The organism is Pseudomonas sp. EggHat1, from assembly GCF_014892995.1.
Classification (GTDB): Bacteria; Pseudomonadota; Gammaproteobacteria; order Pseudomonadales; family Pseudomonadaceae; genus Aquipseudomonas; species Aquipseudomonas chaetocerotis.
On record NZ_JACKQK010000014.1, the window covers coordinates 53645 to 110452 of the forward strand.

Sequence of the window (56808 nt, forward strand, 5' to 3'; positions counted from 1 at the left end):
GTCCGGCTATCGCCGCCGTGGTTATACCCCGGCGTCGATTCGTGCGTTCTGCGACATGATCGGTGTCAACCGCGCCGGTGGCCTGGTGGATATCGGCATGCTGGAATTCGCCATCCGCGATGATCTGGACGCCAACGCCGCGCGCGCCATGTGCGTGCTCAAGCCGCTGAAGGTGGTAATCACCAACTATCCGCAAGGCAAGGTCGAGAATCTGGAGCTGGCGCGCCATCCCAAGCAGGACATCGGCACCCGCGTGTTGCCGTTTTCCCGCGAGATCTACATCGACGCCAGCGACTTCGAGGAAACCCCGCCGGACGGCTTCAAGCGCCTGATCCCCGGTGGTGAAGTGCGCCTGCGTGGCAGTTACGTGATCCGCGCCGACGAGGCCATCAAGGACGCCGCGGGCAACATCGTCGAGCTGCGCTGCTCCTATGACGAGAACACCCTGGGCAAGAACCCCGAAGGCCGCAAGGTCAAGGGCGTGATCCACTGGGTGCCTGCGGCCGAGAGTGTCGAGTGCGAAGTGCGCCTGTATGATCGTCTGTTCCGCTCGGCCAATCCGGAGAAGAGCGAAGAGGGCGGCAGCTTCCTCGACAACATCAACCCGGAGTCCCTGGTGGTGCTGACCGGTTGCCGCGCCGAGCCGTCGCTGGCTCAGGCCACTGCCGATGATCGCTTCCAGTTCGAACGCGAAGGTTATTTCTGCCTGGACAAGGATTCGACCGCCGGTGCCCTGGTTTTCAATCGCACCGTGACCCTGCGCGATTCCTGGGGGCAGTAATGGCACTGTCGATCTACAACACGCTCAGCAAGGTCAAGGAAGCGTTCAAGCCGCTGGAAGGCAATCACGTGCGCATGTACGTGTGCGGCATGACCGTCTATGACTTCTGCCATATCGGCCACGCCCGCGTGATGGTTGCCTTCGACGTGGTCACCCGCTGGCTGCGCGAGCGCGGCTACGATGTGACCTACGTGCGCAATATCACCGACATCGACGACAAGATCATCCGTCGCGCCAACGAAAACGGCGAGCCGTTCGAGGCGTTAGTCGAGCGCATGATCGCGGCGATGCACGAGGACGAGGCGCGCCTGTCCGTGCTGCGCCCGGACATCGAACCGCGCGCCACCGGCCATATCGCCGGCATGCACCAGATGATCCAGACCCTGATCGACAAGGGCTACGCCTACGCGCCGGGCAATGGAGACGTGTATTACCGCGTCACCAGGTTCGAGACCTACGGCAAGCTGTCGCGCCGCAAGATCGACGAGCTGAAGATCGGCGCGCGTATCGAGGTCGACGAAATCAAGGAAGACCCACTGGACTTCGTCCTGTGGAAGGCGGCCAAACCGGGCGAGCCGAGCTGGGACTCGCCCTGGGGCAAGGGCCGTCCGGGCTGGCATATCGAGTGCTCGGTGATGTCCACCTGCTGCCTCGGTGAGACCTTCGACATCCATGGAGGCGGCCCGGATCTGGTATTCCCGCACCACGAGAACGAGATCGCGCAGAGCGAGGCGGCCACTGGCAAGCAGTATGCCAACGCCTGGATGCACGCTGGCGCCGTGCGCGTGGATGGCGAGAAAATGTCCAAGAGCCTGGGCAACTTCTTCACCATCCGCGAGGTGCTGGAAAAGTACCACCCGGAGGTGGTGCGCTACCTGCTGGTGTCCAGCCACTACCGCAGCCCGATCAATTACTCGGAAGAGAGCCTCAAGGAAGCCAAGGGCGCCCTGGAGCGCTTCTACAACGGCTTGAAAGGTTTGCCTGATGCAGCGCCCACCGGTGGCGAGGCCTTCGTCGAGCGCTTCGGTGCGGCGATGGACGACGATTTCAACTCGCCGGAAGCCTGCGCGGTGTTGTTCGAGATGATTCGTGAGGTCAACCGCCTGCGCGAATCCGATGTGCAGGCCGCTGCCGGGCTGGCCGCTCAGCTCAAGCAATTGGCCAGTGTGCTTGGCGTGCTGCAACTCGAACCCGAGGCTTTCCTGCAGGCGGGTGCCGCCGGCAAGGTCGATGCTGCTGAGGTCGATGCACTGATCGAAGCGCGTCTGCAGGCCCGCGCCGACAAAAACTGGGCGGAATCCGACCGTATCCGCGACCAGCTCACTGCGATGGGCGTGGTGCTGGAAGACGGCAAGGGCGGCACCACCTGGCGCCTGGCCGAGTAAGCATCGCGCTCAACGAAAAAGGCCGCTCTCGAGCGGCCTTTTTCATTTTTCGGTTTCTCCTGCACTGCGAGCGGGCTGCCTAGTCCTGTAAGGGGCGGTCCAGGTAGGAAGCGAAAGTGTGGCGGTCAGATTTCCCATAACTTTTGCCGATGCGACAGTCAGTTACGCCAGTTCGACAGCTCGTCCGCCAACTGTGCTGCTGACGGGCGCTTTTCGTTAGTATGCGCGCCTTATCGTGTCCGTGGCGCCACAAGCGCCTGGCGATGCCTGCAGTGGTTCGAGCCAAACGCTCGGGCGACGTTTCCCCGATCCCTCAAGGAAACCCCCGCAACTCTTCGATTTCCTGCTTGTGGTATTTCCCTTTATGACTCGTTTGAAAAGCTCGGACCTCCTGGCCCTTGGCTTCATGACATTTGCGTTGTTTCTCGGCGCAGGCAATATCATCTTCCCGCCCAGTGCTGGCCTTGCCGCCGGGGAGAATCTGCTTCCCGCAGCACTCGGCTTCCTGCTGACCGGCGTTGGCTTGCCGCTTTTGACTGTGGTGGCCCTGGCCCGAGTGGGCGGCGGTATGGACCTGCTCACTGCTCCCCTGGGTAAGGTCGCGGGTGCAATCCTCGCGGTAGCGGTTTACCTGGCTATCGGCCCTCTGTTCGCCACGCCGCGTACCGCCGTGGTGTCCTTCGAGATGGGTATTGCGCCATTCACCGGTAACGAAGGTGCGCCGCTGCTGATCTATACCCTGGTGTATTTCGCGGCCGTGCTGTTCCTCTCGCTCAATCCCGGTCAACTGGTCGACCGTATCGGTAAGTTCATCACGCCGGTACTGCTGGCTGCGCTGCTGGTGCTTGGCGGCGCTGCGCTGTTCGCGCCAGCTGGCGAGATTGGCGTGGTAGCCGACAGCTACCGTGAGGCGCCGCTGGTGCAGGGTTTCCTGCAGGGCTACCTGACCATGGATACCCTGGGCGCACTGGTGTTCGGCATCGTGATCGCCAGTGCGATTCGCGACCGTGGTGTCAGCGACGCCGGCCTTATCACGCGTTATTCGGTAATCGCCGGCGTTATCGCGGCCATCGGTCTGTCGCTGGTGTATCTGGCGCTGTTCTATCTCGGCGCTACCAGCCAGGGCATTGCGGGTGATGCGCAAAATGGCGTGCAGGTGCTGACCACCTACGTGCAGCACACCTTCGGCACTGCCGGCAGCCTGCTGCTGGCTGTTGTCATCACCCTGGCCTGTCTGACCACCGCGGTTGGCCTGTTGACGGCCTGTGGCGAGTTCTTCAGCAAATTGCTGCCGGTTTCCTACCGCACTGTGGTGATTCTGTTCGGCGTGTTCAGCCTGGTGGTGGCCAATCAGGGCCTGACTCAACTGATCAGCTTCTCGATTCCGGTTCTGGTGGGCCTGTATCCGCTGGCTATCGTGCTGGTTGCCCTGAGTCTGGCCAACCGGCTGTGGGTTTCCCAGGCGCTGGTGTTCGTGCCGGTGATGGCCGTTACGCTGATTTTCGGCGTTGCCGACGGTGTTGCCGCGACCCCCTGGGCCGACAAGGTTCCAGCCTGGTTCGGGCAACTGCCTCTGGCCGGTCAGAGCCTGGGCTGGCTGCTGCCGGTGGCGGTGACGCTGGTTCTGGTGGTGGTGCTCGACCGCATTCTGGGTCTGCGTCAGAACGCAACCACTGCATAAGACGCGCCCGAAACAAAACAAGGCTGCCCACGAGGCGGCCTTTTTTGTCGAACAAGGAAAGAGGCAGCCTGGCTATAATCCGCAGCAGTCTTGCAAGGAGTTGGCATGCTCAACAGCTATCCGTATCTGCCTCATTTTCTGGCCGCTCTGTGGTTCGTTCTGTGCTGGGGCGGCTATACCCGCTATGCCTCCTTGAAGGCGCGAACCACACCCTGTCTGGCCAGCGTCCTGCACTTGTATCGTGAGGACTGGATGCGCCGCATGTTGCTGCGTGACAATCGTATTGCCGATGCCAACGTGATCGGTAACCTCGAGCGCAACGCCTCGTTCTTCGCCTCCAGCACGCTGATTATCCTGGCCGGTATTCTCACCGTGCTGGGCGCCTCCGACCGTGCCCTGTCGCTGCTGGCCGACATTCCTTTCGTACAACAGGCCAGTCGTGGTCTATCCGAGATCAAGCTGCTGTGCCTGGGCATCATCTTCGTCTATGCCTTCTTCACCTTCAGTTGGTGCATGCGCCAGTACAACTTCGCAGCGGTGCTGGTGGGCTCGGCGCCGATGGTGGGGGAGCGGCATGTCACCGAGCAGGAGCGCAAGGCTTTCGCAGAGCGCACAGCGCGGGTGATCTCGATGGCCGCCAACCAGTTCAACTTCGGTTTGCGCGCCTACTATTTCGGTATGGCAACCCTGGCCTGGTTCATCAACCCCTGGTTCTTCATGCTGGTGACTGCGGGTGTGGTGGTGGTGCTGTATCGCCGAGAGTTCCATTCGGATGTGCTGGAAGTGATGGTGTATACCCCAACGCCGGCCGCCGAGGTGGCCAAGGAGAAGAGTGAATGAGCCTGCCGTTCTGGTGCGTCTTTATCAGCGCCTTGTTGATCTTCATCGCCAAGGCCCCGGTGGCCAAGGCCATGGCCAAGGAGGGAGGTGGTCGTTACGACAACCATCACCCACGCGCCCAGCAGGCGCGTCTGACGGGGTTCGGTGCGCGTGCCCTGGCGGCGCATTTGAACAGCATCGAGGCCTTCCCACTGTTCGCGGCAGGTGTGCTGATGGCACACACCACGCAGACTTACGGCTTTCTGGTCGACATTCTGGCCGTCACCTTCGTCGTCAGCCGCGTGCTGTACCTGCTGTTCTACTGGTGGGATCTGCACTGGCAGCGCAGTCTGGTATGGGTGGTGGGCCTGGCCTGTAGCCTGCTGCTGATGATCAGCCCAGCGCTGAAATGAAAGAAGGCCCGCATTGCGGGCCTTCCTGATTTTGAGTGGAGGTTACTGGCCGTCGACTGCGTCTTTGGCTTCGTCGCCGGCATCCTCGATGGCGTCGGCCGCATCGCTGGCCGCATCCTCAATTTTCTCGCCAGTGGTAGGTTCATTACCCAAGGCTTCGTTGGTCTTCTGTTCGATGGCGTCGCCGGTGTCTTTGGCTGCATCGCCCAGGTTCTCCATCGCTTCGGAGACTGACTCCTTGGCCGACTCCATCTTGTCTTCCGGGGTTTTCTCGCAGGCGGCGAGACCCAGGGCAGTGGCAAGCAGCAGGGCATAAGTCAGAGGTTTGTTCACGGTCATCACTCCATGTGTGAGAGTTATAAGTGGCTGGGCTGACCCCAGAGCACACAGTCACTTCGAATGCCGGCGATGCCAATAAGTTCCCCTGGACTTGAGAGCAAGCCCCGGACGGGTGTGAGTCCGGGCGCAAGGCGCTATCATGCGCAGCCTTTTTTCGCGGCAGAGCAGCAGTGTGATGAGTGAGCAGTCGATCGAGGAGCGGGCGCAGCGGTTTCTGGCCGCGTTGCGTCATTGTCAGGTGCTGGGCATGAGTGTCGAGTCGGCCGATGGCAAAGGACTGACGCTGCGCTTGCCGTACGCGCCGCATATTGTCGGCAACCCGGACACTGGTGTGATCCACGGTGGCGCCATTACCACGCTGATGGACACCACCTGCGGTATCTCCACAGTCTGCGTACTGCCGGAATTCGAGATCTGCCCGACACTCGATCTGCGCATCGATTACATGCACCCGGCCGAGCCGGGCAAGGATGTATTCGGTTTCGCCGAGTGTTATCGGGTCACGCCCAACATCATCTTCACTCGTGGCTATGCCTATCAGGACGACCCCGAGCAGCCGATTGCCCACGTGGTTGGTGCCTTCATGCGCATGGGCAAGGCAGTGCAGGGCGGCGGTGAGCTGAAGCAGAATATCCAGCAAGGCGGTGGCGCATGAGCGAGCTGAGCCTGGAGCAACTGGTGGCGCGTGCGCATCAGCAGAACGATTATGACCCCCTGATCAATCTGATCCCCTACGCCAAGCTGCTTGGTATCGAATGCCTGCGTCTGGGTGACGACATGGTCTTTCGCCTGCCTGCCAACCGCGACTGCATCGGTAACCCGGTACTGCCGGCGTTACATGGCGGCGTAATCGCCGGTTTCATGGAACACGCAGCCATGCTCCATCTATTGATGTTCATGGGCATTCCACATTTGCCCAAAATCATCGACTTCTCGATAGATTACCTGCGCGCCGGCCATTATCGTGACACCTATGCGCAGTGCCAGGTCTGGCGGCAGGGGCGTCGGGTGGCCAACGTGGCGATCACCGCCTGGCAGACCAAGCAGACCGAACCGATTGCCACCGCCCGCGCCCACTTCAAGGTCGATGAGCCCTGAGTTCTTGAGACTTGCCTGGCGATTGGGGCGGATCGGCAGCGCAGCGAAATCATGACAAGGACCCTGTAGATGGATGCGTTGCTGATAATTGGTGGCCTGGTGCTGATGCTGGCCGGTCTGGTATGGCTGGTCATGCGCGCGTTCGCTACCAGTCTGTTGTGGGGCTGGGGCAGTCTGATCCCCCCGCTCACCTTGATCTACATCGTGCGCCACTGGCGGCGAGCGCGTAGCGCGGTCACTCTCATCGGGCTTGGCATCATCCCGCTGGTGGTGGGCTTGACCTTGCTGGCGAGCAAGGATGCCGAGCGTCTGGCGGCGATCGTCCGTCTGGACTGGCTCAAGCCCGAGGTGCAGGTGCCGGCAGAGCTGGCCATCAATCTGGACGGTGAGCTGAACGGCCAGCCATTTCGCCCGCAGCAGGGTGAACTGATCGATGGTGTGTTGGTGCTGCGTGAAGGCCTGGATTTCTTCGCCCTGCGCGAACTGAGTATCCGCCTGCCGCAGCCAGTCGATGGTCGGGTGCGTATCGACGTATTGCCCCAGGATAGCGGTAACCTGCCAGAGGTAGAGCTGAACTGGCTGTTGCCGGAACAGGATCTGCCCGAGGCTCGTCGCCTGAGTCGTGGTTACACCCTGCATCTGGACCTGCTGCCGCAGGAACCGAATCGTCTGGTTGGCGATTTCCACCTGGTCATGCCGCCACGCTTCAAGACCAGCCTGAGTGGCCGGGTGGAGCTGTATCGTGATCGCCTGCGCTATGTCGATGGCAAGGTCGATACCCGATACGACTCGCGTGACACCATCGCCCATGTCCTGCAGGACTATCTGCAACGACGTTTCGCTACGCGCGAGGTGCGCGAGTTGAAACTGCCGGTGTTCACCTTCGAGGGCGATACCCTGGAATTGCAGGTTGACGCACAGATCGACGGGCGTAACGAGCGCTTGCCAATTCGTTTGCACAAGCGCTCTGAGCAAGGCTGGGTGGTGGAGGGTGATCGCTTCCCGGCATTGCCCTCCGTTGCGGCCAAGCAACCGGCACAACAAGCTGAAGCGACTGCTGTCGAGGAGCGCCTGAGTCGTCCGGTCGACCGTCGTCAGCGTTTCAGCCTGGCGCGTTTGCAGCGCAATCCGGAACAGTACCGCAACCTCAGCATGCGCCTGAGCCGCGCCAGTGGCGGCACGGTGGAGGGGCGTTTCGTCGGTGTCGATGACGATGGCAGCATTCGCCTCACTCAACAGATGGGCAGTGGCGGCGGCCAGGCCAGCTTCAGTTTCAAACCGGAAGAAATCGGTCGCCTGGAACTGCTGGAGCCGTAGGGCGGGTGCAACCCGCCATATTCGGCTTGCGGGCAGTTTTTACCTGCCCGAGACGATGATGCGCCTGCTCCAAGCCCTTGAAATTCATCCAGCAGGCCCCATCTGTAGGTCATCGCCGCGATAGCGGTTCCTGTCCTACAGATGGAGTTAGCAGACCATGAGTGTGGAAACTCAAAAAGAAACCCTGGGCTTCCAGACCGAGGTGAAGCAACTGCTTCACCTGATGATCCATTCCCTGTACTCGAACAAGGAAATCTTCCTGCGCGAGTTGATCTCCAACGCGTCCGACGCCGCTGACAAGCTGCGTTTCGAGGCGCTGGCCAAGCCCGAGCTGCTCGAAGGTGGCGCCGAGCTGAAGATCCGCCTGTCCTTCGACAAGGATGCCAAGACCGTCACCCTCGAAGACAACGGCATCGGCATGAGCCGCGAGGAAGTCATCGCGCACCTGGGCACCATCGCCAAGTCCGGCACTTCCGACTTCCTGAAGAATCTCTCCGGCGATCAGAAGAAGGATTCGCACCTGATCGGCCAGTTCGGTGTGGGCTTCTATTCGGCCTTCATCGTCGCCGATGAGGTCGAGGTGTTCAGCCGCCGTGCCGGTAGCCCGGCCAGCGAAGGCGTGCATTGGTCATCCAAAGGCGAAGGTGAGTTCGAAGTTGCCACCGTCGAGAAAGCCGAACGTGGTACCCGTATCGTTCTGCATCTGAAGAGCGGTGAAGAAGAGTTCGCCGATGGCTGGCGCCTGCGCAACATCGTCAAGAAGTACTCGGATCACATCGCACTGCCCATCGAACTGCCGAAGGAACAGCACGGTGAAGACAAGCCAGCGGAGGTCGAGTGGGAAACCGTCAACCGCGCCAGCGCCCTGTGGACCCGTCCGCGTACCGAGATCAAGGACGAGGAATACCAGGAGTTCTACAAGCACGTCGGTCATGACTTCGAGAACCCGCTGAGCTGGAGCCACAACAAGGTCGAAGGCAAGCTGGAGTACACATCGCTGCTCTACGTGCCGGGGCGTGCGCCGTTCGACCTGTACCACCGCGAAGCGCCCAAGGGCCTCAAGCTCTACGTGCAGCGCGTATTCATCATGGATCAGGCCGATCAGTTCCTGCCGTTGTACCTGCGCTTTATCAAAGGTGTGGTCGACTCCAACGACCTGTCACTGAACGTCTCCCGCGAGATCCTGCAGTCCGGCCCGGTCATCGACTCGATGAAATCGGCACTGACCAAGCGTGTGCTGGACATGCTGGAGAAGCTGGCCAAGGACAAGCCGGACGACTACAAGACCTTCTGGAAGGCCTTTGGCCAGGTGCTCAAGGAAGGCCCGGCGGAAGACTTCGCCAACAAGGAGAAGATCGCCGGTCTGTTGCGTTTCGCCTCCACCGCAGGCGAAGGCGACGAGCAATCGGTTTCGCTGGCCGAATACCTGGGCCGCATCAAGGAAGGTCAGGACAAGATCTACTTCCTCACGGGCGAAAGCTACGCGCAGATCAAGAATAGCCCGCACCTTGAAGTCTTCCGTAAGAAGGGCATCGAAGTGCTGCTGCTTACCGACCGCATCGACGAGTGGCTGATGAGCTACCTGACCGAGTTCGACGGCAAGCAGTTCGTCGACGTGGCCCGTGGTGACCTGAACCTGGGTGAGCTGGACTCGGAAGAGGACAAGAAGGCTCAGGAAGAAGTCGCCAAGGCCAAGGAGGGGCTGATCGAGCGCCTCAAGGGTGCGCTGGGCGAGCAGGTCGCCGAGGTTCGCGTCTCCCATCGCCTGACCGACTCGCCGGCGATTCTCGCCATCGGTGAGCAGGATCTCGGTCTGCAGATGCGCCAGATTCTCGAGGCCAGCGGGCAGAAGGTTCCGGACGCCAAGCCGATCTTCGAGTTCAACCCCGCGCATCCGCTGATCGAACGTCTGGATGCCGAGCCGGACGAGGACCGCTTCACCGATCTGTCGCACATTCTCTTCGATCAGGCCGCGTTGGCTGCGGGTGACAGCCTGAAAGATCCTGCCGCTTACGTGCAGCGTCTGAACAAGTTGTTGGTGGAACTTTCTGCCTGATAGGCCAGGTATTGGAACAAGCCCGCTTCGGCGGGCTTTTCTATGAGCGCGATTGATCGGCTTTAATTGACAAGCGCGACCCTGTCGTTTCAGATGCTGGCAATTGGCTGGCTTTCTGCAGTGCCTTGGGGTGGTATGTCGATTTTCGAGTTGTTCTTCTTGATGGGCGCGGACCCGAGTGTCCTTGTGCTCAGTAGTTACGACACTTCCCTGGTGCTGCTGTCGCTGGCTATTGCCGTATTCGCCGCCGGCATGGCGCTGCAGCTGGCCGGTGAAGCGCGCGACAGTTCGCATCCGGTCGCCAGGCAAATCACCATTCTCACCGGTTCGCTCGCGCTTGGCGGCGGCATCTGGTCCATGCATTTTCTCGGCATGCTCGCCTTCGAACTGTGTGCGGCGGTGCGATTCGATCTGGGCATCACGCTACTGTCGATGCTGCCGAGCCTGGCTGCTTCATGGGTCGCGCTGAGCCTGCTGGCGCGGCGTGACTTGAGCCTGTTGCAGCTGTGTGTAGGTGGTGTACTGGTCGGGGCCGGTATCGGCGCCATGCACTACAGCGGTATGGCGGCGATGCAGATGGCGCCGCTGCTGCGCTATGACCCCTGGATGTTCGCCCTGTCCATCGTCGTTGCCGTTGCCCTGGCCATTCTGGCGTTGTGGGTACGCTTCGGTCTGGAGGGGCGTTTGCCGACATTATGGGCGCTTCTGCTCAGCGCCCTGGTGATGGGCCTGGCAATCAGTGGCATGCACTATACCGGCATGGCGGCGGCGCGTTTCGTCGGTACGCCGGAGTCCGAGGCTCCGATGGCAGTGGTCGACAGTGGTTATATCGCCATTGCCATCACGCTGCTGACCGTCGCTCTGACGGTCTTCGTGGTGGCGGTCAATACGCTACTGCGTTACCGCCGCATGAGTCTTCAACTCAAGGCCAGCGAGCAGCATTTGCGCTCGATCTTCGACACGGCTCTGGATGCCATCATCACCGTCGATCACACCGGCACGTTGCGCTCGGCCAATCGCGCGGTCTCGCGTCTGTTTGGCTGGGCACCGCAAGAACTGGTGGGCATGCACATGCGCTCACTGATGCCGGCTCGCTACATTGAGCAGGTCGAAGTCCTACTGGCCGATTACCTCAGGACAGGTCGCCTGACGATGCCGGCTGGTGAGCAGGAACTGATGTGTCTGACTCGTGACGGCAACGAGAAATCGGTACGCATCAGCGTTGGTATCACCCATTCAGGTAGTCGTCCGCTGTTCGTGGTATTCGTCGCCGATATCAGCGAAAGACATGCCATGGAGAAGGCCCTGCGTGACAGCGAGCAGCAGTACCGTTCGTTGATCAGCAACATTCCTGGTGTGTCGTTCCGCTGCACGCTGGATCAGGACTGGACCATGATATTCATCAGCGATGCGGTGCAGCCCCTCACCGGTTGGAGTGCGGAGGATTTCATCAGTCGCCGCTGTTCGATTGCCGAGATGTATCACCCGGACGACTATCAGCGAGTCGCAGACGAGGTGATGCAGGCCATCGAGCAAGGCCGCAACTACGTTGTCGAATACCGCTTGTTCGACCGCGATGGCGCGGAACACTGGATCTGGGAGAGTGGTAGCGCAGTTTGCGACGAAAACGGTTTGCCGCGCTGGATCGATGGCGTATTGCTCGACCAGACCGAAACCAAGCGGCGCAATGCCGAATATGAAGGCAAGGTCACTGCGATCAGCAAGGCGATGGCTTTGATCGAGTTCGACCTCGAGGGCAATATCCTCGACATCAATGACAATGCACTGGCGTTGTTTGGTTATGCCAAGGAGGAGGTGGTAGGGCGCCACCACGGCATGCTCTGCGATCCTGAACTGGTGGCGAGCGATGCTTATCGCCAGGGCTGGATGGATCTGCGTGCAGGTCATTTTCGTGCAGGTGAATACCACCGCTTTGGTAAGGGAGGACGGGAAGTCTGGATTCAGGCCAGCTACAACCCGATCCTCGATACCGACGGCAAGCCGTTCAAGGTCGTCAAGTTGGCGACCGACCTGACCCCGCGCCGGGTCATGGAACAGGATCTGCGGGCTGCCCGTGATCGCGCCGAGGCCGCCGCTGCCGCGCGAAGCAGCTTCCTTGCCAACATGAGCCATGAAATTCGTACGCCGATGAATGCCATCATCGGTTTTACCGACCTGCTGCTGGAAACGCCGCTTTCCAGCGAGCAACGTCGCCATCTGAGCACCGTACAGCATTCGTCGCGTTCGTTGCTGGGCTTGCTCAATGACATCCTCGACACGGCCAAGCTCGACCGTGGCGCCATCGAACTGGAACAACTGGATTTCTCCCTGCGCGAGCTGTGCGAGCAGGTGCTCGCGACGCAGCGGCTGACGGCCGAGAGCAAAGGCCTGCAGCTGCATCTGGATTACCCGGCAACGACCCACGAGTTCTTCTGTGGTGACCCACTGCGTTTGCAACAGGTCCTGACCAACCTGCTCGGTAATGCGGTCAAGTTCACCCTGCACGGCGAGATTCGTCTGAAAGTGACGGGTGAGCCGGGCGTAATGCGCCTGGCGGTAAAGGACACCGGCATCGGAATCGCAGCCGATCGCCTGGAGAAGATCTTCGAGCCTTTCGCTCAGGCTGATGCCTCGATGAGCCGGCGCTTTGGCGGTACCGGCCTCGGCACCACCATTTCCCGGCAGCTGGTCGAGTTGATGGGTGGGCGCTTGCGGGTCGAAAGCACCGAAGGGCAGGGCAGTTGCTTCAGCGTCGAGTTGCCGCTGCGTGCCGGCAAGCGTCTGGCCTCGCAGCAACGTGCCGTGCTGCCTGAGCTGGGGCAGTTGAACATCCTCGCGGCTGATGACGTGCCGCAGAACCTCGAGCTGCTGCAACTGACCCTGGAGCATTTCGGCCATCGCGTACACTGCGTCGCCGATGGTGAAGGCGCACTGCAGGCATTCACCCAGCAGCGCTTCGATCTGATCCTGATGGATGTGCAGATGCCGGGTGTCGATGGACTTGAAGCCTCGCGGCGGATTCGTCAGCTGGAAGCGGCCGAGGCACGAGAGCCGATTCCGATCATTGCCCTGACCGCCAGCGTGCTCGACCAGGATCGTCAGGCAGCGCTGGACTCGGGTATGAATGGCTTTGCTTCGAAGCCACTGGATGTCAACGCGCTGCTCTGGGAAATCGCCCGACTGCTCGGGCTGACCGATGTACCCAGCGCAGTGGTCAGTGCCACCCGGGTTGCCGACGATGGCCTGTTCGACTGGGTCCGTGGCAGCAGCCTGTGGGGTGGGCCGCTGCGCATGGCGCAGGCGATCAATACCTTCATTGCCGAACAGCATGATCTGGCGGCGCGCCTCAGCCAACTGCTGGCGGCGCGCCACTGGTACGAAGGTGAGGCGCTCGCGCATCGACTGCACGGTGCCGCCGGCAATCTGGCGATGGGCAGCCTGGCCGGTTTGGGGCAGTTGGTCGAGCGGGCGTTTCAGGCTCAGGACGAGCAGGCTTTACCTGCACTGATCGCGGAACTTGAGCAGGCTCTTCTGACCGTCAAGGAGGTGGTGCCGCAGGTGCCTGAGGCCGTATCTTCGGCTGAAAGCTCGGCTGTCGACTTGCGCTCGCTGCGTGAACAGGCAAGTCAGCTGCGACAGGCGCTGCAGCGGGGCGGCCTGGATGATGAAAGCCTTGCCATCATGGAGCAGGCCGCCAGGGGTACAGCCTATGGCGCCGCTCTGAACGATATGCGTCAGGCGCTGGATGACTTCGATTTCGATCAGGCCCTGCGTGTGCTCGATCAATTGTTGCTACAACTGCAAGACGAGGAAACGACCCCATCATGACCCTGGTTGCCGATACGCGTCCGCTGTTGCTGCTGGTCGATGACGAACCCACCAACCTGCAGGTGCTGCGCCATATCCTGCAGGAGGACTATCGCCTGCTGTTCGCCAAAGAGGGGGCGCGCGCGCTGGAAATGGCCGAACGTGAACGGCCCGACCTGATCCTGCTCGATGTCATGATGCCGGGCATGACCGGCTATGAGGTATGCGAGCAGCTCAAGGGCAGTCCTCAGCTGAAGACGATTCCGGTGATCTTCGTGACCGCCCTGGGCGATGTCGAAGATGAGGCGCGCGGTTTCGAGGTTGGCGCGGTGGACTACATCACCAAGCCAATCAGCCCGCCCATCGTGCGTGCTCGGGTGCGCACTCATCTGTCGCTGGTACGTGTCGATGAACTCAGGCAGACCCGCCTGCAGATCGTCCAGCGGCTGGGCATGGCTGCCGAGTACAAGGACAACGAGACCGGCCTGCACGTCATTCGCATGAGCCATTTCTCCAAGGTGCTGGCGCTGGCCGCCGGCTTCAGCGAAAGCGCGGCCGAGGAACTGCTCAACGCGGCGCCGATGCACGATGTCGGCAAGATCGGTATTCCCGACGCCGTGCTGCGCAAGCCGGGAAAGCTGGACGAGGAGGAATGGCAGGTGATGCGCCAGCACGTGGAAATTGGTGCGCGTATCATCGGCGAGCACAGCTCAGGGCTACTGCGCACGGCGCAGCGCATTGCCCTGTCGCACCATGAGAAGTGGGATGGCAGTGGTTACCCCAATGGCTTGAGTGGCGAGGAGATTCCCCTGGAGGGCCGCATCGTCGCCATCGCTGACGTGTTCGATGCGCTGACCAGCGTGCGCCCCTACAAGCAGGCCTGGTCCGTGGAGGATGCGGTCGTTTTCCTCCGTGAACAGAGTGGGCGCCACTTCGATCCACGCCTGGTCGAGCTGTTCATCGCCTGCCTGCCCGAGATTCTGCAGATCAAGGAGCGCTGGGCCGAACAACCAGCCGCTTGAAACCTCCTGTCTGAAACCCGCCCCATCTCGACTTGGTGATTGTCGACGGTGAGGCTATTGTCAGGGGCCTACCAATACAAGGGCAGGCCTCACCATGCAGAAGAAGACACTGGTTCCCCTGTTGTGCGCCGCATTCGCGGGTTTTGCCGATGCGGCGGTCGTGACCAAGACGGTTGCGTACGAAATCGATGGCGAAGCCTTCGAAGGTGTACTGGTCTACGACGATTCGGTCACCACGCCGCGCCCCGGGCTGCTCGCCGTTCCCAACTGGATGGGCGTGAACGACGATACCGTAGCCAAGGCCGCGCGGGCGGCGGGCGACAAGTACGTGGTGTTTCTCGCCGACATGTACGGCAAATCCATCCGTCCCGGCAATGCCGAAGAGGCGGGTGCTGCGGCCACTGCCGTGCGCGCAGATCGCCCGCTGATGCGCAAGCGTGCTCAGGCTGCAGTCGAGGTGCTCAAGGCGCAGAACGGCGAAGTGGCACTGGACCTCAGCAAGCTGGGCGCCATCGGCTTCTGCTTCGGTGGCGGTACGGTGCTGGAACTCGCCCGTTCTGGGGCGCCGCTGCAAGGCTTCGTATCCTTCCACGGTAATCTGGATACGCCCAACCCGGCGGATGCCAAGAACATCAAGGCGCCGGTACTGGTGCTGCATGGGGCCGATGACCCCGCCGTACCGCAGGCGCAGGTCGATGGCTTTGTTGCCGAGATGAAGGCGGCCAAGACTGACTGGCAATTGGTGAGCTACGGCGGCGCCGTGCACTCGTTTACCAATCCCAAGGCCAACGTGCCGGGTCGCAACGAATACCATCCGGTGGTCGCCGCGCGGGCATTCAAGGCGATGAACGATCTGTTCGATGAGGTATTCGCCGAGCAGTGACGCCTGCTTTGCGCAAGCGTTGAACGAAAGGCTGCGCCCAGTGGGCACAGCCTTTTTTCATCTTACTTCGCGGGCAGTACGGCGATATCGATGATGCCGTCCGGCAGGTCGGCTATGTCGCCCAGGGTGGTGGGCTTACCACTGGCCAGATCCAGCTGGTGCAGGGTCTTGCCGGTCAGCACATAGGCCATGTTGCCACCCATGCCATCGCTGGCGATGTCCATGGCGGCCGCCTTGAGGCCATCGGCGACCTTGCCGACCAGTTGCTGCACGCCATCGTTTGGCGGGTTCTGCAGCATCAGGCTGCTGCTGGCCAGGTCGATGTTGTACAGCGCGGTGCTCTTCGTGCCGGCATAGGAGTTGGTGTAGGCGCCTGCAACGACTTTTGCCTGCTTGCCGGCGTAGGGACCGTCGGTGGCATAGGCAAGCTTGCCGTCCACGGCCGCTTCACCGCTATCGACATTTACCCGCAGGTTGGTGCCGTCCGGGCTCATCAGGCGCAGGCGATCGGCCACCGGATTGAAGTCGACCACGGCCTGGCCGCTGCCTGGCAACGCGGTTTGCAGCTTGCTGCCTGCGGTGGCCTTACCGCTGACTTCGTCCAGGGTGTAAAGCTGATCGGTGCCGCTGAGGAGGTAGACCTGGCCGCTGGCCGGGCGCACATCCAGGCCGCGCAGGTCGCTGGCGCCGCTGACGGCCATGCTGGCGGTGACCTTGAGGCTGGCGACATCGACTTTGAACAGCTTGCCATCGGCGCCCAGTGCGAGCAGTTCGGTGGCGCTGGCGGCACCTGCGCTCAGGGTCAGGAGGCTGGCAGTGCAAAGGGTAGTGATGCGTTTCATGGTTGTTCCTCATAAAGGTTTCAGCATCGAGACGAAGCCGGTTGGCCGGTTTCGCAGGTGCCTCGACGAAACACCTGTGAGCTATACCCACGAGGAATGGCGTTGGATGTCGGCGGATGAAAATATTTTTCACAGGGTAATCGGCTGCTGCAAAGGTTGCCGGCCTTGCGGCCGGCAACCCACTCAGTTGGCGCTGGCCAGCACGGCGCGACCGATGTAAAGCACCGGACCACTAGGTCGGTTGTATGGCGAGCCGCCTTCAGGTTCGAGGGTCAGCTCGAACAACTGCCCGGCCTGTACGGCGCCGATCTGCTCGGCAGGCAGACGCAGTGGCTGGCCGGCTTCGACCAGACCCAGCGAACGTGGACCGTCGGCTGGGTCGATCAGCGTCCAGAATTGCAAGGCGCGGCCTTCTGGGACCTGATCGGCGACCAGCGGATCGAGCGAGAGCGTGCCATCGCTGCCGACCTGGATCACCCAACCCGGCTTGGCCGCTTCGCCCGGTTGCTGCAGCACCACGGTAAAGCGTTCGCCAGCGATATCCGGGGCGCGCAACAGCGGCATCAGCACGGCAAGCAAAAGGGCAACGGCTAGCGCGGCGGCAGTCAGACGCCAGGTCAGCAGGCTGTTCCACCAGTTGGCCAGCGGGGTCGAGCGAGGCTCGTCGAGTAGACCCAGGCTCTGCCGAATGCGTGCCCAGAGTGCCGGGGAGGGTGCATGTGCCGGTAGCCGGTCGCTCAGTTCGAGAAAGTGCCGTTCCCATTCCAGGGCCATACGGGCGGCACTCTCATCCTCTTCGAGCAATTGGCGCACCTCGGCTGCTTCATGTTCGTCGAGCAAGCCGAGCAGGTACTCGCCAATCAGGGCACGGCGTTCTTCGGGATCGTGCGTAATCATGCTTGCAGACACTCCTGCAGCGCGCGCAGGCCGGCGCGGATACGGCCTTTGATGGTGCCCAGCGGTGTGCTCAGGCGGCTGGCGATCTGCTCGTGTGTCAGACCCCGGTAGAACGCCAGCAGAATTGGATGGCGGCGCGGTTTTTCCAGGCGCTGCAGGCAACTACGCAACAGGCGCTGCTCGGATTGCTCCAGCGTTTGCGCTTCGGCCTGCGGGCTGTCGTCGAGCACACGCTCGATGAAGTCATCGTCCACTTCGACATGCCGGTTGCCACTGCGCAAGGCATTGAGCACGCGGTAGCGCAAGATGCTGTGCACCCAGGCGCGGCCGCTGCCCAGTTCGCGCCGATAGCGCGCGGCGTGCTGCCAGATGCGCACGAAGGCGTCGTGCAGGCAGTCCTCGGCAATGTCCCGCCGGCCCAGCATGCTGATGGCCAGGCCGAGCAATTGCCCGGCCTCTTGCCGGTAGAGCGTCTGGAAGGCACGTTCGTCGCCGCGTGCGCAGGCTTCCAGGGTACTTTCGTAATCGAACTCGCGATCTGCCATGGGTCATCCGTTGGCCTGAAAAATCCGCATGCAGCTTATACCCGGCTACTGAGCTTCTGGATCACGCACAGGTAACAAAAAACTGCGAAGGCGTTGTCGTGTATTCACACGGGTGAGGCTTCAGGGTTGGGCCTGGGCATAGGCATCATCGAGTGAAACCCAGCGCTCCAATGGACCCTTGCGCGAGACGTAGCGAATCTGTAGCCAGCGCCCCTGTTGATCCAGGACTTCGCAGACGTCCCCTGCGATCAGGTAAGCCTTGCTCCGGCTGTTTTCTTCCGGTCGTTCGTGGAGGTAAAGGCGCGGAGCGGGCACCGTCCAGGTGAGTGACTGATCATCATCGTCGAGCGCGCGGCTGGCGATGATCCGACCTTGAGGGTCGAGTGTCTTCTCGAACACCGGGAAAAATACAGGTGCATCCGGATCGTAGTCGTGGCGCACCTGCAGCGTCTTGTACAGCCAGGGGGCACCGGACTCATCGAAGCGGTAGGCGTCGTAGTACCAGCGTGGCCCGCTGCGGCAGTGGCTGTAGAGCGCCCGCTCCTCATTGTTGGGCTGCAGCTCCGACAGCCATGAGCAATTGACACGTTCCATCAGCGTCGGCGCCATCTCTAACCACTCGAAGCGTTGTAGGAGCGGGCGGTAGAGGTAAACGTGGTAGGCGGAGTTGACCATCCCGGCCGGCACGCTGATCGCCAGATCCGGGTGGCCGTCGAAGTCGTAGTCCTCGACGGCGAAGCTCGGCGCTTCAGCGTCGTTGCCTTCGGGGATGCTCAGCTCCAGGCGGCTGCCGTCGGGTTGCTGAAGAAAATAGCGTTCGCCGTGCTGTTGTACCTGGGCATGCTGCCCGGGCTCAGGCTCGAAACTGGGTAGGTCGGCCAGGGCTAGCGTGGGCAACAGCAGCAGGCCAGCGAGGGGGCGATACAGGGGCAAGATGGCAATCCTTTGCGAACGGCAGGCGCCTTTCAGCGCCTGTGTTTGAACAGCAGTCTCAGCGCGGCAGTTCGATGCGCGTGGTTTCACCTGGGACCTGCGGCCAGTCGCCCGCTGCCCAGCGCTGGCGCGCCTGGTCGATCAGTTCCGGCGTAGTGGCGACGAAGTTCCAGTTGATTCGCCGTGGACCAATGGGTTCGCCGCCGATCAGGGCCAGGTGGCATTCGCCGCAGGCGCTGAGCACGGGCGTTTCGCCTGCCGGGATCACTGCCATGGTGTGCCGGGGCAGGGGCTCGCCATCCAGCTCCGCTTCGCCATCGATGAGGTACAGGGCTCGTTCGCTGTGTTCGGCGGGTATCAGCAGGTTGGCACCGGCGGCCAGGCGCAGCTCGGCATACAGGGTCGGTGAGCGAACCGGCACCGGCGATTCGAGGCAGAAGCCACTGCCGGCGATCAGGGTGATCTGCACGCCCATGGCCTCGCTGCGGGGTAGCGAAGCGGCTGGGTGATGGCTGTAAGCCGGTTCGCACTGTTCCTCGGCTTCCGGCAAGGCCAGCCAGACCTGCAGGCCGTGCGCTCGCTTGTTCTGCCCGAGCTGCTCGGGCGGCGTGCGCTCGACATGGGCGACGGCGCGCCCTGCGGTCATCCAGCTGACATCGCGGGGGCCCACCAACTGGTCAGATCCCAGGCTGTCCTTGTGCTGCAGCTGGCCTTCGAACAGGTAGGTGAGGGTGGATAGGCCGATATGCGGATGCTGGGCAATGTTCATGCCTTTGCCGGCCGGGTAGTCATGCTCCAGCATGTGATCGAAGAACACGAAGGGGCCGATGCTGCGAAAGCGTGCCGAGGGCAGGGGACGCAGAATCGGTTGGCCGGAAATGTCCTCGGCGCGCGGGCGGATCAGCTGCAACTCGCTCATGCCTGAGCTCCCGCCAAGCGGGTTTCGACCTGGATGTCGGTGGTGGTCATCAGCTTGTGGATCGGGCATTTGTCCGCCACGCGCAGCAGTTGCTGGCGCTGAGTCTCGTCCAGTGGCCCCTTGAGCGTCAGATCGACGATCAGGCGGTAGTTGCCCTGGCGCTCCTCGCTGTCGTCACGCTCGACGTGCACGTCGATGCCTTCCAGCGGAAGGCCGCGTTGGCGCGCATAGAGCAGCAGGGTCATGGCCTTGCAGGTGCCGAGGGCTGCGTCGAACAGATCGTGCGGTTCCGGTCCGGCGCCATCCCCGCCCTGCTCGGGCGAGACGTCACCGGTGAGCAGGTGCGAGCCGATTTCGATCTGCTGCTGCAGGCCCTTGTTGTTGTGAATGCGGATCATGGCGCTTCCCTTGAGGTGTGACGAATCGACAGAGGCCAGCCTAGCCCAGTCGGCACCGATCACACCAGCGCCGAGAGCCTCACGTCCGCTCCCAGCACACGCAGCAGTTGGCCGCGTTCATCGACAATGGGGACTGAAACGGTAAAGCAGAAATCGTCCGTCGCCGAGGAACGGTAGACCTGGGTGATATGGCTCTCCATTCGCTCGGCCACGGCGCGGAACCAGGGGCGCTGGCTCCAGTCGTGGCCGCGACAGCTGGCACCCTCACCGTGGGCCACATCGGCGGCGAAGATGTTCTCGGAAATCTGTACGCCGCGGCTATCTACCAGGTAGAACAGCTCGAAACGGCTGTCGCGCGCCAGGGTATCGGCAAGCAGTCGTTCGGCCGCCGTCATGTCGCTGACCAGCTCGGCACGTTTGGCCAGTTGTTCGACGCTGGCGCGCACGGCTGCGTGAATTTCCAGGCGAAAGTCGCCGAGCCCTGCGAGCAGGCGATCACCGTCTTCGCGCACAGCCTTGCTGTGATGCAGTACCTGGCCGGCCTTGCCGAGCAGTTCACTGGCGACCTGGGCGATGTTCTGTACATCGCCATTGATCGAGCGCACGGCCTGGCCGATCTGCTCCGTGCCTGCGGCGATCTGGCCGACCTGAGCGTCCAGGCGATCCATGGCCTGGCGCGTACTGTCCAGCCCGCTGCTGACGGCGAGAATACCGGTGCGGCCGTCGGCCACGGCCTGGTTCATGTGCTGGCCGGCATCGCCGAGCTGCTGCATGCCTTCGCGAAAGCGCTCGATGATGCCACTGACCTGGCCGGTGGCATCGGTGGTATGGCCAGCCAGACGCCGCACTTCCTCGGCGACCACGGCGAAGCCGCGACCATGTTCACCCGCGCGAGCGGCCTCGATTGCGGCGTTCAGGGCGAGCAGGTTGGTCTGCTGGGAGATGCTGGCAATCACGCCGATGACCTTGCTCACTTCATCGAGCTGTCCGGCCAAATGCTGGATCACCTGAGCCAGTTGCGCTTCGCTGGCGTCGATCACTTCGACCTGGCGCAACACCGCCTGGCCGCTTTGCTGGCATTGGTTGAGGGTGGCGGAAACCTCGGCGGACAAGCGCGCGACTTCGCCAGCACCGGGCACCAGTTCGGCGTCCAGTGTGGTGGTGACCTGCTCGCTGGCGCTGGCGATCAACTCCGAGGACTGTGCCAGCGTCTGCCCGCTTTGTTGGTTGGCAGCGGCAATGCGCGCCAGTTGTGGCGCATGCGCGGCGATGCCGACGGCGGCGCCGAGGCTGGCACGAATGCGTTGCTGGAGACCTGCGCTGAAGTCGTTCAGGCGAGTCATCCATTGATAGTGTTCCGGGAGGCGAATGGTGAGGTCGTGCTGTTGGAACAGAGCGTCCAATGCGGCCTCGTCCTGGGCCTTGCGGGCTGGCTTGCGCAGCAACTGCAACATGATGATTCCCCTGTCTGGTCTGCCTGAGTCACTGCAAGCCAGGTGCCATCATCGGCTGACGTACCCATGGCCGTTTCAGGCCGTTAGCCAGCTATTAATGTTCCCGCTTGGTGCAGCCCCTGATTGCCTGCTTCTTTTGGGGGCGCTGATGCGAATGGCGTGGGGTGACCTCCGAACTTGCCGGGCCGCTAGGCGGTCTATGCTGCTCGTACCGTCAGGAGGACTCGCCTTGCTCACATCTCGAACGATGCCATGGATACTCGCGCTCAGCGCCGCTATCGCCTGCAGCGCTCAGGCCCGCGAATACCGTTACAGCGACTCCCACCTGCATTACGTGGACTTCTTCCAGGAAAGCGCCGGCATGGACGAACTGCTGGAGAAAATGGCGGAAAACAACGTCGATCATGTGATGTTCTCCGGCATTCCGGTGGCCAAGAAATGGGATGAGGACGAGCCCAGGCGTCCGCGTTATTACGCCGGTGATGACGCCAATGCCTATTGGTACAGCGCTACCGACGTGTTTATCGCCGCCGCCTACAAGCGTCTGCCCGCCGAGCAGCGTAAACGCTTCCATCCGTTTCTTTCCGGCTTCAACCCCAACGACAAGAACGCCGATGCGCATATCCGCCGCATGCTGGAGCTCGATCCCGGCCTTTGGCAGGGCATCGGTGAGGTCTTCACTCGTCACGACGATCTCACCGCGTTGATTCATGGCAGCGCACCGCGCGCCAACAACGAGGCGCTGGCGCGGGTTTTCCATCTGGCTGCCGAATATGACCTGCCGGTGATGCTGCATTCGAACATCACCTCCAAGCGCGAGCGCAATCCGCTTTATCTGGAAGAGATCGAGGCGCCGCTGCGCAATCATCCGCATGTGCGTTTCATCTGGGCGCATGCTGGCACCAGTGCCGAGATTCATCGTCATCAGGAGAAACTCGACTTCCTCCTGGAGACGGTCGAACGCATGCTCGGCCAATACCCGAACCTCTATATTGATCTGTCCTGGACCATGCTGCGTCCCTACCTGCTGGACGAAAACGGCACGCCTGATCCGCAGTGGGTGCATCTGGTCAGCAGTTACCCGGAGCGCTTCATGCTGGGCTCGGATGTGGTCGGCCGTTTCGGCAGCCTGGGCGAGTACATGAAGGGCTTCGACCCGTTTCTCGATGCGCTGCCAGAGGACGTCGCGCACAAGGTGGCGCGTGACAACTTCCTTTCCGTGCTGCCACGCAAGGTGCAGGCCGAGCTGGATCCGTAGAGTGGACGTCACGCAGTGACGATCTCCCATGCCCTTCTCCTTCTGGGAGAAGGTGGCGCGTAGCGCCGGATGAGGGAGGCCTGCCCCTTAGTGCGACTGTCATCAGGTTGTCATCCGGGCGTCATAGGCTCGCGCTCATCTCAACGAGGAGCGCACCATGCATTACACCCGAGTGGCCATGATGGCCGGTCTATTCGCCTGGGCAGGTCTGAGCCAGGCTGACGTCCGTGTCGAGGGGCCAGTGGAATACGGCATCTTCAGCAGCCAGTATCAGGACTACCAGCCAGGCGAGCGGGTATTGACTCGCAGCAACCAGGAAATCGAGCGCACCGAGCAGATTCCCGCCAAGCTCGGCACCAAGTTCGGCATGCGCTACAGCCTGGCCGGCAAGCGCGAGGGTGATACGCCGCTGACGCTGCTGTACCTCACCCCGGGTGTGGTCACCCCGGATGGTCAGCGTCATGACAAGTTCGAAGTACAGCAGAAGCTGGTAGTCGGTGCCCCGCAGGACGTGATGGCTTTCGAATTCACCGAACATCACGAAGTGGTGCCCGGCGAGTGGCATTTCATCGTCTATCAGGGCGACCGCAAACTGGCCGAACAGCGCTTCATGGTGCGCTGATCACCAGCTGGATAAGCATTTTCGCTGCGCATGCTCCGGTTTACTGGGGCCGCACATCCGTCCATTCCATGGATCGTTCAGCGCATGTAGCAATGCCTGACGCAGGTGAGCGTCGGGCATGACGCCAGCATGCCGATCCAATTGCCCATGATGGGCCAAGGGGCGCTGGCGTCACATCTATGTTGCCGGCGTTTCTCCCGATCAAGCAGGGCGATGGTCAGGTCACTGTCTCTCCTGGCTTTAGCGAGCCAATTCGTGCCCTCATCCAGCCGGGTGCAAGCGCGGTCATCATCCAGCGTTGCAGCATGCCTTGCTTGAGGCGCGATGCAAGCGACTCACCATACTCGGCTGTATGGCTGCTCTGCGTGGCCGGCAACGCCTGCCCATGGTCAGCCTGTCTCCGGGCCGACTCGTGGATGATGTGCGATGCGCCAACTCATAGGCTTTCGTCCGTGCCTGCGCGCTCAGTGTGTCTATGACTGGAAGTAACAACGGGATGAAGCGTCGCGCGTTCAGCACTGGCGCTGGTTCGTCGATCAGCCAATGACCAAGGCGCTGCGCCGATAGAATATTTTCCTTTTTCCTTATAAAGCGCGCGGACATAAGGCCGATAAGCCGTCAGGGATCAGCGCAATCCTCCCGATCCTTGGCCAGGTATGGCTGAGGATGTCTCGATTTTTGCGCGCAATGGGAGCTTCAAAAATGTCGCTGCGTAATCTTTCAATCGCCCCCCGTGCGGCTCTGGGGTTCGGACTGGTCGCTCTGCTGGTTGTGCTGCTTGGAATATTTTCATTGATGCAGATGGGGGAAATGCGCGAGCGGTCCGACGAGGTCAATGAGAATTGGCTGCCAAGCGTCTTGGCCATTGGCGATGTGTCCAAGAATATCTTGCGGTTGCGTGCCATTACCTTGCGTTCGATGCTTAATCGCGATTCGGCACAGGTGCAGGCTAATCTTCGGCTGGTTGAGGACGTGCGCGCATCCCTTGCCAAGAGCCAGGAGGCCTATGAACAACTGATTTCCAGCACTGAGGAGCGCGGCATCTACGACGAGTTCAAGCGCTCCGAGGCGGCATACTTGCAGGAGCAGACTCGAATCGTGGAGTCGCTACGCCAGGGTGATTTCGATGCTGCCATCGAGGTGGCTGGCGGCGTGCTCAACGAGCATGCCGATGCCATGATGCAGGGCCTCGCCAAGCTGATCGAGATGAATCGTGTGAGCGCTGTGGCAGCAGGCGAATCGGCCAGGCAGGTGGCGGAGTCAGCACGTATCTGGGTCATCGCCATGATGATTCTGGCGACTCTGGCTACCATCGTGCTGGCGATGCTGTTGACACGCAGCATTGTCGCGCCGTTGAGTGAAGCGGTGCGGGTGGCCGAGGTGGTGGCATCTGGCGATCTGACGCGGGTGATTCATGCTGAAGGTAGCGACGAGCCCGCGCGTTTGCTCAGCGCCCTGAAAAGCATGCAGCAGAGTCTGCGCAGCACTATCCAGAGCATCGCTGATTCGTCCAATCAACTGGCGTCGGCATCCGAAGAGCTACATGCGGTGACCGAAGATTCGACTCGCGGCCTGCATCAGCAGAACACCGAGATCGAGCAGGCTGCTACGGCAGTCAACGAGATGACTGCTGCAGTCGAAGAGGTAGCGCGCAATGCCGTAAGCACCTCCGAGGCGTCACGTGAATCCAATGCTACTGCGCTGCAGGGACGCGAGCAGGTACGCCAGACCGTGAGCTCGATCAGTCAGCTGGCCGATGATGTAAATGGCACCGCGGGTGAGGTCGAGAAGTTGGCCGAGCGGGTTCGTGAGATCAGCAAGGTGCTCGACGTGATCCGCTCCATCGCCGAGCAGACCAACCTGCTGGCACTCAACGCTGCCATCGAGGCGGCGCGGGCCGGTGATGCAGGGCGCGGCTTCGCTGTGGTGGCTGACGAGGTGCGCGCGCTGGCGCATCGCACTCAGCAATCCACCCAGGAGATCGAACAGATGATCGGCGCCATTCAGAGTGGCACCGATCAGGCGGTCGGTTCGATGCAGAGCAGCAACAGTCGCGCCCGTTCCACCCTTGAGGTAGCCCAGGCTGCGGGTACGGCACTGGAGCTGATCACCCAGGCGATTTCCTCGATCAACGAACGCAACCTGGTGATTGCCAGTGCGTCGGAAGAGCAGGCCCAGGTAGCCAGGGAAGTGGACCGCAATCTGGTCAACATTCGCGATCTTTCGCTGCAGAGTTCGGCGGGTGCCAACCAGACCAGCGCGGCCAGTCAGGAGCTGTCGCGCCTGGCGATCGATCTGAACAACTTGGTCGCGCGCTTCAAGGTCTGAAGCGGGGCCCATTCCCCCTCCCGCCAGCGGGAGAGGGGAGAAAGCAGTACGAACGAAAACGGCGCCCGAAGGCGCCGTTTTCTTTACCGCGGCAGCTGTTACTTGCCGGCCCAGCGCTTGAGCACCAGGGTGGCATTGGTGCCACCAAAACCGAAGCTGTTGCTCATCACGGTATCGAGCTTGGCGTTCTCGACGGTGCTGAGCTGGATCGGCATGTCGGCCACTTCCGGGTCGAGTTCGTCGATGTTGGCCGACGCGGCGATGAAGTTGCCTTCCATCATCAGCATGCAGTAGATCGCTTCCTGCACGCCGGCAGCGCCGAGGCTGTGGCCGGAAAGGCTCTTGGTAGAGCTGATGGCCGGGGCCTTGTCGCCGAACACGGCGCGCACGCCTTTGATTTCCGCAACGTCGCCAACCGGCGTCGAGGTGCCGTGGGTGTTGAGGTAGTCGATCGGGGTGTCAACGGTGGCCAGCGCTTGCTGCATGCAGCGGATCGCACCTTCACCGCTCGGGGCGACCATGTCGTAGCCATCGGAGGTCGCGCCGTAGCCGACGATTTCCGCGTAGATCTTGGCGCCACGGGCCAGAGCGTGTTCCAGCTCCTCGACCACGACCATGCCACCACCGCCGGCGATGACGAAACCGTCACGCTTGGCGTCGTAGGCGCGCGAAGCCTTTTCCGGGGTTTCGTTGTACTGAGTGGAGAGGGCGCCCATGGCGTCGAACAGGCAGCTCTGGCTCCAGTGCTCTTCTTCGCCGCCACCGGCGAAGACCACGTCCTGTTTGCCCAGCTGGATCTGCTCCATGGCCTGGCCGATGCAATGCGCGCTGGTGGCGCAGGCCGAGGAGATGGAGAAGTTGACGCCCTTGATCTTGAACGGAGTCGCCAGGCACGCCGATACGGTGCTGCCCATGGTGCGGGTCACGCGGTATGGGCCGATGCGCTTGACGCCTTTTTCGCGCAGGGTATCGATGGCTTCCATCTGGTTGACGGTGGAAGCGCCACCGGAACCGGCGATCAGGCCGGTGCGCGGATTGGAAATCTGCTCTTCGCTGAGGCCGGAATCCTTGATCGCCTGTTCCATCGACAGATAGGCGTAGGCCGCAGCGTCGCCCATGAAGCGGAACAGTTTGCGGTCGATCAGCTCTTCCAGGTTCAGGTTGACCGAACCGGAGACATGACTACGCAGGCCCATTTCGGCGTAGGAGGGGTTGAAACGGATGCCTGATTTGCCCGCGCGAAGGCTGCCGGCAACGGCTTCTTTGTCATTGCCCAGGCAGGAAACGATGCCCAGACCGGTGATCACTACACGACGCATGTGCAAGTCCTTCAGAAACTGTCGGTGGAGGTGAACAGGCCGACGCGCAGGCCTTCGGCGCTGTAAATTTCGCGACCGTCGACGGCTACGGTGCCATCGGCGATGCCGAGGATCAGCGAGCGGCTGATGGTGCGCTTGATGTGAATGTTGTAGGTGACCTTCTTGGCGGTCGGCAGTACCTGACCGAAGAATTTCACCTCGCCACTACCCAGGGCACGACCGCGGCCCGGGTTGCCTTGCCAGCCGAGGTAGAAGCCGACCAACTGCCACATGGCGTCGAGACCGAGGCAGCCCGGCATTACCGGGTCGCCCTCGAAGTGGCAGCCGAAGAACCACAGGTCCGGATTGATATCGAGCTCAGCGACGATTTCGCCCTTGCCGTACTTGCCGCCGGTTTCGCTGATGTGAGCGATGCGATCGATCATCAGCATGTTTGGGGCGGGCAGTTGCGCGTTCCCCGGGCCGAACAGTTCGCCGCGGCTGCAGGCGAGCAGGTCTTCCCGGGTGTAGGCGTTTTGTCTTGTCATGCGAGCTCCTCAATTGTCCCCACGCTTCTAAGGCTGGGCGAATCGTCCTGGCCGACGACGTCTGGATAGGCGTCTGCCGGCAGCCTAGTCATAGACTGTTGCGTTGTGGTGAAAGTCACAGCGCACTGAGTACAGTTGTACTCTGCTGGCATTGGAATGTCACAGGCACAGCAGTTTCCCCTTGTAACGCCAGCTTGTCACGGGCGCCACTCGCCTATGGTCGGGCTGGCAGCCAGCGCAGCAGAATGCGTTGCAAATCCGCTCGTTTGAACGGTTTTGCCAGGTAATCGTTCATTCCCGCCTCCAGACAGGCTTCGCGGTCACCCTGCAGGGCGTTGGCGGTCAGGGCGATGATCGGCACCTGTTGGTATTGCTGGAACTGACGGATCTGCCGCGTTGCCTCGTAGCCGTCCATCAAGGGCAGCCTGCAGTCCATCAGGATAGCGGCGTAATCGTGTCGGTAGCAGTTCTGTACGGCCTGCTGACCATCGCCGACCAGACTGACCTGATAGCCAAGGCTGCGCAACATGGCCTCGATGACCGTCTGGTTGACCGGATTGTCCTCCACCAGCAATACCGCCTGACCGTCGCCGCTGCCCAGGTTCTGGTTGTCACTGCGTTGTGCGGTTTCGTTGCGGGCCAGAAAGGGCAGCGGTATTTCCAGGGTGAACACCGAACCCGCGCCCAGCTGGCTTTCTGCGCGCAGGGTGCCGCCCATGCGTTCGGCCAGGGTGCGGGCGATCGGCAGACCGAGGCCGGTGCCACCGTAGCGGCGGGAAATCGAGGTGTCCGCCTGCTGGAAGGCATCGAACATATGCTCCAGGCGCTCGTCGTCGATGCCGATGCCGCTGTCGCGTACGGCGCAGGTAAACCACAGCACCTGGTCATCCAGCTTCTGCCAGCGGGTTTCCACGCGAATCTGGCCTTCTTCGGTGAACTTCAGTGCGTTGCCGATCAGATTGACCAGAATCTGCCGGATGCGCGTGGGGTCGCCGCGCATCTCCATCTGATCCAGGCCTGGCTGGGTTTCCAGTAGCAGTTGCAGACCACGTTGCTGAGCGCTGTGCTGGAATACCTGCACCGAGCCTTGCAACAGCTCTAGCAGGCTGAAGGGGATGGCTTCGAGCTCCAGGGCGCCACGTTCTATCCGCGAGAAATCGAGGATGTCGTTGATCACCTTGAGCAGGTGCTCGGTAGACTCGGTGGCCAACGCGGCGTATTCATTCTGCTCGTCGTTCAGGCTGGTGGTTTCAAGCAGTTGCAGCATGCCCAGCACGCCATTCATGGGCGTGCGCAGTTCGTGGCTCATCATGGCCAGGAAGTCAGACTTGGCCCGGTTGGCCTGCTCGGATTCCTCGCGCGCCTGGATCAAYTCGGCAATCGCCTGCTGCTGCTCGCGACCGCTCTGCTCGAGGGCGCAGGCGAGGTTATTGATATGCCGGGCGAGGTCGGTCAGCTCGTCATTGCCGCGCTCGATCAGCGAGGGGCGATAGTCGCCGCTCTGAATGCGTTCCAGGGCTTGGCCCATGGCGCTCATCGGCTGCGCCAGACGCCTGGCCAGGCGTCTGGCGAGGAGGAAGGTCAGCAGTAGCGCCACCAGTGACAGAATACCGGCCTTGAACAATATCTCTTGCTGGCGCGCATTGAAGGTGTCGTTGGACATGCCCACCACCACCCGGCCCAGGTAGCCGTCGCCGAGTGCCTTGCCCAGCGGTGGCAGCACTTGCGTGCGTGCAGGTTGGCCCTGCAGGCGAATTGGTGCCTGGAACACCTCGACCTGTGGCGTGCTGTGGCCTTGTTCCTTGGGTCGTTCGACATACACCAGAATGTTGTCGTCGCGGTCGCGTACTTCGGCGAAACGCACGTCCGGGGTGCTGAGGGTGGCACGCAGCAGGCTTTCCAGGGTACTGAGGTTGTCGTTGAGCACGCCGTATTCGGTGGCTGGCGCCAGTTGATTGGCAATCAACTGGCCGATATGACCCTGCTCCAGGCGCAGATCCTGCAGGCGGGTAAAGGTGAGAAAGCCGGTCAGCAGCAGGGTCAGCAGCAGGGCAGGACCGACGCTGATCAACTGGGTGCGGGTGTGAATGTTCCAGCCGCGACGCTTGTTCATGGCTCTACCGTCCCTGGAAAGCGGCGCTGCTGCCTGACGAGAGGCGCAGGGCGGGGGCAAGGGGCTGCCTGTGGGCACGAATCGTCCTTGGCAATTATGGTCAATCCGGCATGTTAACTGACCCGACGCGCTTTGCCAGCGTCAGGCGTCTGCACTCTGCGGTAATTCTCGTTTGCCCCTCTCTGTGGATGGCCCGCACTGAACTTTTGCCCTGGCCGGGTACTCTCGGCTCCGTATAATGCCTACAGACCGCCATCACGCATGGCCTCATTCGGAAGACCTATGACACAGCTCCAACCCATTGCCGTACTCGGCGGCGGCAGCTTCGGTACCGCCCTGGCCAATCTACTGGCGGAGAACGGCCAGCGCGTCCTGCAGTGGATGCGTGACCCCGAGCAGGCCGAGCAGATGCGTCAGAGCGGCGAGAATCCGCGCTATCTGAAAGGCGTGAAGCTGCACAGCGGTATCGAGCCAACCAGCGACCTGAGCAGCGTGCTGCAGCAGGCCGAGCTGGTGCTGGTCGCATTGCCTTCCAGCGCCCTGCGCGATGCTTTGCAACCGGTTGCGGCGCAATTGGCCGCTAAGATGCTGATCAGCACGACCAAGGGCATCGAGGCCAAGACCTTCAAGCTGATGAGCCAGATTCTCGAGGAGATCGCCCCCGACGCGCGTATCGGCGTGCTGTCCGGGCCGAATCTGGCCAAGGAAGTGGCGGATCACGCGCTGACCGCCACGGTGATCGCCAGTGAAGACGAGGAGCTGTGCCTGCGCGTACAGCAGGCTCTGCATGGCAGAACCTTCCGCGTCTACGCCAGTGCCGACCGTTTCGGCGTCGAGCTCGGCGGCGCGTTGAAGAACGTCTACGCCATCATGTCCGGTATGGCGGCGGCGCTGGGCATGGGCGAGAACACCAAAAGCATGCTGATTACCCGCGCTCTGGCGGAAATGACCCGTTTTGCGGTCAAGCTCGGCGCCAACCCGATGACCTTCCTCGGTCTCGCGGGTGTCGGCGACCTGATCGTCACCTGTTCGTCACCAAAGAGCCGCAACTATCAGGTCGGCTTCGCCCTGGGCGAAGGCCTCAGCCTGGAAGACGCGGTGCAGCGCCTTGGCGAAGTCGCCGAAGGGGTCAATACGCTCAAGGTACTGAAGGCCCGTGCCGAAGAACTGGACGTGTACATGCCGCTGGTCGCTGGCCTGCATGCCATCCTCTTCGAGGGGCGTACGCTGGCCCAGGTCATCGAGTTGCTGATGCTGGGTGAACCCAAGACCGACGTCGATTTCATCCCCACTGCGGGTTTCTGAGCCCGGCAGCCAATCAAGGAGAGTGAGTCATGAGCGATGAAAAGCAGGAGTTGGAGCGCGAGTCGATTCTGCTGCGCATTCTGTGGATGGTGATTTTCGTCATCGTCTGGCAACTGGCCGAGCTGCTGCTCGGCGCCGTGGTGCTGCTGCAACTGGGTTACCGCCTGTTCTACGGCGCGCCGAACGCCAGCCTGCTGGGCTTTGGCGATAGCCTCAGCCAATATCTGGCGCAGATTGGTCGATTCGGCACCTTCAATACCGATGAAAAACCCTGGCCGTTTGCCGATTGGCCGACGCCGCGGGCGCCTGAAGGCGAAACCGCGCACAGCATCCCGCCGGCGCCGCACCCTGTGCGCGACGAGGAGCCCAAGCTGTGAGGCTATGGCTGCTGCGCCATGGTGAGGCCGAGCCGCAGGCAGCCAGTGATGCTGCCCGCGAGCTGACCGCCCATGGTCGCAAGGAAGTGCAGCAGGCCGCCGCTCAGCTCGCCGGTCGGCCTTTGACCGCCATCGTCGCCAGCCCCTACGTGCGTGCCCAGCAGACGGCCGAGCTGGTCCGCAGCGAGCTGGGGTTCACCGGCAAGATAAACACCGTGGCCTGGCTGACGCCGGACAGCGATCCGCGTGATGCCCTGAAGTATCTCGATGAGCGTGAGCGTGCCGAGGTGCTGCTGGTCAGCCATCAACCGTTGATTGGCGCGCTGGGTGGTCTGCTGGTGCACGGTCATCGGCAGGAACCGCTGCCCATGCGTACCGCCAGCCTGGCTGAACTGGAAGGTGATATCCCGGCTGCCGGGCTGATGGAGCTGCTGGCGCTGATCCACCCTCGCTGATTGATCACGCCGTGGCGCCCTGGCGGCGTCACAGGCGTCCCGGCCGATGTAGCGCTGGCACGTGCATGTGTGTCCAGGCGAGAAACATTTCTTAACTTGCGCCTCTTTTGTCTGCATGGAATATTCAACCAAGCAAGTGCTTGGTTGATTCCTACAAAAACAACAAAGGAGGAAGCCCTGTGGCTGATGCAATCCGTTTGCCGCTCGAGCTGTTTTACGAACGTGAAGCAAGGCACCCGAACAAACGCTACATGGTGCAACCTTTGGGGGGCGGCCAGCTGCTGGAGCTGAGCTGGGCCGATGTGGGCGAACAGGCTCGTCGTGCAGCCAGTTGGTTGCGTAGTCGCGAGCTGCCACAGGGCAGTCGCATCGCCATCATCTCCAAGAACTGCGCGCACTGGATCGTTGCCGATCTGGCGATCTGGATGGCGGGCCACGTATCGGTACCGCTGTATCCCAACCTCACCGCCGACTCCATGCACCAGGTGCTGGAGCATTCCGAAGCAGCCCTGGCCTTCGTCGGCAAGCTCGATGACTGGGCTTCGATGGCACCGGGCCTGCCGCAGGGCTTACCGACCGTGAGCCTGCCGCTGCATCCGCAAGGCAGCTTCGACTACAGCTGGGATGACTTGCAGCGCAGCGCGCCGATTCAGGACGACCCCAAGCCCGCAGCCAACCAGCTGGCCACCATCATCTACACCTCCGGCACCACGGGCACGCCCAAGGGCGTGATGCACAACTTCTCCAATTTCGGTTTCGCCGCCAGTAACGCCATCAAGCTGTTCGGCGTGGGTGAGGATGATCGACTGATCTCCTACCTGCCGCTGTGCCACGTAGCCGAGCGCATGTTCGTCGAGCTGGCCTCGCTCTACGCCGGGCAGACGATCTTCTTCGCCGAGAGCCTGGATACCTTCCTCGAAGACCTCAAGCGCGCGCGGCCTACGGTGATGTTCGGTGTGCCGCGCATCTGGACCAAGTTTCAGATGGGCGTATACAGCAAGATGCCGGCACAAAAGCTCGACCGCCTGCTGCGGCTGCCGATCATCGGTCGCTTCGTCGGTCGCAAGGTACTCGCAGGCCTCGGTCTGGACGCCATTCGTTATGCGCTGTCAGGCGCCGCGCCAGTGCCTGAGACACTGCTTAACTGGTATCGCCGCCTGGGTATGGAGATCCAGGAGGTCTATGGCATGACCGAGAACTGTGGTTATTCCCACGTCTGTCTGCCGGGCAAGTTCAAGCAGGGTTGGATCGGCCAGAACAACCCGGGCGTCGAGGTACGCATCGGCGAGGATGGCGAAGTCCTGGTACGCAGTGGTGCGACTATGCAGGGTTACTACAAGGACCCGATCAAGACCGCCGAGACGCTGACTGACGATGGTTTCCTGCGTACCGGCGACAAGGGCGAGCAGGACGCCGAAGGCAACCTGCGTCTCACCGGCCGCATCAAGGAAATCTTCAAGACCAGCAAAGGCAAGTACGTGGCGCCGGCGCCAATCGAAAACCGCATCGGTGAGCACTCGCGTATCGAGCAGGTCTGCGTGGTCGGTGACGGCCTGCCGCAACCCATAGCCCTTTGCGTGCTGTCCGATGTGGGGCGCCAGGAGGCGGCCAACGACAGCCGCGATGAACTGGAAAACAGCCTCAAGGCCTTGCTCGCCGAGGTCAATGGCCGTCTTGATCATCATGAGCGGTTGCAAGGCTTGGTGTTGGTCAAGGAGGTCTGGGCAGTGGAGAACGGTTTCCTGACGCCGACCCTGAAAATCAAACGCGCGGTGATCGAGGGCACCTACGGCGAGCGCTTCGCCGAGTGGCAGCAGCGCAGCGAAGCCGTGCTCTGGCACGATTGAGCCTGAATGGGCCGGGCTGACCGGCCCTGTCTTCAACGCACAAGGAACGCTCCCATGGGATTGTGGCAACGAACGCCTGATATCGATGCACTCAACACGACCCTGAAAAACAGCATTGGCGAGGTACTGGACATTCGTTTCGAAGCCTTCGACGACGAATCGCTCAGCGCCAGCATGGTGATCGACTCGCGTACCCATCAGCCCTACGGCTTACTGCACGGTGGCGCCTCGGTGGTGCTGGCGGAAACCCTCGGCTCCACCGCCAGCTACCTGTGCATCGACAGCAGCCGTTTCTACTGCGTCGGTCTGGAGGTCAATGCCAACCATCTGCGCGGTTTGCGCAGCGGGCGTGTGCATGCAGTGGCGCGGCCGGTGCATCTGGGTCGTACCACTCATGTCTGGGACATTCGCCTCAGCGGTGATGACGGCAAGGTCAGCTGCATCTCGCGGCTGACCATGGCCATCGTTGCCCTGGGTGATCAGCCCCCGAAACTTTAAGTTTCTGCCTGCAATTTCATCCAAGATTTGCCCGGTCCGTGGCGCTACAGTACGCGCCATGGACCAGATCACTCATATTCAAAGCAGCTTGCCCGGCGTTCGCCTGATCGATGCCGAGTACCGTCGCTTCGCCTTTCCCCGGCACTTTCACCTGGAATATCACGTAGGCCTGCTGATACAGGGACAGCATCGCTACGCCTATGGCGGTGAGCGCCGACATGTCGGGGCGGGGGACGTGCTGCTGATGGCGCCGGAAGGGATTCATGACGGTGCCTGCCTGGATGGTCAGAGCTACCGCATCCGGGTGATGGCGTTCGATCCCTCCTGGTTGGATGAGGCCAGTCGGACCCTGAGTGAGGGGCGTCAGGGCGCACCACGCTTGATCACCAGCAGCTTGCGTCATCCTCTGCTGTCGCAGCACCTGCAACGCTTTCATGCGGCGATGCTGGGCGGCTCGAGACTGGCCCAGGAAGAGGCGCTCTGGCAGGCGCTGGCCCACTTGCTGGAGATGGGGTCGACCTTGCGTGTCAGCGAGCCACATCGCGTCTTCGATCAGCAGACCTGGCAGCGTCTGCGCGATTGGCTGGAGAGCCGCCTGGACGATCCGCCCACGCTGGAGGAAATCGCTGCTTTCTGTGCCATGAGTCCCTGGCAGGCATTGCGGCGTTTCCGCCAGCACACCGGCTTGCCGCCGCATCAGTGGCTGACGCAGCTGCGTCTGCAGCGGGCGTTGCCGCTGCTGTTGGCAGGTGAGCCTCTGAGCGAGATTGCCTTACGGCTGGGCTTCTACGATCAGGCGCATTTCTCGCGGCTGTTTCGCCGCACTTACGGTCTGCCACCGGCGCGCTTGCGTCAGGGCTGATTCAGCCGCCTGTCTCACCCTTTTCATTTCCTGGAGATCACCATGCAGGAGACGTCCGTCTTGCTGTCGCTGGCTGCCGTGTTCGCGGTGGCCCTTATCAGCCCCGGCCCCGATGTGGCACTGGTGGTGCGTACCGCGCTGCATCAGGGCCAGCGTGCGGGCCTTCTTAGCGCGTTGGGCCTGGCCTGCGGCATTCTTCTGCACGGCACCCTGGTGCTCAGCGGCGTGGCTCTACTGCTCAGTCGTACCGAATGGTTGTTCGATCTGGTGCAGATCGGCGGCGCACTCTATCTGGGCTGGCTGGGGATCGGCGCGGTGCGTGCCTGGTGGCGCGGCAGTGCTGGCCCGAGGCGCCTGGATGGCGAACTGACGCCCTCGCTGTTCGGCCCCTGGTTGCGTGGTGTGTTCACCAATCTGGGCAATCCCAAGGCGTTGGTGTTCTTCCTGGCATTGCTCAGTAGTCTGGTGCCGACTGACATGTCGTTGCCCGGCAAGGTGGCATGTGCCGCATTGCTGTTCGGCCTCAGCTTGTTCTGGTTCAGTCTGCTCGGTTTGACCCTGAGCCGACCACTGATGCGTCAGCGGCTGATGCAGGTGGCGCCGACCATCGACGTCGTCTGCGGCCTGGTATTTTTGCTGGTAGCGGCCAGTATCGTCGGGCGCCTGTTGCTATAGCGGTGACCATTGCGCCGCCATCAATGGCCGTTACGGTCATTGCCGCGCGTCGGCGGCTGCCGGAGAATCCGGACATATTTGCTTTCTTGAGTCTGATGCATGCCGCAGTCGATATTCTTCGCTCATGCCAACGGTTTTCCGTCGGCCACCTACGGCAAGCTGTTTGCCGCGCTGGCACCGGATTTTCAGGTGCAACATCTGGAGCAGCATGGCCACGACCCGCGTTTTCCGGTCAATGACAACTGGTCGAATCTGGTCGATGAGCTGATCCATCACCTCGAGGGCGGCGATGAACCGGTCTGGGGCGTCGGCCATTCGCTCGGCGGCGTGCTGCACTATCACGCCGCCTTGCTTCGCCCTGAGCTGTACCGCGGCGTGGTGATGCTCGACTCGCCGGTGTTGACCCTGGCCGATCGAATGGTGATTCGCGCCGCCAAACGCTTTGGTTTTATCGACCGCATCACGCCCGCCGGCCGCACCCTAGGGCGGCGTGAAGCCTTTGCCGATCTGGTCGAGGCGCGAGACTACTTCGCCGGCAAGAGCCTGTTTCGCCGTTTCGATCCCGAGTGCCTGGACGCCTATGTCAGTCACGGCCTGCAACTGGGCGAGCAGGGACTGCGCCTGAAATTCGATCCGGCCACCGAGATCAGCATCTACCGCAGCGTGCCACACACGTCACCAGGGCTACCACAGCAGTTGGCGGTACCGCTGGCAATGGTGCGCGGCCGCCACAGTCGGGTGGTGTTGCCGCATCATGCGCGCCTGCTGCGGCGCATGCCGCGCGCGGAGTATCACAATCTGCCAGGCGGCCATATGTTCCCTTTGGAGCGCCCACAGGCTACCGCCGACCTGCTGCGTCAGCTGTTCACCCGCTGGACCGGTAGCCAGGAGCAACATGCATGAGCATGGATTTCGAGGAAGTTCGTCTGAGCCTGCCGCATATCGAGTTGGCGGCTCATCTCTATGGTCCCGAGGATGGCTTGCCGGTTCTGGCGCTGCACGGCTGGCTGGATAACGCGGCGAGCTTCGCGCGGCTGGCGCCGAAACTCGAGGGGTTGCGTATCGTCGCCTTGGACTTTGCCGGTCATGGTCATTCCGAGCATCGCTCGGCTGGCGCCGGTTACGCGCTCTGGGATTATGCCTATGACGTGCTGCAGGTCGCCGAGCAGTTTGGCTGGGAGCGGTTTTCCATCCTCGGTCATTCCATGGGGGCGATCACTGCGGTGTTGCTGGCAGGGGCGATGCCGGAGCGGATCGCGCGCCTGGCCCTGATCGACGGCCTGGTGCCTTTTACCGGTGAGGCCGAGCAGGCGCCGCAGAAGCTGGGCGAAGCATTGCGCGCCAGGCAGGTACTGAATGACAAGCGCAAGCCGGTGTACGCCGAAATGGCGCGCGCTGTCGAAGCGCGTATGAAGGGCGTCGGCGCGGTCAGCCGTGAGGCGGCCGAGTTGCTGGCGCAGCGTGGCCTGATGCCGGTGCCGGGCGGCTACACTTGGCGCACCGACAGTCGCCTGACCTTGCCGTCGCCGCTGCGCCTGAGCTGGGCGCATGCCCAGGCGTTCGTTCGTGCGCTGCAATGCCCGGTCAGCCTGGTGTTGGCGGAGCAGGGCATGATGGGGGCGCAGTCTGCCGTACGGACCTTGCTGCAGGATCTGCCGTTCGAGGTACACCGTCTGCCCGGTGGGCATCACCTGCATCTGGATGATGAAACCGGCGCTCAGCTCGTAGCGGATTGTTTCAATCCATTCCTGTGCTTGCCTTGACTTGCCTGCGGCCCTGGGGAAAGGTGTGGCGGTCTGCCATGGAGGATCGCATGATCGACCCGTTAGAAGTCGCCACTCGCTGTTTAGCAAGCTCACCCGTCGTGTTTCTTCAATGGACTGCCACCTCATGAAGGGGGTTGTGCAGTTTCTTTCTGCGGTGCTTGCCACGGTCTGCAGCGGTGTCGCACTGGCGGCTGATCTACCTGGCAGTCGCGACCTCGAGGTATTGCCACGTTTTCCTGCCAGTCACATCGTCGCGTTCAAGGAAGCGGCCGATGTCGAGCGTATCTACCCGCAAGGCTCCATTCGCCGCATCAGCGGGCGGTTGCGTTATGAGCGGGAGATTCTGGTGCAGGGCCAGCACAGCGCGGTGACCTATGAACTGCCGCGCACCCACAGTGCCGATCAGGTATTCACTGCGGCGCGGGAGACATTGCTGGAGCAGGGCGCCGAACTGCTCTATTGGTGCCAGGGCCGTGAGTGTGGCGCGAGCAGCCTGTGGGCCAACTCGGTATTCGGCAATGCCACGCTGTATGGCTCCGACGACCAGCAGGCCTATGCGCTGTTGCGCCTGGCCGAGCCGAATCACGAAAGCCTGCTGGCGCTTTACAGCATCACCCGTGGTAATCGCCGCGCTTACCTGCATGCCGAGCAACTGGACGCCGAAGCCCCTCTGGGCGTATTGCTGCCGACGCCAGCGACCCTGCTCCGTCAGTTGCGCAGCGATGGGCAACTGAAACTGCCCGACGAAGCCAGGGCCGACAGCGCCTGGGTGGAAGTGCTGGCGCGCAGCCTGAACCTCGACAGCACCTTGCGCGTCAGCCTCGCCGGCAGCCAGGCCGAGGCCTGGCGCGAGGCGTTGATCGACCAGCGCGTGCGCGAAGCGCGACTGGAGTTGGGTGAGAGCTCGGATGAAACACTGAGTGTGCGTTTGTTGCGTTAAGCTAGCATTCGCAATCGCCTGTCGCAGAGCGCCCGTAAGGGCGCTTTGTCGTTTCGTCGAAGGGAGTTTCGCTTGATGGCCACTAATGATCGTCTGCTGGTGCAGATTCTTCTGCTCGGCCTGCTGGCCGCCAGCCTCTGGGTACTGGCGCCATTCTGGTCGGCGCTGTTCTGGGCCGCCGTGCTGGCCTTTGCCAGTTGGCCGCTGATGCGTCTGCTGACGCAACTGCTCAATGGGCGCCTGTCGCTGGCAGCGGGCATCCTGACTGGAGTCTGGGTGGTCATGGTCGCGGTACCGCTGGTCTGGCTGGGCTTCAACCTGGCTGACCACATCAAGGATGCCAACGCCCTGGTCAAGGACCTGCAGGTCGAAGGCCTGCCGCCACCGCCGAGCTGGCTGGCCAGCATTCCGCTGGTCGGTGATCGCCTGGTGGAGCTGTGGCGCACCATCGACCAGCAGGGCGCTGCCTTCTTCGACACGCTGCGGCCCTACCTGGGCCAGGTCGGCAACTGGCTGGTGGCGCGTAGCGCGAAGATCGGTGGGGGTATGGTCGAACTGGCCCTGAGCCTGGTACTGGTGTTCTTCTTCTACCGTGATGGCCCGCGCCTGGCGGTGTTCGTGCACAGCCTGCTGGAGCGGCTGATCGGCGAGCGTGCCGATCATTATCTGGAGCTGGTTGCCGGTACCGTGCAGCGTGTGGTCAACGGCGTGATCGGCACCGCCGCAGCGCAGGCCGTGCTGGCCTACATCGGTTTCGTCATCGCCGGGGTGCCGGGGGCGCTGGTGCTGGGCCTGCTGACCTTCGCTTTCAGCTTCATCATGATCCCGCCGCTGATCTGGGGCCCCGCCGTGGCCTGGCTGGTGTGGCAGGGGGAGATCGGCATGGCGATCTTCCTGGGTATCTGGGGCTTCTTCATCATCAGCGGGGTGGACAACATCCTCAAGCCCTACTTGATCAGTCGTGGCGGCAACCTGCCGCTGGTGGTGGTGCTGCTCGGCGTGTTCGGCGGCATCCTGGCGTTCGGCTTCATGGGTCTATTCCTTGGCCCGACGCTGCTCGCGGTGGCCTACAGCCTGCTCAGCGATTGGGTGACTGAGAAGGCGCCGGACAACCAGGCAGCCCTCGACCAGCTGCCGCCGGACAAACAGGCATGAGACGTATCAACCGTTGAAACTAAGAACTTCTATCAAGAGACCAATGGCGGGCGTACCGCGTTGTTGACGGGGGGAGGCTGACCTAGGCTGAAGCATGGGCGTCAAGAAAGAGGCACTTATGCGCAGTCTGTCGATTTCTCTCATTGTTTTCGCCGGTTTATTGGCGCTTGTGTGGTGGTGGCAGCGACCCCAACCGATGCCCGTGCAACTGATCGCGGTGGAGCGCGGCCCGGTGGAAACCCTGGTCGCCAATACCCGCGCAGGCACCCTGAAATCCTGTCGCCGCTCGCGACTGTCGTTCAATGTCGGCGGCCAGGTCAGCGAGCTGCTGGTCGACGAGGGTCAGCAGGTCGAACTCGGCCAGGTGCTCATGCGCCTGCGCCAGGACGACCGCCTGGCGCGGGTCGAGGAGGCCAGTGCGCGTCTTGAGGTGCGCCGTAGCGAGCGCGAGCAGCTGTGCCGCAAGGCCGAGTTGTATCAGCGCGATCACCGCCGCCTGCAGCACCTGGGTGAACGCAAGCTGACCTCGCTCGAGCGCCTCGACCAGGCCGAGACCAAGGCGCGCCTGGCGCAATTGGCCTGCACCGCGCAGCAGGTGCAGATCCGCGAGGCCGAGGCCAACTTGACGCTGCAGCGCTCGCTGCTCGACCAGGCCGTGCTGCGCGCGCCCTTCGCCGGAGTGGTAGCGCAGATCAACGGCGAGCTGGGCGAATTCGTCACCCCTTCGCCGCCGGGCATCCCGACCCCGCCGGCGGTGGACCTGATCGACGACAGCTGCCTCTACGTCGATGCGCCGATCGACGAGGTGGACGCCGGCCGGGTGCGTATCGGCATGCCGGTGCGGATCAGCCTGGACGCCTTTCGCGGCCGTCACTTCCACGGCCAGGTCAGCCGCATCGCGCCCTTCGTGCGTGAGCTGGAGAAACAGGCACGCACCGTCGACGTCGAGGTGCGCTTCGCCCAGTTGCCGGTGGACGTGATCCTGCTGGCCGGCTATAGCGCCGACGTGGAAATCCTCCTGGAGCAGAGCGCCGGCAGCCTGCGTATCCCCACCGAGACCCTGCTGGAGGGGCGCCGGGTGCTGCGCTACGACCCGGCCACCGGCGTGTTGCGCGAGGTGGAACTGAACACCGGGTTGGCCAACTGGCGCTGGACCGAGGTGCTCGACGGCCTGCACGAGGGCGAGCGGATTCTCGCCAGCCTCGACCAGGAGGGACTCAAGGACGGTATCGCGGTGATCTCGCGCGGCGCGGAAACGCAGTGATGATCCGTCTGCAGGGGGTGACGCGCGGCTTCGCCAGCGGCGAGCAGCGGGTTGTCGGCCTGGCGGCGCTGGACCTGCAGATCGCCGCCGGCGACTACCTGGCGGTGGTCGGTCCGTCCGGCTCGGGCAAGTCGACCCTGCTCAATATCCTCGGCCTGCTCGACGTGCCGGATGCCGGCGAATACTGGCTGGGCGGCGAGGCTACCGCGGCGCTCGACGAACGCCGCCGCGCCGAGCTGCGCAGCCGCCATATAGGTTTCGTGTTCCAGGCCTACCACCTGATCMCGCGCCTGAACGTGCTGGAAAACATCGAGCTGCCGATGCTCCTGGCCGGCATCGACCCCGCCGAGCGCCGCCGTCGCAGCCGCGAGCTGGCCGAGCGCCTCGGCCTCGGCCAGCGCCTGGGCCATCGCCCGGCCGAGCTGTCCGGCGGTCAGCGCCAGCGGGTGGCCATCGCCCGCGCCATGGTCATGCGCCCGGCACTGCTACTGGCCGACGAGCCCACCGGCAACCTCGACAGCCAGGCCGGCGGCGAGGTGTTCGCCCTGCTCGAAGCGCTCAACGCCGAGGGCCAGACCCTGGTGGTGGTGACCCACGACCTGCAGCATGCGGCGCGCGCGCGGCGCCAGCTGTGGCTGCACGACGGCCAGGCGCGGCTACCGCAACTGCGGGTGGCCTGATGCGCGCCGCCGACCTCTGCGTCCTGTGGCTAGGCGGGCTGCGCGGGCACTGTTCGCGCAGCGCCATGTTGCTGCTGGCCATCGCCATAGGCGTGTTCGCCGTGGTGTTGCTCAGCGGCCTGGGCGAGGGAGCCCGGCGCTTTGTCATCGGTGAGTTCGACCAGCTCGGCCGCCATCTGCTGATCGTGGTGCCGGGGCGCAACCAGACCACCGGCGGCATGCCGCCGGTCACCGGCCTGGCGCCGCGCGAGCTGACTCTCGGCGATGCCTTGGCCATCGCTCGCCTGCCGCAGGTGCGCCGGGTGGCGCCGCAGCAGTCGGGGCGCGCTCAGGTGCGCGCCGGCAATCGTCACCGCGAGACGCTGATCGTCGGCACCGACCACCACTTCTTCGCCATGCGCGGCCTGCAGCTGGCCCAGGGCCAGGCGCTGCCGGCACTGGCCGCCGGCCAGGGCGAGGCGGTCGGCGTGATCGGCGCACGGCTGCGCCGCGAGCTGTTCGGCGACGGACCGGCGCTGGGCCAGTGGCTGCGCGCCGGCGACCGGCGGCTGCGGGTGATCGGCGTGCTGGCCGAGCGCGGCGAGTCGCTGGGCATGGATTTCTCCGACAGCCTATTGATACCCCTGGCCAACGCCCAGGCGCTGTTCGACCGCGAGGGCCTGCTGCGCATCTTCGTCGAGCTGCGCGGCGCCAGTTACCTCGCCAGCGCGCAGCGGGAGATTCGTGCCAGCCTGAGCCGGCGTCACCAGGGCAAGGAGGATTTCACCCTGGTCGGCCAGGACGCTCTGCGCGGCACCTTCGAGCAGATTCTCGCGCGCCTGACTCAGGCGCTCGGCGGCATCGCCGCGATCAGCCTGCTGGTGGCCGGCATCCTGGTGATGAACGTGACCTGGATTTCGGTCAACCAGCGCACCGCCGAGATCGGCCTGCTCAAGGCCCTCGGCGCCAGCGCCGGACAGGTGCGTCTGGTGTTTCTCGGCGAGGCGCTGTTGCTGGCCCTGGCCGGCGCGCTGGCTGGCCTGTTGCTGGCCGAGCTGCTGCTATGGGGCGCGCGCCTGGCCACCGCGCTGCCGCTGCATGCGCCCTGGTGGGCGCGGCTGGTCAGCCTGGGCCTGGCTCTGGCCTGCGCCGCGCTGTTCGCCTGGCTGCCGGCCAACCGCGCCGCGAGCATGGCGCCGGTGCAGGCGTTGCACAGCGCGGCGGGGGGCGGCTGATGCACCTGCGCGACGGTCTGCGCCTGAGCGCCTCGGCGCTGCTCAGCCGGCCCCTGCGCAGCCTGCTGACCCTGCTCGGGGTGGCCATCGGCATCGCCGCCATGGCCCTGCTCACCGCCATCGGCGATGGCCTGCGCGGCTACGTGCAGGACAACTTCGCCCAGTTCGGCACGCGCAACCTGACCATCCGCCCGGGCATGACCCGCACCGGTGGCCTCGGCGGCGTGCTCAGCAACGTGCGCCCGCTGACTATCGCTGACGCCGATGCGTTGCGCCGCCTGGCCCATGTCGAGGCGGCGGTGCCGATCATCCAGGGCAACGGCGACATCCAGTTCGCCGGCCTGACCCGTTACACCGGGGTGCTCGGCTGCGGCCACCAGATGGCCACGGCCTGGCGCCTGCCGCTCGCTCTCGGCCAGTTCCTCCCCGAGCCGCGCGACGGCCGCTCGCCGCCCTACGTGGTGCTCGGCCACACCCTGCGCCAGGAGCTGTTCGGTACCGCCAACCCGCTGGGGCAGACGGTGCGGGTCGGCGGCACGCGCTTTCGGGTGATTGGGGTGATGGCGCGCCAGGGCCAGTTGCTTGGCTTCGATATCGACGACATCGCCTACGTGCCGGTGGACTGGGCCGAAAGCCTGTTCAATCGCGACGGCCTGGCCAAGATCAATCTGGTGTTCAACGCCGGCAGCGGCGCGGCGCAGATGAGCGAACGGGTGCGCCAACTGCTGATCGAGCGTCACGGCGAGGAGGATTTCAACCTGACCACTCAGGACGACATGCTGCGCAGCCTGGACCGCATCCTCGCCATGTTCAGCGTCGCGGTGGCGGCGCTGGGCGGCATCTCGCTGCTGGTGGGGGCGGTGGGCATCCTCACCATCATGACCACCGCAGTGTCCGAGCGCGCGGCGGAAATCGGCCTGTTGCGCGCGGTCGGCGCCACCTCGCGGCAGGTGCTGGCGCTGTTTCTCGGCGAGGCGCTGCTGCTGTCGCTGCTCGGCGGGCTGGCCGGGTTGTTGCTGATGGGTGCGCTGCTCGGCGCGCTGCAACTGGCGCTACCGGGGTTGCCGCTTGCCGTGCAGCCGGGCGTCCTGCTGCTGGCGCTGCTGCTGGCGGCGCTGGTCGGGGTGCTCTCCGGAATCGCCCCGGCGCGGCGGGCGGCGCGCCTGCAGCCGGTCGAGGCACTGCACAGCGGCTGATCAGCCGCGCTCGCTTTCGTACTTGTCGAGGGTGTCGCGAGCGATCTGCCGACCCAGCATGATCAACTCCGGCGCCTTGTAAAACTCGAAGAAGCGGCAGACGCGCTTGGGTACGTTGATCAGGATGTCCGGCGGGTAGCCAGCGATCTTGTACTGCGCCAATGAAGTCTGCATCACCTCGAAGCTCTGGTTGACCAACTCCAGCAGCGAAGCTGGCCCGCTGAATTCGGCTACCCGTGAGCCGCTGGCAGACTTTGGCGCGGGCTCATCATCCTCTTTGCGGCTGGGCGCCGCGGCCGGGCTGATGTCATCGGCGAGCCGCTGCTGCTCGGCGAGCAACAGGCTTTCGTCCTCGCTCTTGCGGCGAAAATTGGGCAGGCGTGAGCCGAGCGATGTCATCATCTGGTCGATGCGCCCCTTGAGGGCTGCGGGGCGCTCGATTACCGGCAACTGATAGTGATTCTGGTTGGTGGCATTGAGGTTGACCGCGATGATCAGGTCGCAGTGGCTGGAAACCACCGGCACGATCGGCAGCGGATTGAGCAGGCCGCCGTCGACCAGCATGCGCTTGCCCTGGATGACCGGTGTGAACAGGCTGGGAATCGCCGCCGAGGCGCGCATCGCCTGGTGCAGACAGCCTTCCTGGAACCAGATTTCCTGCTGGTTGGTCAGGTCGGTGGCGACGGCGGTGAAGGGAATGGCGAGGTTTTCGATGTCCACCTCGCCAACGATTTCCTGAATGCGCCCGAACACCCGCTCGCCACGGATGGCGCCGAGGCGGAAGCTGACGTCGAGCAGCCGCAAAACGTCGAGATAATCCAGACTTTCCGTCCATTCTCGGTATTCGCGCAGCTTGCCTGCGGCGAAGATGCCGCCGACCACCGCGCCCATCGAGCAGCCGGCGATGCAGCCGATTTCGTAACCGCGCTCCTGCAATTCCTCGATCACACCGATGTGCGCATAGCCACGCGCACCTCCCGAGCCCAGCACAAGCGCCACTTTCTTGCTCATTAACGGATTCCCCCAGTGAAGCTTCGACCTTACTCGCGCTAGAGAGCTGAGCCAAGGCAGTCTTTGCTAGAATCCGCCGCCAGTTATCGCGGTGAGAGAAAACCATGAGCGAACCCATCCGTTTGACCCAGTACAGCCACGGCGCCGGCTGCGGCTGCAAGATTTCGCCGAAGGTGCTTGAGGTGATTCTCGCCGGCAGTGGCGCGCAGAATCTCGATCCCAGGCTCTGGGTGGGCAATGCCTCGCGCGATGACGCGGCGGTATACGCCATCGACGAAGAGCGTGGTGTGGTCTCCTCCACCGACTTCTTCATGCCGATCGTCGATGACCCTTACGATTTCGGTCGTATCGCCGCGACCAATGCGATCAGCGATATTTACGCCATGGGCGGTGATCCGCTGATGGCCATCGCCATCCTTGGCTGGCCGGTCAACGTACTGGCGCCGGAAGTCGCCCGAGAGGTGATTCGCGGCGGACGTGCAGTGTGCGATGAAGCCGGTATCCCGCTGGCGGGCGGTCACTCGATCGATGCGCCGGAACCGATTTTCGGCCTGGCCGTGACCGGCCTGGTGAGCAAGGCCAACATGAAACGCAACGACACCGCCACGGCGGGTTGCCAGCTGTACCTGACCAAGCCGCTGGGCATCGGCATCCTCACCACGGCAGAGAAGAAGGCCAAGCTGCGTGATACGGACATCGGTCTGGCGCGTGACTGGATGTGCACCCTGAACAAGCCGGGCAGTCGCTTCGGCAAGCTCGCCGGCGTGCGCGCGATGACCGACGTCACCGGCTTCGGCCTGCTTGGCCACCTGGTGGAAATGGCCGATGGCAGCGGCCTGAGTGCTCGCGTCGAGTTCGCCCGGGTGCCGCGTCTGGAGAGTGTCGAGCACTATCTTGAACAAGGCTGCGTACCGGGTGGCACCTTGCGCAATTTCGACAGTTACGGTGACAAGATCGCGCCGCTGCCCGAGCTGGCCAAGCTGCTGCTGTGTGATCCACAGACCAGCGGTGGCCTGCTGATTGCCGTGGCACCGGAGGGCGAGGCCGAGTTCCTCGCCGTGGCCGCCGAATTGGGGCTGAATCTGGCGCCTATCGGTGAGATGGTCGAGCGACAGCGTTACGCGGTCGAGGTGCTCTGATGCGCGACAACTGCACCGACTACCGCGATCTGTTCCTGCATGACCGGGCGATGATGGATACCCGTGCACCGGTCGAGTTCCATAAAGGCGCCTTCCCCGGCGTGATCAATCTGCCGCTGATGACCGATCTCGAGCGGCAGAAGGTTGGCACTTGCTACAAGCAGCAAGGCCAGCAGGCGGCCATCGAACTGGGCCATCAACTGGTCAGCGGCCATACCAAGGCCGAGCGTATCGAGGCCTGGGCCGCCTTTGCCAAGGCCAACCCTGATGGTTATCTGTACTGCTTTCGCGGTGGCCTGCGTTCGCAGATCGTCCAGCAATGGCTGAAAAGCGAGGCGGGCATCGACTATCCGCGCGTGGTCGGTGGCTACAAGGCCATGCGCACCTTCCTGCTGCAGACCACCGACGAGGCCGTGCAAGCGTGCGATTTCGTGCTGGTGGGCGGGATGACCGGCACCGGCAAGACCGAGGTGATCAGCCAGCTGAACAACAGCCTGGACCTGGAGGCGCACGCCAATCACCGAGGCTCCAGCTTCGGCAAGCGCGCCACTGGCCAGCCCGAGCAGATCGATTTCGAGAATGCCCTGGCCATCGATCTGCTCAAGCGCCGTGCCACGGGACAGCAGCAGTTCGTGCTGGAAGACGAGTCGCGTCTGATCGGCCGCTGTTCATTGCCCTTACCGCTGTATCAGGCGATGCAGCATCATCCTCTGGTGTGGCTGGAGGACAGCGTGGCCAATCGCGTTGAGCGGATCCTGCAAGCCTACGTGGTCGAGCTGTGTGCCGAATTCGTTGCAGCCCAGGGTGCCGAGGCAGGCTTCACCGCGTTCGCCGCACGCTTGCGCGAGAGCCTGGCCAATATCACCCGTCGCCTGGGTGGCGAGCGCTACCAGCGTCTGGCCGCGATCATGGAGCAGGCGCTGCAGGAGCAGCAGGCCGGTGGCCAGGTGGATACGCATCGCGGCTGGATCGAAGCCTTGCTGGTCGAGTACTACGATCCTATGTACGTGTTCCAGCGCGAGAGTAAATCCGGGCGGATTGAGTTCGCCGGGGAGCAGCAGGCTGTGGTGGAATACCTGCGTAAGCGAAACGGCGGGTGAGGTGGGCACTTTCCTTCTGCCGTAGCGTCATAGACTGGGCCAACCCGTAGTCAATCCGTTCGAGGAGTGTGGTCGATGAAACACTGGATCTGTTTGCCGCTGCTTGCGGTGGTGCTCACCGGCTGCGCCGGCAAGACCGTCTACCGTGATACCTGCGCCAATCAATTGGATGCCGCCTGGAAAGAACTGAGCATCGCCGAGGCCGAGGGCTTTGCCGGTACCGTGAGCTATTCCAAGGCACTTTCGTTGCTTACCGCTGCCAAGACCCAGCAGCAGTTCGAAGCCTATGAAGGCTGCACCAGCAAGGCTGAACGTGCGCGCTTCTACATCCGCGAATCGCGAGCGGGGCGTTGATGCAGCTCGACTTTTCCGATCTGAGCCCGCTCGAGGCTTATCGCTGGCTGGCTTCCAGTGTCACCCCGCGGCCCATCGCCTGGGTCTCGACCCGTTCTGCCGATGGCGTGGCGAACCTGGCGCCGTTCAGCTTCTTTCAGGTGATCAGTGACAACCCGCCGACCTTGCTGGTCAACGTCAACACCCGCGACGATGGCAGCCTCAAGGACAGCCTGCGCAATGCCCAGGCCAGCGGCGAACTGGCGATTCAACTGGTCAGTTTCGCTCAGGCCGAGGCGATGAACGCCAGCGCCGCGATCCTGCCCCATGAAGTCAGCGAGTTCGCCCACTGTGGCATCGCCAGCCAGCCGTGCGAGCGCATCGACGTCCCGCGAGTCGTTGGAGCCCCGGTGACCTTCGAATGCCGTGTGGCGCAAATCCAGCCCTATCCGGCGCAACGACCCAACTGCCATCTGATCTTCGCCGAAGTGCTGCTGGCGCATATCGATGATGCAGTGCTCAACGAGCAGGGGCGCATCGACCCGCTCAAACTCGACCTGGTGGGTCGCCTCGGTGGTAGTGCCTATTGCCGCACACGCGATCTTTTCCAGATGCAGCGGCCCTGAACCCGTTCTGAAAACGACGTCCAGTTAACTCTCCCGGCCATCTTGCTGTCTGCTGGCTTGTCGCCAGTAGTGCTGCGCTCCTATGTTCCAGATTTCGGGGCTGGCTGCAGTAGGCAGGGGGATGTCATGGGTGGCTCATTGAGCAAGCGGCTGGCCAGTCTGAGCACGACCAGCAAGTTGATGACGGGTTTTGCTCTGGTATTGATGTTGACCGCTCTGGTGGCTGTTACCGGTTTGCTGGCGTTGCGTGAAGTCAGTGCCGGTGCCGAATTGCAGCAGCGCATGAGCGCGCTTGGCGAGCAGGTGCTGCGTATGCGCCAGAGCGAGCAGACGTTCGCGTTGAGTGGCGACAGTCAGCACGCCGAGCGCCTGGCCGAACAGGCTGAGAGCATTTTGCAGACCGGGCAGGCACTGCAAGGTGAGCTCGATAGGGACACGGCCGCGATTCTGGCGCAGGTCGAGCCTGCACTGGCCGACTACCGCAGCGCCTTTGCCCGCTACGTTGAACTCACCGACAACATGCAGCTGTCCTTGCAGGCTGCCGACTGGCTGGTGGTCAGTGCGGCCAACAGTCTGGATCTGCTGCAGGAAGGGCTGGCGGAAGACGGCGTCGACCTGCTCAAGAGCTCCCAAGGCGAGCAGGGCGGCGATTCGGTTCTGCAGGCCGGCACGGTCGGCAAGATTCATCAATTGCTGTTGCAGGCGCTGGATCAGGCTCGCCAGCGCCTGGAGGCTAGCCGGCGTAGCGATAGCAGCGAGCAGGCGGAAATTGCCCAGGCCGGTGAAGCGCAAGCCATGGCTGCGGAGTTGCGCGATGCGCTGGACGATCCCGGTTATGCTGCGGTGCTCGGCGAGGTGGTGGTCAACGTCGACTCCTTCAACGAGCGCCTGAAGGAATACGCCACCCAGTTGCAGCAACAGAAGCAGGTTTACGGGCAACTGATTGCTCAGGTCGAGCACCTGCTGCAGCAGGTCGAGCTGGCTCTGGACACGCAACGTCAGGTCATGCGCGCCGAGCGCCAGGCCAGCAGCGGTCTGATCATCGTGGCCGCGGCCCTGGCGCTGCTGTTCGGTCTTGGCGCGGCGATCATGATCAGTCTGGCCATCGTGCGTCCGCTCAAACGGGTGATCGGCCTCGCCGAATCCATTGCCAGTGGCGACCTCAGCGTGCACATCGAACAGGATCGGCGCGATGAAATCGGTCAACTGCTGGCTGCCATGCAAGGCATGTCCGCCAACCTGAGAGATATGGTTGGCCGCCTGCAGGGCGGTGTGGCGCAGATATCCAGCTCCGCCCAGAGCCTTTCGACAACTGCCGAGCAGACGCGCCAGGGCGTCAATGGCCAGAAGCTGGAGACCGATCAGGTCGCCACCGCCATGAGCCAGATGACGGCCACGGTGCACGAGGTGGCGCGCAATGCCGAGGCAGCAGCGGCTTCCACCGAGCGGGCTGACCAGCGTGTCGGTGTCGGCAGTCAGGTGGTGCGCCAGACCCTGCAGCGTATCGAGCAACTGGCCCGCGCGATGGACGCCACTACCGAGAGCATTCAGCGCCTGAGTCAGGACACTCAGCGCATCGATGCAGTGCTCGACGTGATCAAGAGCGTTGCCGAGCAGACCAACCTGCTGGCGCTCAACGCGGCCATCGAGGCGGCGCGCGCGGGAGAACAGGGGCGCGGTTTTGCGGTGGTTGCCGATGAGGTACGGGCACTGGCAAAACGCACTCAGCAATCCACGGCGGAAATCGAGTCGCTGATCGCGGCCTTGCGTGAAGGTAGCCGCCGCGCCGTGACCGACATGGAGCAGAGCGCCAGCCTGGTGAACCTGACGGTTGGCGACGCCAACCAGACCGAAGGCGCCTTGGCGGCCATTGCCGAGGCGGTGGGCCTTATCTCGGAGATGAACCAGCAGATCGCTGCGGCAGCCGAGCAGCAGACCGCCGTGGCCGAGGAAATCAACCGCAGCGTCACCTCGATTCGCGATATCGCCGATCAGTCAGCCACGGCCATGGACGAAACCGCTGCCTCGAGCATCCAGCTGGCTGAGCTGGGGCGTGACCTGCAGGGTATGGCAGGGCACTTTCGCCTGACATAGCGTCTGTCCTCACAGTTTCGTGAGTAAACTTTGCATAGAGCTATGCCACGCCCCGGCGCCCCAGTAGCATCGACGTTCTGCATAAGGAGCGAACGATGCGAACCAAACTGGACACCTGTCTCGACTCGGTCAATCAGGTATTGCTGGGCAAAGAGGCGCAGGTGCGTCTGGCGCTGACCTGCCTGCTGGCGCGTGGTCACCTGTTGATCGAAGACCTGCCGGGCATGGGCAAGACGACCCTCAGTCATGCCCTGGCGCGGGTGCTGGGGCTGAGCTTCCAGCGCATCCAGTTCACCTCCGATCTGCTGCCGGGCGACATTCTTGGCACCTCGGTGTTCGACAAGGACAGCGGGCAGTTCGTCTTTCATCCGGGGCCGATTTTCGCCGAGCTGGTGTTGGCCGATGAAATCAACCGTGCCACGCCGAAGAGTCAGAGCGCGCTGCTCGAGGCCATGGAAGAGGGGCAGGTGACCATCGAGGGCGCGACCCGACCGCTGCCCGAGCCATTCTTCGTCATCGCGACGCAGAACCCGGTCAGCAGTGGCGGCACCTTCGCCTTGCCCGAATCCCAGCTTGATCGTTTTCTCATGCGCCTGTCGCTGGGCTATCCGGCGCAAGCTGCGGAACGGGCGTTGTTGCTGGGCGATGCCCGACGCGATCTGTTGCCGCGCATGGAATCCATTCTTGACCATGCCGAACTGGCCCGTCTGCAGGCGCAAGTGCCCAAGGTGCGTGCCAGCGATGCGCTGATCGACTATGTGCTGCGCCTGGTCGAGGCGACGCGCAGCCAGCCGCAGTTCGCCTGGGGCTTGTCGCCGCGCGCCAGTCTGGCGTTGCTTGCTGCTGCACGGGCCTGGGCCTTGCTGGCCGAACGTGATTACGTCATTCCTGAAGACGTGCAAGCTGTGCTGCCGTCGGTGGTGGGGCATCGCCTGCGCGAGCGCGCTGATCCCACCGGTCACGGTGGCGGCAGTCTGGTGCAATGGCTGCTGCGCGAAGTGCCGGCGCTCTGATGCGTGCATCGCTGAAGCCGCTCTGGCGGCGCTGGTTGGCCAGGCGCATTCCGCCAGCGGCCAGCGTGCGCCTGAATCAGCGGCGCATTTTCATTCTGCCCAGCCGGGTAGGTGCAGTCTTTGCCGTGGCCCTGCTGCTGATGTTGCTGGTGGGTATCAATTACCAGAACAGCCTGGCCTACGGGCTGACCTTCCTGCTGGTGTCGGTGTTCGTCGTCACCATCTTGCATACCTACCGCAACCTGGCCGGGTTGGTGCTCAAGGCCGGTGGCGGTGGTGCGGTGTTCGTCGGCGAGCATGCGCGTTTTCGCGTACGCCTGGAGAGCCCCGAGCGTGAGCGCCAGGCCGTGGCACTGGGCTGGCCACCGTCTGATCTGGTGGTGCGCGACGTGCCGCGCCAGGGGCAGACCGAAGTGGATCTGAGTCAGCCAGCCGTACGGCGTGGCTGGCTACGGCCCGAGCGTCTGCGGGTGGAGAGTCGTTTCCCTCTGGGCTTGCTGGTGGCCTGGAGCTGGGTCGATCTGGATCAGGCTGTGCTGGTTTACCCGCGGCCGCTGGAGGGGGAACTGCCCTTGTCGGCGGGCCTGGGCGACGAGGAGGAAGAGGGCATGCGTGCCCGCGGCCAGGGCGCCGATGATTTCCAGGGCCTGCGCGAGTATCAGCCAGGCGACTCGAAACGGCGTCTGGACTGGAAGGCCTACTCACGTGGCCAGGGCCTGCTGGTCAAGGATTTCGCCATGCTCAGCGGCCGCGATCTATGGCTGGACTTCGACAGCCTGGGTGGCGACAGCGAACAGCGTTTGTCGCTGCTCTGCCACTGGGTGCTGCAGTTCACCGAGCGGCAACAGGCGTTCGGCCTGCAACTGCCCGGGCAGGTGATCGCTCCCGATTATGGTGAAGGCCATCGCGATGTCTGCCTGCGTGCGTTGGCGTTGTTCGGAGCGCGTGCATGAGCAGCCTGCCGGGTATCCCGAGAATTGCCCTGACCTGGTTGCTGGTCGCCCAGGTGCTGGTGATCGTGCCGCATCTGGTGCATCTGCCGCTGTGGATGATCGCGTTATGGCTGGGCGCCGCCGGTTGGCGCGTGCAGATCTTTCGCATGCGTGCACGCTATCCCAATGGCTGGGCCAAAGGCGGCCTGGTATTGCTGGTGCTGGCTGGCATCCTGCTTTCGCGCGGCACCCTGGTGGGGCTGGATGCGGCGTCGGTGCTGCTGATCGCTACCTTCACCCTCAAGCTGCTGGAGATGCGTACGCGGCGTGATGCGCTGGTGCTGATCTTCCTGGGATTCTTCTGCGTGGTGACCGCCTATCTGTTCGAGGACGGCATTCTGGCCGCGCTCTACAGCCTGCTGCCGGTCACGGCGTTGCTGACCGCCCTGGTCGGCCTGCAGCACAGTGGTTTTGCCGAACGCCCCTGGCCGCCCCTGCGCCTGGCTGGTGGCTTGGTCCTGCAAGCGGTGCCGCTGATGCTTTTGCTGTTCGTGTTCTTTCCGCGCATGGGGCCGTTGTGGTCGCTGCCACTGCCTAACGACAAGGGCGTCACGGGGCTGTCGGACAGCATGGAGCCGGCTGATATCGCCGAGCTCAGTCGTTCCTCAGCGCTGGCCTTTCGCGCCAGTTTCGAGAGTGAAGTGCCGCCAAGAGGGCAACTATACTGGCGTGCTCTGACGTTGGAGCGCTTCGATGGCAGGCGCTGGTCGCAGTCCGGCTACGCTGATGTGCCCGTAGCGCCGCAGTGGAGCAAGGCCGGCGCGCCGCTCGATTACAACATCATCATGCAGCCCAGCGGCAAGCGTTGGCTGTACGCCCTGGATGTCGGCGAGATGGCGCAGGACAGCGGGCGGATGATGAACGACTTCCGTTGGCAACGGCTAAGACCGGTAGATCGGCCACTGCTGTACCAGGTGCGCTCCTGGCCAGAGGCCGCGCGGGAGGCGCAGGCCGAACCGCCAGGTATTCGTCAGGCGTTGCAATTGCCTCAGCAGGGCGACCCGCGCAGTCGCGTCTGGGCGGCTGAACTGAAGACGCAGTATCCGCAGGCTGACGCACTGGTGGCGGCAGTGCTGCAGCATTTCAATCGTGAACCCTACGTCTACACGTTGCGCCCGCAGCCTCTGGGCAGCGACAGCATCGACGATTTCCTGTTCAACACCCGGCGCGGTTTCTGCGCGCACTATGCCGGTGCCATGACCTTCGTGCTGCGGGCCGCAGGTATTCCCGCGCGGGTGGTCGCCGGTTATCAGGGCGGCGAGCTCAATCCCAATGGCAACTACATCCAGGTACGCCAGTTCGACGCCCATGCCTGGGTCGAGTACTGGCAGCCGGGCCGCGGCTGGCGCAGCGTCGATCCGACCTTTCAGGTAGCGCCGGAGCGTATCGAACAAGGGTTGGAAGAGGCCTTGACCGAGGAGGATGGCTTTCTTGATGACCAGCCTTTCTCACCGCTGCGCTACCGCGAGCTGGCCTGGCTCAATCAGCTGCGCATGAGCTGGGAGAATCTCAATTATGGCTGGCAGCGCTGGGTGCTGGGTTATCAGGGCGAGCAGCAGTTGAAACTGCTGCAGAACTGGTTCGGCAGCTTCGATTGGCAGCGTCTGGCGCTCGTGCTGGTGGGCACTGGAGCCCTTCTGATTGGCCTGCTGGCGTTGTGCTTGCTCAAGCCCTGGCAACAGCGGCCTGATCCGCAACGCCAGGCTTTTCGCAAGTTCGAGCGGCTGCTGGCGCGCCATGACGTGCGCCGAGAAGCGGGTGAGGGTGCACGCTCCTTCGCGTTGCGCGCGGCGCAGCAGTTGCCTGGGCAGGCGGCGCAGATCGAGACATTTGCCCGTTGCTTCGAGCAGCAGCGCTATGCTGGCGGGCCAGCTTCGCGTGACGCTCTGCGAAAGGCGTTGAGTGATTTGCGCAGCGCATTACCCTGGCGCCTGTCGCGATAGCGGTCATTGGTCACTTGTTTGAGTGGGGGCCGGGTTGTCAGCTTGATGCATCGTCGTTTGGGAGGATCGAGCATGAGCGATTTCATCGAACATTGTTTGGGGCGTGTCCTGGCTCTGCAGGTGCGGCTGTATGCCTGCCAGGCGCGGTTGGCCGACTGCACTGACACCGAGGCCTTGCACGACCTGCGCATTGCCTTGCGGCAATTGCGCAGCCTGTTGCGTCCGTTGCGCGGTTTGCCGGCGGTGGATGCTCTGGAGCAGGGAGCCGCGGTGTTGGGCCGCCTCAGCGGACCGCTGCGTGACCGTGAGGTGTTGGTGGCCGAGTTGGCGCGCCTGGACCTGGTCCATCTGGCGCCTGCCGATGAGACCCAGCGCGCCGCAGGTTACGCTGCCATTGCCAGCAGCCGTGAGTTGGCGGACCTGATGCTGTTGCTCGACGGCTGGCCAGCGAATTGGCGTGAAGCGGCCAGGCAAGGCCAATTGAATGACGTGGACAAGCGCATCCGGCGTCGTTTGCGACGCCAGCAAAGACAACTGGCCCGCGCGTTGCGCGATCCGGCGCATGACCGCCATCGCCTGCGCCTGCTGATCAAACGTGTGCGCTACGCCGCTGAAACCTACCCGGCACAAAGTCGTTTGAGCAAGGCGGCGCAACTCAGGCTCAAACGTGCGCAAAGCGCCTTGGGCGACTGGCACGATCATCTGCAATGGCTGGCGCAGGCCGATGCACAGGCGTCGCTGAACCCTTGCCGGGCAATCTGGCTGCAGGCTCAGCAGGCCGCTGAGCAACGCGCTGATGGAGCCCTGCTGGCACTGTATGGCGATTTTCCCAGCGTGGAATAAGGCGACATTTTCGCCGCAAATATGACCGAATAGGCGCCCTTGCAGACTATCGTTCAGTTGCCACCATCCCCTAAGATCGTCGCCATCGATGAATGCCGAGGTGCGTATGATCTTTTCCGAAATGCTCGAAGCGGTGCGCCGCGATCCCGATGCCGTGGTGATTCCGGCTGAATGGGGGCAGGGCCGCGCCAGTTTCGGCGGCCTGGTGGCGGCACTGGCGTTCGAGGCCATGCGCGCCAGGGTGCCGCAGGAGCGGCCGGTGCGCTCGCTGGCCATCACCTTCGTCGGACCAGTGGCGCCGGATGTTCCTGTCAGTTTCCAGGCCGAGGTGCTGCGCGAGGGCAAGGCGGTCAGCCAGATGTCCCTGCGTGCAGTTCAGGATGGCCAGGTGGTGACCGTTGTGCAGGGCAGCTTTGGCGCGTCGCGTTCTTCGGCGATTGCCGTGGAGGCACTTGCCGCGCCGCAGATCACGCCAGTCGAGCAGTGCCAGGAGTTGCCCTACGTGCGCAACGTAACGCCGGAGTTCACACGCTTTCTGGCCATGCGTTGGGGGATTGGCGGCATGCCCTTCAGCAACACGCCCTCGCGGCAGATGGGCGGCTGGGTGCGCTTGCGCGGTGAGCGCGAGCCACAGGCGCTCAGCGAGGCGCATGTGCTGGCACTGGTCGATGCCTGGCCGCCAGCGGTATTGCCGTATCTGAAAAGCCCTGCGCCGGGCAGCTCGCTGACCTGGACCATCGAGTTCGTCCAGCCGCTACACACCCTCAACAGTGAAGACTGGTGCCTGTATCGCGCGGACATCGAGCATGCCCGCGACGGTTACGGGCATGTGGCGGCGGCGATGTGGACACCTGCAGGCGAGCTGATCGCCTTGAGCCGGCAGACCGTGACCGTCTTTGCCTGATTCAGTGGCGCCGGTGTTGGCGCCAGGCGCGCCACCACGCGCCGCTGAAAAGAAAGCGCGGGAACGTCACGCACTGCTCCAGCAGGAGGCGCTTCAGCGCATCGCCCTTGCTGGCGAAGGGCTCAGCAGGTTGTTGTTCCAGTCTGTGGCCGTGAGCTTGCAGCGCCAGGGCGGCGATCAGGCCGATGCTGCCCAGTGCCAACGGCACGAACCGCAGATTCCACAGGCCGATCAGCAGCAGTATCAGCGACAGCAGAAAGAGCGGCACGGCGATCAGGTGCAGCAGCAGATTGGTGGGATGCCGATGCTGGCTGGCGTAATGGCGCCATTGCCAGGCCAGCAGGTTGGGGTGACGTTTGCTCATGGCACGCTCCTCGACTCGATGAAGCGAGTCTAGGAGCGCCGCCCATACAGAGCGAATTGCTCCTGGCTATGGCGCAGATAGGCTTATGTCTAAACGGCGCCGTTATAGGCGCAACTGGCGGATGGCCTTGTTCAGCTCGCCTGCCAGCTGGGCGAGTTGCTGACTGGTGGCGGCCGACTCGAGGGTTTGCCCGACGGTCTGTTCGGTGACGTCACGGATGCCCACCACCGAGCGGCTCATCTCTTCGGCCACCTGGCTCTGCTGCGTGGCGGCCACGGCGATCTGCGTATTGCTGTCGCGCATCAGCGCCACGGCAGCGGTGATCGCCGCCAGTGATTCGCCGGCTTCTTGCGCCAGTTGCACGCAGTGGTTGGCGTTCTCCGAGCTTTCGCGCATGAACTCCACCGCGTCACGGGTACCACCTTGCAGGTTGCCGATCATCTGGGTGATTTCGTC

The 56808-nt window shown here is 63.1% G+C and carries 54 protein-coding genes and 1 pseudogene (2 of these 55 only partly in view); 41 read left to right on the plus strand and 14 right to left on the minus strand.

All coding sequences use genetic code 11. The features are described 5' to 3' along the window. From INS93_RS19845 to INS93_RS19865, 5 genes are all read left to right on the plus strand, one after another. Positions 1–781, plus strand: the final stretch of a protein-coding gene (locus INS93_RS19845; RefSeq protein ID WP_192985096.1) for a glutamine--tRNA ligase/YqeY domain fusion protein. The gene continues 884 nt to the left of window position 1, outside the view; the window shows 781 of its 1665 coding nt (coding positions 885–1665); the start codon falls outside the window, past its left edge; it ends in the stop codon at positions 779–781. Next, the gene (gene cysS / locus INS93_RS19850) at positions 781–2166 is read left to right on the plus strand and encodes a cysteine--tRNA ligase (protein WP_192985098.1); all 1386 of its coding nucleotides are present in this window, start codon (positions 781–783) and stop codon (positions 2164–2166) included. The genes INS93_RS19845 and cysS overlap by 1 nt, the downstream gene beginning before the upstream one ends. A 364-nt stretch (positions 2167–2530) precedes the next feature. Next, positions 2531–3847 (plus strand): branched-chain amino acid transport system II carrier protein, encoded by a 1317-nt coding sequence (gene brnQ, locus INS93_RS19855; protein WP_192985100.1) that lies wholly within the window; start codon positions 2531–2533, stop codon positions 3845–3847. A gap of 105 nt (positions 3848–3952) precedes the next feature. After that, a complete protein-coding gene (locus INS93_RS19860) occupies positions 3953–4687 on the plus strand; it encodes a DUF599 domain-containing protein (protein WP_160018218.1) in 735 nt (244 codons plus the stop codon). Then, on the plus strand, positions 4684–5079 hold the full coding sequence (locus INS93_RS19865) for an MAPEG family protein (RefSeq protein WP_160018217.1): 396 nt from the start codon (positions 4684–4686) through the stop codon (positions 5077–5079). Before INS93_RS19860 ends, INS93_RS19865 begins: the two co-directional genes overlap by 4 nt. Positions 5080–5121: 42 nt before the next feature. Here the strand turns inward: INS93_RS19865 and INS93_RS19870 are convergent, their stop codons facing one another. Next, positions 5122–5418 carry a hypothetical protein gene (locus tag INS93_RS19870; protein WP_003460576.1) on the minus strand — a complete coding sequence of 99 codons (297 nt, stop codon included), beginning with the start codon at positions 5416–5418 and terminating at the stop codon, positions 5122–5124. A 175-nt stretch (positions 5419–5593) separates the two neighbouring features. Here INS93_RS19870 and INS93_RS19875 point away from each other — a divergent pair, with 175 nt between their 5' ends. The 7 genes from INS93_RS19875 to INS93_RS19905 all read left to right on the plus strand — a co-directional run bounded on the left by INS93_RS19875 (position 5594) and on the right by INS93_RS19905 (position 15601). Next, positions 5594–6073, plus strand: a complete 480-nt coding sequence (locus INS93_RS19875) for a PaaI family thioesterase (protein WP_160018922.1) — start codon at positions 5594–5596, stop codon at positions 6071–6073. Next, entirely contained in the window at positions 6070–6516 is a 447-nt protein-coding gene (locus INS93_RS19880) for a PaaI family thioesterase (RefSeq protein WP_021489256.1), read from the plus strand. The genes INS93_RS19875 and INS93_RS19880 overlap by 4 nt, the downstream gene beginning before the upstream one ends. 69 nt (positions 6517–6585) lie before the next feature. Beyond that, positions 6586–7833, plus strand: coding sequence for an MFS transporter (locus INS93_RS19885; RefSeq protein WP_192985102.1), 1248 nt, complete (start codon positions 6586–6588; stop codon positions 7831–7833). A gap of 157 nt (positions 7834–7990) precedes the next feature. Next, positions 7991–9889, plus strand: coding sequence for a molecular chaperone HtpG (gene htpG, locus INS93_RS19890; protein WP_192985104.1), 1899 nt, complete (start codon positions 7991–7993; stop codon positions 9887–9889). A gap of 186 nt (positions 9890–10075) precedes the next feature. Beyond that, positions 10076–13717, plus strand: a complete 3642-nt coding sequence (locus tag INS93_RS19895; RefSeq protein WP_319017563.1) for a PAS domain S-box protein — start codon at positions 10076–10078, stop codon at positions 13715–13717. Then, positions 13714–14718 (plus strand): response regulator, encoded by a 1005-nt coding sequence (locus tag INS93_RS19900; protein WP_192985108.1) that lies wholly within the window; start codon positions 13714–13716, stop codon positions 14716–14718. The genes INS93_RS19895 and INS93_RS19900 overlap by 4 nt, the downstream gene beginning before the upstream one ends. A gap of 94 nt (positions 14719–14812) precedes the next feature. Continuing rightward, positions 14813–15601 carry a dienelactone hydrolase family protein gene (locus tag INS93_RS19905; RefSeq protein ID WP_192985110.1) on the plus strand — a complete coding sequence of 263 codons (789 nt, stop codon included), beginning with the start codon at positions 14813–14815 and terminating at the stop codon, positions 15599–15601. A 62-nt stretch (positions 15602–15663) separates the two neighbouring features. Here the strand turns inward: INS93_RS19905 and INS93_RS19910 are convergent, their stop codons facing one another. The 7 genes from INS93_RS19910 to INS93_RS19940 form a co-directional block, all read right to left on the minus strand. Continuing rightward, a complete protein-coding gene (locus INS93_RS19910) occupies positions 15664–16443 on the minus strand; it encodes a DUF4394 domain-containing protein (protein ID WP_192985112.1) in 780 nt (259 codons plus the stop codon). A gap of 183 nt (positions 16444–16626) precedes the next feature. Then, a complete protein-coding gene (locus INS93_RS19915) occupies positions 16627–17340 on the minus strand; it encodes an anti-sigma factor (protein WP_192985114.1) in 714 nt (237 codons plus the stop codon). Beyond that, positions 17337–17885, minus strand: coding sequence for a sigma-70 family RNA polymerase sigma factor (locus tag INS93_RS19920; protein ID WP_192985117.1), 549 nt, complete (start codon positions 17883–17885; stop codon positions 17337–17339). The genes INS93_RS19915 and INS93_RS19920 overlap by 4 nt, the downstream gene beginning before the upstream one ends. A gap of 120 nt (positions 17886–18005) precedes the next feature. Then, on the minus strand, positions 18006–18818 hold the full coding sequence (locus INS93_RS19925; RefSeq protein WP_192985119.1) for an FG-GAP repeat protein: 813 nt from the start codon (positions 18816–18818) through the stop codon (positions 18006–18008). Positions 18819–18876: 58 nt separating this feature from the next. Continuing rightward, complete coding sequence (locus INS93_RS19930; RefSeq protein ID WP_192985121.1) at positions 18877–19737, minus strand: pirin family protein; 861 nt, start codon at positions 19735–19737, stop codon at positions 18877–18879. Further along, positions 19734–20135, minus strand: coding sequence for an OsmC family protein (locus INS93_RS19935; RefSeq protein WP_192985123.1), 402 nt, complete (start codon positions 20133–20135; stop codon positions 19734–19736). Before INS93_RS19935 ends, INS93_RS19930 begins: the two co-directional genes overlap by 4 nt. Before the next feature lie 59 nt (positions 20136–20194). Further along, positions 20195–21589, minus strand: a complete 1395-nt coding sequence (locus tag INS93_RS19940) for a methyl-accepting chemotaxis protein (RefSeq protein WP_192985125.1) — start codon at positions 21587–21589, stop codon at positions 20195–20197. Between the two features lie 247 nt (positions 21590–21836). Here INS93_RS19940 and INS93_RS19945 point away from each other — a divergent pair, with 247 nt between their 5' ends. From INS93_RS19945 to INS93_RS19955, 3 genes are all read left to right on the plus strand, one after another. After that, entirely contained in the window at positions 21837–22847 is a 1011-nt protein-coding gene (locus INS93_RS19945; RefSeq protein ID WP_192985213.1) for an amidohydrolase family protein, read from the plus strand. Between the two features lie 157 nt (positions 22848–23004). Then, a complete protein-coding gene (locus tag INS93_RS19950) occupies positions 23005–23469 on the plus strand; it encodes a DUF3859 domain-containing protein (protein WP_074914790.1) in 465 nt (154 codons plus the stop codon). Positions 23470–24171: 702 nt separating this feature from the next. Beyond that, positions 24172–25797 carry a methyl-accepting chemotaxis protein gene (locus tag INS93_RS19955; protein ID WP_192985127.1) on the plus strand — a complete coding sequence of 542 codons (1626 nt, stop codon included), beginning with the start codon at positions 24172–24174 and terminating at the stop codon, positions 25795–25797. 98 nt (positions 25798–25895) lie between these two features. On the opposite strand, the gene fabB is transcribed toward INS93_RS19955, so the two are convergent. The 3 genes from fabB to INS93_RS19970 form a co-directional block, all read right to left on the minus strand. Beyond that, on the minus strand, positions 25896–27116 hold the full coding sequence (gene fabB, locus INS93_RS19960; protein ID WP_017677145.1) for a beta-ketoacyl-ACP synthase I: 1221 nt from the start codon (positions 27114–27116) through the stop codon (positions 25896–25898). Between the two features lie 11 nt (positions 27117–27127). Next, positions 27128–27643, minus strand: coding sequence for a 3-hydroxyacyl-[acyl-carrier-protein] dehydratase FabA (gene fabA / locus INS93_RS19965; RefSeq protein ID WP_003240795.1), 516 nt, complete (start codon positions 27641–27643; stop codon positions 27128–27130). 214 nt (positions 27644–27857) lie between these two features. Continuing rightward, the gene (locus INS93_RS19970) at positions 27858–29756 is read right to left on the minus strand and encodes an ATP-binding protein (RefSeq protein ID WP_192985129.1); all 1899 of its coding nucleotides are present in this window, start codon (positions 29754–29756) and stop codon (positions 27858–27860) included. A gap of 282 nt (positions 29757–30038) precedes the next feature. On the opposite strand from INS93_RS19970, the gene INS93_RS19975 reads away from it, so the two are divergent. The 15 genes from INS93_RS19975 (at position 30039) to INS93_RS20045 (ending at position 43990) form a co-directional block, all read left to right on the plus strand. Then, positions 30039–31061, plus strand: coding sequence for an NAD(P)H-dependent glycerol-3-phosphate dehydrogenase (locus INS93_RS19975; protein ID WP_192985131.1), 1023 nt, complete (start codon positions 30039–30041; stop codon positions 31059–31061). Between the two features lie 29 nt (positions 31062–31090). Further along, a complete protein-coding gene (locus tag INS93_RS19980) occupies positions 31091–31438 on the plus strand; it encodes a DUF4389 domain-containing protein (protein ID WP_147809721.1) in 348 nt (115 codons plus the stop codon). After that, complete coding sequence (gene sixA / locus INS93_RS19985; protein ID WP_075747337.1) at positions 31435–31893, plus strand: phosphohistidine phosphatase SixA; 459 nt, start codon at positions 31435–31437, stop codon at positions 31891–31893. Before INS93_RS19980 ends, sixA begins: the two co-directional genes overlap by 4 nt. Positions 31894–32072: 179 nt before the next feature. Continuing rightward, positions 32073–33740, plus strand: coding sequence for an AMP-binding protein (locus INS93_RS19990; protein ID WP_192985133.1), 1668 nt, complete (start codon positions 32073–32075; stop codon positions 33738–33740). A gap of 54 nt (positions 33741–33794) precedes the next feature. Then, positions 33795–34238 carry a hotdog fold thioesterase gene (locus INS93_RS19995; RefSeq protein WP_192985135.1) on the plus strand — a complete coding sequence of 148 codons (444 nt, stop codon included), beginning with the start codon at positions 33795–33797 and terminating at the stop codon, positions 34236–34238. 58 nt (positions 34239–34296) lie between these two features. Continuing rightward, the gene (locus INS93_RS20000) at positions 34297–35100 is read left to right on the plus strand and encodes an AraC family transcriptional regulator (RefSeq protein WP_192985137.1); all 804 of its coding nucleotides are present in this window, start codon (positions 34297–34299) and stop codon (positions 35098–35100) included. Positions 35101–35142: 42 nt separating this feature from the next. After that, positions 35143–35775, plus strand: a complete 633-nt coding sequence (locus tag INS93_RS20005) for a LysE family translocator (RefSeq protein WP_192985139.1) — start codon at positions 35143–35145, stop codon at positions 35773–35775. A 99-nt stretch (positions 35776–35874) separates the two neighbouring features. Continuing rightward, positions 35875–36678, plus strand: a complete 804-nt coding sequence (locus INS93_RS20010; RefSeq protein ID WP_160018184.1) for an alpha/beta fold hydrolase — start codon at positions 35875–35877, stop codon at positions 36676–36678. Next, positions 36675–37538 (plus strand): alpha/beta hydrolase, encoded by an 864-nt coding sequence (locus tag INS93_RS20015; protein ID WP_192985142.1) that lies wholly within the window; start codon positions 36675–36677, stop codon positions 37536–37538. The genes INS93_RS20010 and INS93_RS20015 overlap by 4 nt, the downstream gene beginning before the upstream one ends. Positions 37539–37665: 127 nt before the next feature. After that, positions 37666–38481, plus strand: a complete 816-nt coding sequence (locus INS93_RS20020; protein ID WP_192985144.1) for a DUF4892 domain-containing protein — start codon at positions 37666–37668, stop codon at positions 38479–38481. 75 nt (positions 38482–38556) lie between these two features. Beyond that, complete coding sequence (locus tag INS93_RS20025) at positions 38557–39636, plus strand: AI-2E family transporter (protein WP_192985146.1); 1080 nt, start codon at positions 38557–38559, stop codon at positions 39634–39636. Positions 39637–39754: 118 nt separating this feature from the next. Then, the gene (locus INS93_RS20030) at positions 39755–40900 is read left to right on the plus strand and encodes an efflux RND transporter periplasmic adaptor subunit (RefSeq protein ID WP_192985148.1); all 1146 of its coding nucleotides are present in this window, start codon (positions 39755–39757) and stop codon (positions 40898–40900) included. Further along, positions 40900–41580, plus strand: coding sequence for an ABC transporter ATP-binding protein (locus INS93_RS20035; protein ID WP_192985150.1), 681 nt, complete (start codon positions 40900–40902; stop codon positions 41578–41580). The genes INS93_RS20030 and INS93_RS20035 overlap by 1 nt, the downstream gene beginning before the upstream one ends. Next, positions 41580–42794, plus strand: coding sequence for an ABC transporter permease (locus INS93_RS20040; protein WP_192985152.1), 1215 nt, complete (start codon positions 41580–41582; stop codon positions 42792–42794). The genes INS93_RS20035 and INS93_RS20040 overlap by 1 nt, the downstream gene beginning before the upstream one ends. After that, the gene (locus tag INS93_RS20045) at positions 42794–43990 is read left to right on the plus strand and encodes an ABC transporter permease (RefSeq protein ID WP_192985154.1); all 1197 of its coding nucleotides are present in this window, start codon (positions 42794–42796) and stop codon (positions 43988–43990) included. The genes INS93_RS20040 and INS93_RS20045 overlap by 1 nt, the downstream gene beginning before the upstream one ends. Here INS93_RS20045 and INS93_RS20050 read toward each other — a convergent pair whose 3' ends face one another. Beyond that, positions 43991–45001 carry a patatin-like phospholipase family protein gene (locus INS93_RS20050; RefSeq protein WP_192985156.1) on the minus strand — a complete coding sequence of 337 codons (1011 nt, stop codon included), beginning with the start codon at positions 44999–45001 and terminating at the stop codon, positions 43991–43993. A gap of 104 nt (positions 45002–45105) precedes the next feature. On the opposite strand from INS93_RS20050, the gene selD reads away from it, so the two are divergent. The 11 genes and pseudogenes from selD to INS93_RS20100 all read left to right on the plus strand — a co-directional run bounded on the left by selD (position 45106) and on the right by INS93_RS20100 (position 55988). Then, on the plus strand, positions 45106–46140 hold the full coding sequence (gene selD, locus INS93_RS20055) for a selenide, water dikinase SelD (protein WP_192985158.1): 1035 nt from the start codon (positions 45106–45108) through the stop codon (positions 46138–46140). Beyond that, the gene (gene mnmH, locus INS93_RS20060) at positions 46140–47240 is read left to right on the plus strand and encodes a tRNA 2-selenouridine(34) synthase MnmH (protein ID WP_192985160.1); all 1101 of its coding nucleotides are present in this window, start codon (positions 46140–46142) and stop codon (positions 47238–47240) included. Before selD ends, mnmH begins: the two co-directional genes overlap by 1 nt. 75 nt (positions 47241–47315) lie before the next feature. Continuing rightward, entirely contained in the window at positions 47316–47594 is a 279-nt protein-coding gene (locus INS93_RS20065; RefSeq protein WP_192985162.1) for a hypothetical protein, read from the plus strand. Next, positions 47594–48199: a flavin reductase family protein gene (locus tag INS93_RS20070; RefSeq protein ID WP_160018173.1), complete on the plus strand. Its 606-nt coding sequence runs from the start codon at positions 47594–47596 to the stop codon at positions 48197–48199. Before INS93_RS20065 ends, INS93_RS20070 begins: the two co-directional genes overlap by 1 nt. 1089 nt (positions 48200–49288) lie before the next feature. After that, positions 49289–49435, plus strand: a pseudogene (locus INS93_RS25145) (HAMP domain-containing protein); the annotation flags it as partial. 141 nt (positions 49436–49576) lie between these two features. Next, on the plus strand, positions 49577–50293 hold the full coding sequence (locus INS93_RS25150; RefSeq protein WP_420707333.1) for a methyl-accepting chemotaxis protein: 717 nt from the start codon (positions 49577–49579) through the stop codon (positions 50291–50293). Positions 50294–50388: 95 nt separating this feature from the next. Next, the gene (locus INS93_RS20080; RefSeq protein WP_160018171.1) at positions 50389–51306 is read left to right on the plus strand and encodes an AAA family ATPase; all 918 of its coding nucleotides are present in this window, start codon (positions 50389–50391) and stop codon (positions 51304–51306) included. Beyond that, positions 51306–52259: a DUF58 domain-containing protein gene (locus tag INS93_RS20085; RefSeq protein ID WP_192985166.1), complete on the plus strand. Its 954-nt coding sequence runs from the start codon at positions 51306–51308 to the stop codon at positions 52257–52259. Before INS93_RS20080 ends, INS93_RS20085 begins: the two co-directional genes overlap by 1 nt. Beyond that, positions 52256–54241 carry a transglutaminase TgpA family protein gene (locus tag INS93_RS20090; protein ID WP_192985168.1) on the plus strand — a complete coding sequence of 662 codons (1986 nt, stop codon included), beginning with the start codon at positions 52256–52258 and terminating at the stop codon, positions 54239–54241. The genes INS93_RS20085 and INS93_RS20090 overlap by 4 nt, the downstream gene beginning before the upstream one ends. 72 nt (positions 54242–54313) lie before the next feature. Next, on the plus strand, positions 54314–55084 hold the full coding sequence (locus INS93_RS20095; protein WP_192985170.1) for a CHAD domain-containing protein: 771 nt from the start codon (positions 54314–54316) through the stop codon (positions 55082–55084). A 106-nt stretch (positions 55085–55190) separates the two neighbouring features. Further along, on the plus strand, positions 55191–55988 hold the full coding sequence (locus tag INS93_RS20100) for an acyl-CoA thioesterase (protein ID WP_192985172.1): 798 nt from the start codon (positions 55191–55193) through the stop codon (positions 55986–55988). Position 55989: 1 nt separating this feature from the next. On the opposite strand, the gene INS93_RS20105 is transcribed toward INS93_RS20100, so the two are convergent. Next, positions 55990–56352, minus strand: a complete 363-nt coding sequence (locus INS93_RS20105; RefSeq protein ID WP_192985174.1) for an Mpo1-like protein — start codon at positions 56350–56352, stop codon at positions 55990–55992. Positions 56353–56454: 102 nt separating this feature from the next. Beyond that, positions 56455–56808, minus strand: the 3' portion of a protein-coding gene (locus tag INS93_RS20110; protein ID WP_420707334.1) for a methyl-accepting chemotaxis protein. The gene runs 753 nt beyond the window's last position; 354 of the gene's 1107 nt are visible here — the last part of the coding sequence; its start codon lies beyond the right edge, outside the window; the stop codon is at positions 56455–56457.

Bases quoted from the DNA above. Each gene is read 5' to 3' on its own strand.
- INS93_RS19885 (WP_192985102.1), top strand. From the start codon at position 6,586: ATGGATGCGTTGCTGATAATTGGTGGCCTGGTGCTGATGCTGGCCGGT.
- INS93_RS19980 (WP_147809721.1), top strand. From the start codon at position 31,091: ATGAGCGATGAAAAGCAGGAGTTGGAGCGCGAGTCGATTCTGCTGCGC.
- INS93_RS20065 (WP_192985162.1), top strand. From the start codon at position 47,316: ATGAAACACTGGATCTGTTTGCCGCTGCTTGCGGTGGTGCTCACCGGC.
- mnmH (WP_192985160.1), top strand. From the start codon at position 46,140: ATGCGCGACAACTGCACCGACTACCGCGATCTGTTCCTGCATGACCGG.
- INS93_RS19880 (WP_021489256.1), top strand. From the start codon at position 6,070: ATGAGCGAGCTGAGCCTGGAGCAACTGGTGGCGCGTGCGCATCAGCAG.
- selD (WP_192985158.1), top strand. From the start codon at position 45,106: ATGAGCGAACCCATCCGTTTGACCCAGTACAGCCACGGCGCCGGCTGC.
- INS93_RS20050 (WP_192985156.1), bottom strand. From the start codon at position 45,001: ATGAGCAAGAAAGTGGCGCTTGTGCTGGGCTCGGGAGGTGCGCGTGGC.
- INS93_RS19995 (WP_192985135.1), top strand. From the start codon at position 33,795: ATGGGATTGTGGCAACGAACGCCTGATATCGATGCACTCAACACGACC.
- INS93_RS19930 (WP_192985121.1), bottom strand. From the start codon at position 19,737: ATGAGCGAGTTGCAGCTGATCCGCCCGCGCGCCGAGGACATTTCCGGC.
- INS93_RS19935 (WP_192985123.1), bottom strand. From the start codon at position 20,135: ATGATCCGCATTCACAACAACAAGGGCCTGCAGCAGCAGATCGAAATC.
- INS93_RS19945 (WP_192985213.1), top strand. From the start codon at position 21,837: ATGCCATGGATACTCGCGCTCAGCGCCGCTATCGCCTGCAGCGCTCAG.
- INS93_RS19870 (WP_003460576.1), bottom strand. From the start codon at position 5,418: ATGACCGTGAACAAACCTCTGACTTATGCCCTGCTGCTTGCCACTGCC.
- INS93_RS20080 (WP_160018171.1), top strand. From the start codon at position 50,389: ATGCGAACCAAACTGGACACCTGTCTCGACTCGGTCAATCAGGTATTG.
- fabA (WP_003240795.1), bottom strand. From the start codon at position 27,643: ATGACAAGACAAAACGCCTACACCCGGGAAGACCTGCTCGCCTGCAGC.
- INS93_RS19875 (WP_160018922.1), top strand. From the start codon at position 5,594: ATGAGTGAGCAGTCGATCGAGGAGCGGGCGCAGCGGTTTCTGGCCGCG.
- INS93_RS20000 (WP_192985137.1), top strand. From the start codon at position 34,297: ATGGACCAGATCACTCATATTCAAAGCAGCTTGCCCGGCGTTCGCCTG.
- INS93_RS20085 (WP_192985166.1), top strand. From the start codon at position 51,306: ATGCGTGCATCGCTGAAGCCGCTCTGGCGGCGCTGGTTGGCCAGGCGC.
- INS93_RS19905 (WP_192985110.1), top strand. From the start codon at position 14,813: ATGCAGAAGAAGACACTGGTTCCCCTGTTGTGCGCCGCATTCGCGGGT.
- INS93_RS20040 (WP_192985152.1), top strand. From the start codon at position 41,580: ATGCGCGCCGCCGACCTCTGCGTCCTGTGGCTAGGCGGGCTGCGCGGG.
- INS93_RS19865 (WP_160018217.1), top strand. From the start codon at position 4,684: ATGAGCCTGCCGTTCTGGTGCGTCTTTATCAGCGCCTTGTTGATCTTC.
- INS93_RS20015 (WP_192985142.1), top strand. From the start codon at position 36,675: ATGAGCATGGATTTCGAGGAAGTTCGTCTGAGCCTGCCGCATATCGAG.
- INS93_RS20020 (WP_192985144.1), top strand. From the start codon at position 37,666: ATGAAGGGGGTTGTGCAGTTTCTTTCTGCGGTGCTTGCCACGGTCTGC.
- INS93_RS19915 (WP_192985114.1), bottom strand. From the start codon at position 17,340: ATGATTACGCACGATCCCGAAGAACGCCGTGCCCTGATTGGCGAGTAC.
- INS93_RS19920 (WP_192985117.1), bottom strand. From the start codon at position 17,885: ATGGCAGATCGCGAGTTCGATTACGAAAGTACCCTGGAAGCCTGCGCA.
- htpG (WP_192985104.1), top strand. From the start codon at position 7,991: ATGAGTGTGGAAACTCAAAAAGAAACCCTGGGCTTCCAGACCGAGGTG.
- INS93_RS25150 (WP_420707333.1), top strand. From the start codon at position 49,577: ATGAGCCAGATGACGGCCACGGTGCACGAGGTGGCGCGCAATGCCGAG.
- INS93_RS20025 (WP_192985146.1), top strand. From the start codon at position 38,557: ATGGCCACTAATGATCGTCTGCTGGTGCAGATTCTTCTGCTCGGCCTG.
- INS93_RS20030 (WP_192985148.1), top strand. From the start codon at position 39,755: ATGCGCAGTCTGTCGATTTCTCTCATTGTTTTCGCCGGTTTATTGGCG.
- INS93_RS19950 (WP_074914790.1), top strand. From the start codon at position 23,005: ATGCATTACACCCGAGTGGCCATGATGGCCGGTCTATTCGCCTGGGCA.
- brnQ (WP_192985100.1), top strand. From the start codon at position 2,531: ATGACTCGTTTGAAAAGCTCGGACCTCCTGGCCCTTGGCTTCATGACA.
- INS93_RS20005 (WP_192985139.1), top strand. From the start codon at position 35,143: ATGCAGGAGACGTCCGTCTTGCTGTCGCTGGCTGCCGTGTTCGCGGTG.
- INS93_RS19955 (WP_192985127.1), top strand. From the start codon at position 24,172: ATGTCGCTGCGTAATCTTTCAATCGCCCCCCGTGCGGCTCTGGGGTTC.
- INS93_RS19940 (WP_192985125.1), bottom strand. From the start codon at position 21,589: ATGTTGCAGTTGCTGCGCAAGCCAGCCCGCAAGGCCCAGGACGAGGCC.
- INS93_RS19910 (WP_192985112.1), bottom strand. From the start codon at position 16,443: ATGAAACGCATCACTACCCTTTGCACTGCCAGCCTCCTGACCCTGAGC.
- INS93_RS20045 (WP_192985154.1), top strand. From the start codon at position 42,794: ATGCACCTGCGCGACGGTCTGCGCCTGAGCGCCTCGGCGCTGCTCAGC.
- INS93_RS20100 (WP_192985172.1), top strand. From the start codon at position 55,191: ATGATCTTTTCCGAAATGCTCGAAGCGGTGCGCCGCGATCCCGATGCC.
- cysS (WP_192985098.1), top strand. From the start codon at position 781: ATGGCACTGTCGATCTACAACACGCTCAGCAAGGTCAAGGAAGCGTTC.
- INS93_RS20090 (WP_192985168.1), top strand. From the start codon at position 52,256: ATGAGCAGCCTGCCGGGTATCCCGAGAATTGCCCTGACCTGGTTGCTG.
- INS93_RS20010 (WP_160018184.1), top strand. From the start codon at position 35,875: ATGCCGCAGTCGATATTCTTCGCTCATGCCAACGGTTTTCCGTCGGCC.
- INS93_RS20105 (WP_192985174.1), bottom strand. From the start codon at position 56,352: ATGAGCAAACGTCACCCCAACCTGCTGGCCTGGCAATGGCGCCATTAC.
- INS93_RS20070 (WP_160018173.1), top strand. From the start codon at position 47,594: ATGCAGCTCGACTTTTCCGATCTGAGCCCGCTCGAGGCTTATCGCTGG.
- INS93_RS19975 (WP_192985131.1), top strand. From the start codon at position 30,039: ATGACACAGCTCCAACCCATTGCCGTACTCGGCGGCGGCAGCTTCGGT.
- fabB (WP_017677145.1), bottom strand. From the start codon at position 27,116: ATGCGTCGTGTAGTGATCACCGGTCTGGGCATCGTTTCCTGCCTGGGC.
- INS93_RS19860 (WP_160018218.1), top strand. From the start codon at position 3,953: ATGCTCAACAGCTATCCGTATCTGCCTCATTTTCTGGCCGCTCTGTGG.
- INS93_RS20095 (WP_192985170.1), top strand. From the start codon at position 54,314: ATGAGCGATTTCATCGAACATTGTTTGGGGCGTGTCCTGGCTCTGCAG.
- INS93_RS19900 (WP_192985108.1), top strand. From the start codon at position 13,714: ATGACCCTGGTTGCCGATACGCGTCCGCTGTTGCTGCTGGTCGATGAC.